Raw genomic sequence first — 52,766 nt, 5'->3', positions numbered from 1 at the left:
GCCCCGTGCGGATCGACCTCTGCCCCCCATACCAGGTGAGTGACATAGTGGGCGACCTCATGCGGACAGATTTGATCGAGGTACTCTGAGAGATTCTCTCGCGCCAAAATGCGGTTGAACCGGAACTGCAGGTCGTAGCACCGGCCAGTTCCCTTGTCTTTGCGGTACCTGAACATGCCACCGGATTTACCAGTGAGGTTAAACAGGACCGGTATCTCTGGAATGTCACGGGAAAGATGAGACGCCGCCAGCCCCAGGCACTCTGTGACACGGGCCCTGACAGCCTTCAGTTCGTCGACGGGGAGCATCAGGCTTCAGCCTCTGGCAGCACCTGGATACTCAGCTGGGTTTTACGAGCAGAGGAAGGTGTATGCATGGCTGAGGGGGGCTCCTGGATATGAGTCGCTGATATTACACGTACGCGTTATGTATCGTAAACGCACAGATGAGATGAATAAGCCAGCTCGCCGGCTCCCTGCAGCTGCGCCGATCGCCTTTCAGCGGGATCGAGTAGGAGGCGGATTCACATCCGCCGTCCTCTCACACCACCGTACGTACGGTTCCGTATACGGCGGTTCAGGTTATACGGTTAAGTCGGTTTATCGTATCCAGTATCGAGACCAGCCCGAGGCGGTCCCACAGCTTCTTCGGCAACGCCTGATTCATATGGGGCGCTCCCGAGTTCCACCATGGGCCTCGGCCATTGACTGCCGATTTCCACGCCCGCGCCGCATTAAGTCCCAAGCGTATCAAGTTGCGCGCCCTCGTAGAGGGCCGCTTCCATTGACGCCAGACGATACAGCGAAGCTTGTGACGCACCCAGCCGTCCAATTCCTCAAGTGGCCGTCTGCTCTGGCTCAGCTTGAAGTAGCCCGCCCATCCGCGCAGCACGGGGTTTATCCGCTCGATGACAGTCGCCACCTTGTGGCCCCGCGCTTTACGTAGCAGCTCTCTGAGCCGGTCGCGCAAGCGACCCAGGCTCATCGTCGCCACTCTCAGTCTCGGTTGCTGATGCCAGCTCATCCCGTAACCCAAGTAATCACACATCCAAGACCCGGCTACTCGGCTCTTATCCCGATTCAGCGTTAGTTTCAGGCGCTGATTCAGGAAGCGCTCAACACTGGCCATCACTCGTTCGCCAGCACGAGGGCTGCGCACATAGATGTTCGCATCGTCGGCATAACGCACGAAGCGATGACCCCGCCGTTCCAGCTCGCGGTCGAGTTCGTTGAGCAGGATGTTCGACAGCAACGGCGAGAGCGGGCCGCCTTGCGGCGTCCCTTCCTGCCGTCGGCTGGCGATCCCACCCGACATCTCACCGGCTTGGAGGTACCGCCGGATCAGTCTGAGCACGCGTTTATCTACGATTTGGCGCGCCACGTACGCCATCAGGAGATCGTGGTTGACCCGGTCAAAGAATTTCTCAAGATCGAGTTCCACGCACCAGCGATGCCCTGCCGCCACATGGGCGCGGGCTGTCTCGATGGCTTGGTGGGCGCTTCTGCCCGGACGGAAGCCGTAGCTGTAATCCGAAAACAGCGGGTCGAAGATCGGCGTGAGCTGTTGCAGCAGTGCCTGTTGGATCAGGCGATCCACGACGCAGGGAATGCCCAGTTGTCGGGTGCCGCCTTTGGGTTTGGGGATGTCGACGGCGCGTACACCTTGCGGGTGGTATTCGCCGGCCAGCAACCTCCTCTGGAGGATCGGCCAATACTGATTCACGTAGTCCGCCAAGTCGTCGACCGTCATGCCATCGGCACCCGGCGCGCCCTTGTTGCTGACCACGCGCTGATACGCACGTCTGAGGTTGGCCGGTGCAAGCACCCGCGCCATCAGCGTGTCCGGCTCCGCGTTCGTCCACGTCACAGATGCCGTCGATACCTTTGCGCTGTCAGCCGTCATCCTCGGATTCTGTCCGGGACTCGGAGTCACAGTCTTCTCTTGGAGAAATTTCTGCATTTCGGTATTCAACGAGACTCTGACGCCTACTGGCGGCATAACCTGTTCGGCCCTTGGTGGCGCGGTTATTCGCCACTTACTACGGCTTCGGCTGACTTCTGCACGCTCATCCCATCGCCTCTCGACGCTCGGTAGCACACTGGCAAACGTGCAGATCTCCCAGGGTAATTCGCGCGACCTTCCTGCTTATGCCTGTCGGATCTACGTCACAGCGTTCCGTGCAAGTATTGGGCTTTGAAGATTTTGGCCTTCTTACCCCGCTGCGCCGCCTCTATCCGCTTCCTGTTCGTCAGGCCAGCATTTTGCCTCGGGCTTCCTTCAGATTCGCAGTCACCCGCGACACCCTTGCCTCTGGCTAACACTTCCCCTTGCCGGGTGTGTAGAGGACTTTCACCTCCCAGTCACCAGCGTGGCCACCACAGCCAAGCTGGTTGCGCTTGCGCGCAACGCGCCATGCCTGGCGCACCAAAAAAAAACCTCAGCATGGCTGAGGCTTTTTGATGGTCGTGATTCTTCCTTGCTACCGAGGCACGAGCTTTACGGCGGCGAGAAGTATCCGGTCATAGCGCATGACCAATTGTTTGAGACGGCGGCTAGATACGTTGCCGTTGATCGCCTTGGCTACCATTCTCTCGTGACGTGCCTGGGCGCGACGCAGCCGCTGGCCTTGTTCTCCTCCCCACAATTTGAGAGGCATCTCCGGACCAGTAGGGGTCGAGTTGAGTGTTCCCATGTGCAATCTCCTGAGGCTTGCGTTGCATGACTCAGGGAGATGCGGAACGCAATTACATACGCCTCATTCGACTTTCATTCTGCCAGGAGTATAACGAGCCAGACGGCCAAGACCTGCGCGGATCCTCGGTGCCGATCGCGCCTACTTCGCCTTTGACTTCTTGGTGATCACAATTTTTGGCAAGCCGCGGACCGCGTCATCCCAGTGCGGATCACGGTCTGGATCGTTGACCACCTTGCTGATCCATACAGCTGTTTTCTTCCAGCGAATGGCAAGCATACGGCCGTTCCAGCCCCGCTTCTTGTAATGGTTTCTGAACTCGTCTGGCGTCAATGGACGATCTTGGAGTTGAACTTCGTTTTCCAAATTCTTGCACCCGAAATTGTGAAGGCCCGGCGGCATGCCGCCTGATTCAATCGATTATTGAAGCTGCTACATCATCCCAGTCACTAGGCGTTGCGGCTCCCGTAGCAAAAGCAAACCGCATGGCGACCGTGGGACTTCTATTCTTCATCAGGTAAGCCGCAGCACCAGCACACATGGCTTCATGGCCCGAGGCCTTGTAATTGCCGTCTTCATCCCATTCACCACCTTTTCGTGAGTGGACCGTCTTGTGGCACTGGAATGTACTCTGATCATCCTCCATCAGCCCTTCAATAATCCCGTCCAATCGCCCAGGCGCAAGCTCGATCGCTCCCTCCTTGAGAAATGGACAGTTCGCACATGGGCGCTTAAGCCGCAGGTGATGTGCGAATGGATCAGGCATGCAGAGTCCTCGAAAATTATGTATGGCAACAGTTGGTCATCCAGACCCCTTCCACCTTCGGCCCATCCACGCAGGGCTGAGGGAAGCTTCTTTTTTAAACTATAGGACAACAATAATCAACAATGAACTACCTGCCCACCATCTGCAAGGCACAAAAAACCCGGCCTCGTGGGCCGGGTGGATGAAACGTTATTGGTTCAGCAACCGAGTGCTTGGCAGTCGTCGCAAAGGCCAACCTGGAATACTTCAAGATCGGTGAAGCACCGGGGGCATTGCTCGACATCATGATCTGCCGCAGGCTTGCTGATTGCGTCGCCGAACTCGGCAACCAGTGCTGCATAGTGATCGCTGGTTGAGGCGTCACCGCGCAGCTCAAAATAGCGGTCCACGGTCTTCGAGTAGGCTTTGAACACTGGCTTTCCGTTGAACTGGCTGGCGCCCACTGAAACGGGTGCAATGTTGCGCAGCATGGCGATGGTCACGGGCATGGTTTGCATTGGGTTCTTCCTCAAGGAGTGGGTTGGCCGTATAGCTAGGAATGGCCAACAACACCTGATAAGCCACCCCAGACGGCAGCTCCCGCGGCCGAAGCTGCGGGTATCAGCAGCCGATCGCCGCAGGCTCTTTGAGTTGCCCCTCACTGACATTGCCCTCCTGAGCAGGAAGCGCAGGTGTAAAAAACCCCGAACTGCGTGAGCAGAACGGGGTGGTGCAGCGTTAGGGGATCAGGCCTGTCGGAAGGTACTACCAGTTCGAAGGCCACTGTATAGAATCGTCATCGTCGTAGGGGACAGGCTTCACCTTGAACCCAACAAGCAGAATCTCCAGCAGTTGCTCATCGTCCTGGGGCAAATCAAACCAACCTGCCTTGTAGAAGCGTCTCGCGAAGCTGTAGTCATCCCACAGACGCTCGATATCGTTCTCGCTGGCCATGTAGCCTGCATTCGCCAATGCCGCACGCATGCGGCGAACATCAGCACTGCGTGCCGACGGCGCCGGCGTGTATTGAAGGTATTCCATACTGCTCATCCGCCAATAATCACTTTTTTGCTCGCATTGAAAACGTCACGCAGCGCGTTTGTAGGCCTCGATTCGCTCGTCGGCTGCGGCCAGGTAGCCCTCGACCCTCGCACGCGCTTTGGCCATGTTTTCGACATCATCAGGTTTCGCACGCGAGCACGAAATGTTCGAGACCTCAGCCAAAACACGTTGGGTCATCTCTTTCCAATGGGAAACTTCACCGGCACTGCAGCAGGCATGGTAGTCATTGACCTTGCGGTGGAGACGGTCATAGGCACGACGGTACTCGGCGACAGGAACGGTTTTGTTGCTGCTCATGGGTGGCACTCCTCAGAAGGGTAATCTGGTTGAACTTGCCCATGGAGATGGCTCACGCACGCGTGTAACGGATGTGCCGGCGAGCGCCAGCGTCCTTGTTCTGCCATGTAACTCATCCCTGAGCACGATGTTCAATTCCTCAGGAGAGAAACCATGACAACACTCGTGAAAATAGCGACCTGCCTGACCCCGGAGCTTGCACGGATCATCGTCGAGATGGCGTGCATCGTGCGTATCTCCCAGACCGGAGAGGGAGTGGAGATTCGCGACACCAGACCCCTGCTCGATCGCTTGGAGTCCCCAATCGAAGGGCGTGGAGTCGTCCGAACCATTGGCTCCACGCACTTCATTGTGACCGAGGACCTGGCTCACCGGATCGACGCAAAACACCTAACAGGTGAGGCGACTGCAACTTCACCTGCAACCACTGCAGATGATGCCGATGCGCTGAAAACGCTCATTGCTGATCGGTTGGGGTCTCAAGGTTGGCTGATCGTCGACGACCTGAGTTTCAACTGCACCTCTGGTGTGGCCAAAAAGCAGTACCAAACAGCGGTCGGCATCAAAGAGGCAATCGCTTACCTACAAGGCGGGGATGACGGTGCCAGGCGCCTGATCGCTCAATACTACAGCGAGGGCAACAATGTGCTGAGCACAACGACTGCGCGCTTCACCCCAGACTGCTCGACAGAGGCAATTGAAGCGGGCACCAGCCGTTTTTCAGCCCAAGTTGACCACGTAGTAAGCGGCACCTATGCAGTGCGGCTGCTTCGCCCTCGCGACCAGGCCGCGGATGGTGAATAACGCCTTCAGGCTCACTTAGGCGAACGCTCCACCACACCCCGGGCTTGCCTGGGGTTTTTATTGCCCGGAGTTTCTTTTTGCATGTGCGCCATCACCGAGTACTTAGCCAACAACGCTTCGGGCGGACACACACCATGAACCATTATCTGCAACTGATCAAAGACGACGTCCTGTCTATACAAGGACAGAAAGACTACTGCTTGCAGGTCCTAAACGCCGGCGGCCTAGAAAGCTGGCAGTCGAAGGAATACAGCGATCTGGTTGAGCACTACGACCAGAAGCTCAAAGAGCTGAATGGACGATTGCTCGCCGCCGGCTGATCACCAGCCGTCCACCTCAGTCCTCCAAACCCAACCAGGAACATCATGATCAACGCAATCGAAGCACAAGCACAGAAGGTCCGAGACGCCTACGCAGCAATGGGCAGCGTCAACCCTGAATACGAGCGCGAGTTCGACATCCTCTCCGATATGCGTCGTGCGCAGATGGCACAAGAATTCCGCGCAGAGCGTGGCCTGCCTTCTACGGCCGCAACCCCGTATGACTGAACCTCAGAAATTTGAGGCTTGAGCATGCACACCGCCCCCGGCTTTGCTGGGGGCTTTTTTCATTCCATGGCAAGTGGCGGGATCCACCCAGAAGTAGAGCCACATCTTCCTGAACCGCTTTACGCGAGAGAGCTCGTCCTCCATCATGCCAGCGAGACAGTTCAACTATCTGGTACCAATCTTGAAATACGCTCAACTACTCGAATGCTGGCGCATGGAGGTTTCCAATAAGAAACAGCCATGTCGAAAAACAAGTCTGTTTTTCAATGTGGTCAAGCGTGCCCGTAAGTACAATGTACTGCGTTTTCTCTTCCTGTTCCGACTGGCTCAATATCTCCACTCCAAGGGTGGCTTCCCCAGGGCCTATGCCCGGGCGATGGGCCAGCGCCTTAATCGAAAATATTCAGTAGATATAGGTTTGGACGCGCAGATTGGTCCTGGTTTTAAGATTGCCCATCTCCCAGGCGTGGTAATCAGCGGGTATGCCCAGATCGGAAAAAACTTCTTGATCCGCCAGAACACTACTATCGGAATCAAAACACTTGGTAGAGAAAGCTATTCTCTTATAATTGGCGACGACGTTTGCTTGGGGGCTAACAGCTGCATTATTTCTGACAGCTTGAAGATTGGGAACAATGTAACGATTGGCGCTATGAGCTTAGTAACCAAAGACATTCCAGACGGCACCACGTTCTACAACAAACGCGTTTCGACATTCTAATTTAAACCCAGATTGAGTCGTGAGATGAAAATTGGCTTGCAGATTAAGCAGGGGCGGACATGACCGATCAAATTGACCATGAGCTATTTTACGAGCTTCAGATTGCAGCAAACCGACAGACCCTGTGGATTCACTATAGCGGTGACGGGTCCACGGTTGCTCGGTTTAGTCCACGCGGAGTCGACCTGCACAACACTGTTTCGGAGCAAATGGCCGGAGCCCAGGAATGCCGTCTCTGCACGCATGGAAGCCCTTCAAAATTCGAATGGCAGATGTTCCGTGAGAAGGCGAAGGAGTGGTGGGGCGTCGATGTCCCTGATGACGCAATCGACACGAGCTTCCTGCTGCCTGGCTAAGGAGCACTAGTGGCGCCCCGATCGCCAGGCAGCGCCATCAGCTCGCTTTGCGCGTCTCGTCCAGCGGTGAGCCTTCAATCTCGTCATCGCGCTTGTCAGCTTCTTCCACACAGGCGCGTAGCAGCTCGATTTCAAGCAGATCATGTTCTGTTTTGGTGATCACATGGAAATCGCGCAGCAGCATTAGACGCCCCATGTGATAGGCCCGGGTTCGCTCCAAATCCGGGTGCTCACGATAGCTGCCAAGGTTCGCCTTATCATGCTCTAAGGCATCCAGCACGAATTGTTTCAGGGCTTGAGGATCGATCATGTTCATGGGATGTGTACCTCTCGAAATCGCAACAGGGAGAGCGTATTTCGTGGGCGCCTTGTCTGCCCCTTTCGGCGCCAGCTTGACGCGACTGCCGGCACTCGAAGATGGTGCAGGCCTGCCCAGTTCCGGGCAGCGGATTTTAAAGCCGTTCAACTGCCACGCGGTAAGTACCGGCAGCTCCTCGGCCCGTCCCGCCTGCAGATCACTGCAGCGGGGTCTCGTAGTATAGCGCGTAGCTCTAACATGGGCGCAGAGGAACAAGCGGGGCTCTACGGTCTCAGCCCACCAGCAGGCCGGGCTTAATGGGTTTGTTCGAGCTGAGCCATACCGAAAGTAGGCACATGTGCCTACCATCAAGGCAATAGGCACATGTGCCTACTTAGGTGTGTCTTCAGCTGTCAGCTTCGCGGCTTGCTGCTGCTTTCGACGCTCCATCAACTGCTGCATGTACACGATCCCATCCTCCAAGGCTTTAACCGCCCAGGACGGGCAAGGCCGGGATGATTTCTTAGTCGGATCGTTGAGCCACGATCGAACAGTACGAATTGAGCAGGGCCGTTTGGTGACGGCGTTGATGAGAATCGCACTCTCACCTTGCTTCACATTGAAAGTTTTCAGCAGCCCCAGATACGCTTGCCGGTTTGCTTCCCGCTGTTCTTCGTCCATCACCCCTCCAAACATCTGAAAATAGGCACATGTGCCTACCCGCATTCTAGGCACATGTGCCTATTCAGGACACCAAAAAATAGCGCACTGAGCTCATGCCTGGACAGTGCTGCCGAGACGTTCTAGCTCAGGGGCCGCCTCCATCACCTCAACTTCCAGCGAGGTGAACTCTGCAGCAAGGGCCCTGGTAACGACCTCAAGCTCGATTTCAGTGATCCCCAAGGGACCTGGCCAGATCTGAACCGTAGCCGGTTCGCGCCAGGCCATGAAGCGGCCATTGTTACGTGAGTCACGCCACGCAACGGCGTGGAGGACATCTTGGAACTCTTCCAAATCAGCCAAGAACCGGGTATCCGAGGAGAACGCCCCGGTGAAACACTCTCCTCCGCCTGTGACGATACTGTTCAGTTTCATCTCAAGCGTGAGTCGCTCCTGGGAGGATGACTTCTTGAGCACCCAAGCAACCAGCAGAGTCATCAACAGGCTGCAGACAATTAACCAGACAGTCGACTTCAGGCTTTCCTGTGGAATCCACCCGAGGTATTGCAGCTGCAACTGCAAGCCGCCCCAAAGCATCGGAATAACAGGGAAAAAGAGGAGCAGTTTCAGTGGGTCTCGCACCGGGTTGTTCCTCAAGAGGCAAGCGCATGAACGACCAGGTACACGATCAACATCGCCCAAAGCGCATTCGCCAACACTCGAATGATCAAAGCGGAAACCGTCTCCGTCTTGATCGCGTAGAAACCGGCGAAACCGAAGCCGACTGCCCCACCTAAGGTCGACGCCCAGGTCGGCAGCCAAGCCGGGGTGGAATTCACGACCTGCAACAGCACAGGTCCCAACAACATCAGAATCGCCCCAATGAAAGGGCGAATCCAAGGCCCGTTGCGATCCATGTAAGTATCGCGAGGCATTGCTTGCTGTTTGTTCATCTGGATCTCTCGCTTGGGATATGAGGGCTTGAAAATGCGTTGTCAGGCGACGACTACCTGTATCTGATCGGTTATGTCGCGATGACACTGCACACAGAAGCGGCGATCGCCGCCTCGAACTCGCACCATGTTGCTGGCGTCGAAGGCGTCCCCGTTGGCCTCGAAGATCTGCGTGTACTTGCAAATCCTCTTCTCGTACCAGCCGCTGAGGCTGTTGCACTTTCGACAAGGGGTAACTTGTTGAAGGGTTCCGTCCATGCTCGTGAGCACCCTTGGGGGTCTTGGGAATCGAATCGGAAATATAATACATAACACGTACGCATAACACTACAACTGACCCATTATTCAAGGTGCTTCTGGGCTTAGGCGGCCGGCGGGACGGTCTGATCAGCGGGGCTGTTTTGTAGACGGTTCGTATCCCAGTCGTCGCGTAAGTTGGACCAGGCCTACAATCTGCTGCCGCATGGATTCCCCATGGGACTCCAGTTCTTCTACCTTGCGTTCCAGTTCCCAGGCTCTGCGGTATAGCCGCTGGTTGATAGCGATCACCCGCTGCAAAGCCGAACGCTCGCGGTCGCCGATATCCCCCGAGTCGGCCCCTTTCGCGGCCTGGGCGAGAATGTCGGCGGGCACCTCTGGCAACGGCTCGTCATCCCAAAACATATTGCCACCTATACTGTATATGCGAACAGTATGCGATGGCTTTGAGCTCAAGCCAATCCCCCGATCTGGAGCGATAGCGTGCGGAATGGGGAGTTGAGCGTTGGAGGGGTGGTAGAGCTGATCGTCGCCCCCTGGCCGGCGCGATCATTGAGGTGCGGGGTGAGATGCTTGGTTAGAGTTAGAAACAGACCAGCGGTAGCAGCGGATCCACGGAGTATTCACTCCTCACTCATCTGCCGCCCGGGCAGCCAGGATCGCATCCTGGACCGCATCGTCATCGTCAAAGAACCCTTCATCAGCTAATCCCAGGTGCTCATCGAGCAAGACGCATATGCTCAATGCTGCATCCGCCGGATCCCCTTTGCTGCGAACAAGCGCCTCGATCTGCTTCCGCAGAAGGCGTACTTCTTCAACTTGGCCAAGGCCAGGTTCGGCGACAGGGTCAGGCAATGCAAAGGCTAGTTGACCGTCAGTACCTGGATCAATCATCACGGTGTTTCCCGCCAGGGTTCGAAACTCCATCGACATGCTAATTCTCCATAGGTGTGTTAGCGGCCGGGTTCTGCCCATCAGACGCTTGATTTGAGGTCGTTGAGCCAAGAATGGTCTTTGCAGAAGAAGTGCTCATCGAGAGGATCAGTATCAGGCCAGCGCCTGGAGCAACCTGGCCGCCGGCAACGCACCGCAACATGGATACGATCGGCGGGTTCTGCATTCACCAGATCCAAAGCCATTCCACAGGTAGGTTTCCCATTTTCACCGAGGACGTGCGCCATGATAGCGAAGCGGCCTTGTGAGAGCTGCGCAGGCCGCAAAGCGCGGAATGCCGCTTGCGGTTGCCGCGATGACACTGGTGGAGTGGTCATGATGGTGTAGCCCTCGATATTCCGTCGACATTACAGGGGGAATGTACTGATTGAAGACCCAACACGAAGCCCAGGAAGTCCTCGGGGGTCAACCACTCCAACTCGGCGAGTTCCTGCTCGATGTGAATGTGATGCCAAGCAATCCAGTGATCAATATCTTCCAGGTATTGGTACTCGCCAAGATTTCCGGTGTCCCCGTGCCAATGGCCACAGTCACACACCAGATTTTTGTATGCCTTCAGCTTTCCTGAGAACAGCTCTTGCCATTCGTTAACCACGGCTGTCCCAGCGCAGGCCGGGCACTGACCAGAGGAGGTCTCCGGGTTCAGGGGCGTGAAAAGATCAGCATCGCGCATCACACACTCGGAAACGAGGTGGAACTCCTTAGCGATAGGGCTCAGTTGCACATCCAAGGCTTCCAAGACCCTCCATTCAACGCAATTTGGGTCGTCACAGACGCCCACCACAAATCCGGTGCAGACATTGCAATCAGCAGGCCCGGAGACGATACGGGCAAGGCAGACCCCACTCTCTGCATTACTCAGATCGACTACGTCGCCGAAAGCTCTGCGCATGCTCATGGGTTGGTGATCATTCCGATGACAAAACGAACCGGTAAGGAGCCTCTTCAACAGGCCGTATCAGATTCTGCTTCGCCAGCTCTTCCAGTTTTCTGGCAGCTTGGTTGTAGCCCCAACCGGTCAAACGTTGAACCTTGCTGACACCGAACTCCCCCTCAAAGACCAGGGCATCTATCAGCTGCTTGTCAGTCTCGATAATCGGGCGCATCCCATTGTCTCCTCAATGTTGGGTTTCACTGAACAGGTAGTGAGGCACAGTGCGGGCAGAGGTGAATGACACGACCAGGCAGACCGCGCATGACCCACCCATTGGCCTTCGCCACCTCCCAGGAATGGATTCATAACACGTATAGATAATACTGGCCACCGGGTGGCAGATCAATATCATGAGGGAGGTTTGTGGGAGCCCGGTGTTTTGCATCAATTAAGACTGTCACAAAACAATTGAGATCATCACAGGACAATTAAGATTGTCACAATACCGAAAAGGCGTACGATAGAAGGCCGCGCTCAGCGTTCAGCGTGCACCTCGTTCTCAGGTTAAGAAATGATCAAACCGTCCCGCCGAGTCTCGTCACGGATCAGGCGGCGAACTTTAAGCAGCGCCAGGCCTGCAGCCAGTGGCAGTCGCACTGGCGCTGGCGCGAGAAGACCGGTGCGAGACCGCGAAATATATTCGACGGAAGAACCAGTAGTGCGTGGAATTATTGCCTTGTAGCTGTGACGATGTAAGTGTACTCATCACCATTTTTTTCGGTGGTTCTATATTCGCGCTTACCACCATTAGGGAGAATTTCAGTCGATTTATACACGTAGCCATCAGTGACAGGGTAATCAACGGTAAGACTACCAAATTTGTCAGTCTTCATTTCCTTCAAGCGTACGTAGTTGACGTCCATGGTCAGACGGATGTCTCCATCACTAGTGACAACTGGCGTAAAATAAGCAGTTGTGCCAAGCTCTAGACGGCCGAGTCGCGCTTTATTCGAACCAACTAATTCTCTGTAGTTCATGTACTGAACTTCTTTGAACGGACGCCGGGAACCGTTGTCAGTAATCGCGTAAGGCTTAGCTACAAGCTCACCATTGCGATAGAGCTCAGTGCGTATATTTACTGACTCTGCACATGCATTGAACGAGAAAGCAGCCAAAGCTGCGAAGATAATTACTTTCATGAGAACGATTGCACACCAAAATTAATCTAGTTTCCAGCTACCCTAGCTTGCGACCAAGGTAGATGGGAAAAACCGCCCGCTGTTTTACCCAAGGTGAGGAAGGTCACCAAGCAGATCTTTGAGCTCATGCCACGGATGCTGTGCCCTTTCTGTTTCGTTAGAGCACCCTTGCGCATGAGCGAAGGATTCGGCCGCCTGATCAACAGCTTGGCTGGAATTGCAATCCTGGCACCAGATGATCGAGTTCTCGATAGACCATTTATCGCCAAAAGCTTCGAGATCCTGGTCTAGCTGGCTGTATTTTTCGTTATCGCTCATATATACCTCACGTTGTGGGTGCGAAGCTCACGCCTTTCATCAGACCTGGCCTAGCTGTGGCCTAGCATGAAGTGTAACTGGCCTAGACGGATTTCTCACGACCAATCAAGGTGATAGCGACATGCCGGCGACGACATTCTCCTTTTCCGTGTCGATCCCGGCTACAGCCCAGGTGCCCCGTCAATGCAAATTTGCTCAATCACGGTGCTTCCTCAAAAAACCGCTTAAGCAGGCCGGAAGTATCTTCCAGCCGATTAGGGAAGACGGCGTCCATCGCGGCGCACCCATTTTGCAGATCGCACCGCCGCTTGGTACCGCCGAATCGAGCGTACGAGCAGGATAAGCGCAGCTGCAGCCACAAAAGCAGGCCAGAGCGAAGGCCACTCGTATCCGCGGAACGAACCAATTGTGGCGGCTTGCAAGTGGAACAAGTAGCCCTGCCAACCGAGCATGACTAATGCAATGACCAGCATAAACGAATGTTGCGTCGTACGACGGCATGGCGGTTTAGGATGATTATGATCCATGTTGTTCGTCACCCGTGCGGCTGGTCGAAGAGGCCGGCCAGCGGGCCCTTCTCTTGCATCTCCCGAAGTGCAACAAGCAACGGGGACAATGCTTCGTACTGTTCTGGAGTGATGCCCAGGCTCGCAGCCTCTTGAGCCTTGATAGCCTCGAACAGATCCAGCATGGTTGCCCCCTCGGGCAGAGCGGCGACAATGGCTAGGAGGTCTGCTCTCTTCTCAGTGCTGAACTTCTCATCCAGCATCCGCTCAAGCATCTGAACCAGGAACTCAGGTTCGCTGCGAGCGGCATCAACCGGATTGAAAGCATAGGGTTGCTGGCCGTCAAGTTTGATAGTCATGAACATTTGATCCACCAAAATCTATTTGGATTCGCCCTACTTAGCCAGCGTCACCAAGCAGAGAATAAAAATACCGCTAAAAGCAAAGGCCTTTGCAAGCCAAAGTGCTGCGCTGCCTTTACCCTCTTTACCGCTAACAAGGGCAAAAAAAGCACAGACGTAAATCACACCCATGACTAACCAAGCAGCTGGTTTGAATTCAAATACAGCAACACTTACGGCTGCAGCAATGAGGCCAACTACGAGAACGAAGAGTACAGGGAACGGCAATTTAAGCCTCCGCCTTCCCGGGTGAAATCCGTAATCCATGTCAAACTCCTTGTGAAGATTGGTTCGGCGATGAGGTGCGAGCTTTACGTGACACCTTCAACGTTGCAATAACGGCCGGCAGGGAAGCGAGGATGAAGGTTAGGACTGCCAGCACGTAACCAGCAAGTGAACCACCCCGAAAACTGTATGACTCTACTTGATACAGCAGACCGACCGATTTGGGCAGGACAACCCCTTCTGCTGGAGTGCTTGCCGTGTGCAGATGCCATTTGTCATCGAGACCACCCACAATCCGCCCTTCGGCCCGGCAGTGCCCATTGACTACTGGAGATCCTGCGAGGTGACAGATGGATGGATCAGTGATGAACGCGACTGCAGGGTCGATTGTTTGCAGAGCGAAGCCGATTCGGATCGCACACCAGAGCACCAGCATTACCCAAGCGATCGAGATCGCGAAGCTTTTCAAAAGTAATTCTCCTTTGCCAGGCTAATAAACACAGCTTGGTCTTTTCCTATTTGCAATTACCCGCCCGGGGCGATTCTGGTGGTGCAGGTCATCGGTGCAAATAACGGCATCGCGAATCAGTACCCGAACCACTTCATAATCTCACGTGACTTGTAAACAACGTGGTCCCCCAAGGCTGCGATCAACTCTGCCAAGTCAAGGCCGCGGATCTCGCACTCTCGGGCAACCTCGGCGCGGTACACCTCTGTTTCCTCGTCCATCGCCTCTTCGTACGTCAAAGTCATACTGATCATTCCTGGATCAGGCCCCAGAACGAGCCGCCTTGGCGGCCTCTACCGCTCTGCAGTGTTACCGATCAACCTGGTCATCAACTCGTCGCCTCTTCGATAACGTAGCAAGCTACGCCAGCTGTATCAGCAACGAAAGGCTAAGCTATAGCCGAATGGTGCCCGAGACGGAAAAAGGTTATCCTATAGGACAACCTTTAACAATGATAATTTGCCTATACGACAATGTGAGTGAGAAGGTAATTTCACTGCCCCCATACACTTCAGCTGGAGCAAATAGCTGCTGATGCCGGCGCCCTTCGTGCACCGCCTGGAGCAAGCGGTGGCGGCTGGCAACCTGATTTCACGCTTACGGAGACCGCTCCTGGTGTTCCAGTAGTTGCCTTGCATACCCGCATTCTTACCGCTCCACTGCTTGCAGTGCCTCGCTACGCTTGCCAATGTACTCTTCATCGGTCAGCAACCCTAGGTCAGCCATGAGCCTGGCATACCCGATGGCCACGCTCGACTCGCGCTTCGCCTCTTCAATGCTCGCCGCTGTGCGAGCCGCGTCCAGCACGCTGGCCAGGTAGGTGTGAGCAATGGCGATGGAGGCCTGGCTGATCAGCTGTTCGCCCCTTTCAACAGCTGGCCCCGGCACGGGCTCCGCGGTCATCAGGTGCATCGGCTCGCCCAAGGCGGAACGAACCAGGTGGCCAACTACGTTCCCGAGAAGGCGCTGGGCCTGCTCGTATTTCGCCTGCAAACCCTTCAGCTCATCCTGATAAGTGCTATCGACGGCTTGGGCGGCGTAGAACGCATGCTGCGCCTTTCGGTAGAAGTTCAACTCGTCCAGGACAATAGAGTCAAGCACTACGGTCAAAGGCGTGGTCAGCAGCGCCGGAGGCTCGGTACCGAGCAGAGTCGCATTTTTCATGAGGCAGGCTCCTTCCAGGGGGGATGCAGAAGTAAGATCGATGGGCTGTGCTTGAAAACAGAGGTTGCTTGCGGCTTACCGGACTCAGGCCCGTTCTTCCACTGCATGATTCAATCCTCTCGTAGCTCATCGCGCAAGCTTGGTCCTGATGTCATCGATCCCACGGTAAACTCACGCATATGCGCGCATGCGCCATCCGCTGCCTCGCAGCGATCAATTCACAAAACAGGGAGTGAGGCATGCTGACCTTCGAAGACCGGTACGACGCAGCTCGGAACAAGTTCTTTGCTGACAACCCCAATGCGATGAAAGAGATTGAGGCGGTTAACCCCCGGGTGATTGAGGCCGGTGGTATGACTGTGGAGGAGTATCGTAAAGCTCAGCGGATTCGGGTGTTCGCTGAAGCCGCGGAGAAGCGGGGAATCGACCTGGATGAGTTTGTGATAGGGCTGGTTGCCGAATCCCCTCAACAAGCTCAGGAATGGCGGCTTAAGCGCCACCGGCAAATGGCTGATGCGCTGGGTATCGACTGGCCAGAGTACAAAGCCCTTAATAAAATCCTCGAATAACCAATTCGAGTTGAAACCGTCCTGCCGGTGCTGTAAGTTTGCCCTCGATGCGCGGTGACCTCACGCTGCTGCTCGTAACAGCCGCTTCGTGATCTCGCCCTGCTGCTCCTTTCATAGCGTTACGGCTAAGGAAGTCAAAAGCCTCGGAACGCCCGGGGCTTTTTTGTGGGCGCCCCGAAAGCGTCTCCTCCCCTCTCACGATATGGTTTCGCAGTATGGTGATTGACCTACACAAAATCGCGCATGACTTCCGTGCATCGCTCGACAAACAGAAAGCCCTGGGCATTCTTCCGCAGCACATGATGGATTTCCCGAGCGCCTGCTGCGCAGTGACCTCGGAACTCCTTGGCGATTATCTCAACAGCATTCCAGGCGGCCCTGAGGCCGACACTGTAAACGCCAACCGGAATGGCAAGCCACACATGTGGCTCGTTGTGGATTCGCTGATTGTTGACCTGACGGCAGACCAGTTTCCAGATGGCCGCCAGGCGGTGTATGTCGGCCCAGAAGACTCCTGGTACGCCAGCTGGGAGGTAGATCTACGCGGTAAAGCCAGCCATGGGGGAACGGCCACATCATCGGTCGAGCGAGCGGTGCTTGAACGGTTCATCGAGCACGCGGGGCTGCCCACCTTCGATTAACCTGGTCTGCACACACTCGGCTTCCATGCTGCCCTGCACTACAGGCGCACGCAGGGGCTGAGGAGCGGTCGAGGATCCACCCTTACGCTCCTATGCCGAGACATCACTCGCTGGCTGCGTAATTCGCCTTTCGAAGCCACTCGCCTACTGCGGCCGATCGAGATCCTCCCCGGGCGTTGATGTGCCGTCCCCTAAAGGTGCCCCACGCTCGATAACCTCGCCCGTCGACTGCGACCCAGAACGTGACCTGGTCCTCGTCCACCTGCCGATAAATTGCTTCTGGTGCTGCGTTCATGATCGGACCTGCTTTGTTTAGGAGGTCCTAGAATGGCGTCACGACGATCGGCGATGGGAAGTCACGATCGGAATTCAAGGGCGTACTCCAGAAGCTGCGTATTCAGTTCATCTCGGTTTTCACCGTAGTGAGCTTCTCGGTGGCAATTCGGACAGAGTGCTACGCAGTTGTAGACGCGGTCAGACACCTCGGCACCTAGCACGTGATGCACGTCTAGGAAGCCGCGGAAGGTTCGACTCTCGTCGCATCTCTCACATCGGTACCGAGCCCGTTCTAGCACCGCTAGTCGCACCCGAGGGTCTCGCTTCACGTGTGACCGAAGCGTGCTCACCCTCTCCCCAAGGTCGCGGCCTAGATCCGAATAATCGGGGGCAGGACAATCGTCGAACGTGTCGTCAAGGCTCGGCGATAATCCACCGGTAGGGACCAGCTTCGCGAGATCGACAACCCCTGGCCATTGCCACAAGACATCAGCTACCTGGTGGGTATCTGGCAACCGGTCATCCTGTAGCCATAGCGTTGGACTTGTTCCGTTTTGTGCATGGTTTTTCTTGATGCGGCCCTTCAGCCCCAGACGCAAGAGCTCATCGCTTACTTCCCGCTGACGATTCCAGATCGGATGCAAAGCACCTAGCGGGATAAGAGCCGCATAGGCCACCGCCTCGCCGTCGCGCTGAAATAGCATGGCGTGGCTGATGCCTTGGGCGAGGTCTCTCCCCACCACGTGCTCCAGGGTAGCGTCCCAGCCGCCAGGCCGTAGGTGGGCGGTCAACTGAGCAGCTGAGTACTTTTGCTCGTTCGGATTACGACCATCACGGCGCCAGCAAAGGCGCACCCGGGCTTTGACATGCTGTCCTTCGTGGGTGTTGAAAGCGACTATCTGCTGGGATGCTGAGCCAGTTGGAATTCGACGGTCCTCGACAACGTTGAAGCCGCAGGCCTCCAAGAATGGCCTCACAGCGTCGCGAGTGCGCTGTTCTGCCGCGAGACTTTCCGAGCCCCGAAATTGACGGGGTGGTGAATTGGACAATTCAACTCTCCCTCATAGCACGCGGCTGCAGTCCAGCTTATCCCTCTGCGCCGGCGGCCAGTGCTGCGTTTAAAATGGATCAGCCCCGGATTTCCCGGGGCTGTGTGTAGTCGACTTGGAACAACGAATGGTCAGCCCTTGAGCGGCACCCTGCTGACCTGCACGCCGGGGCCTACTGCCGACTCAACCGGTTTGGCACGCCCCAAGTGATACTCGGCATACTGGCTGCTGCCATCCTGGATCACGCACACTGCCAAAATACGCCACCCTTCATCCAGCAGGCGCTGCGCCTGAGTCTGACCATTCACTTGCTTCAACTCGGTTACATCTTCAATTGCCATCGGAGCTGCTCCTTGCGTGGATGATGGCTCAGTGTAATCACTGATCCGGCTTACTGTCCTCCTCCGCTTCAGACTTTGTTGCGCGCCCATGGCCGGGTAGCCCAATGAGGTATTGGGGACAATCGTCCTGCATGATCCATATCTGCTTAGTGAAGGGCTGCTGCTTGAAACCCCGAGGCAGCCTGTTTCCAGGCCCCAGCCTCGTCAGACGCCATTCCCACGCTTGTTTTCTCGACATGGTTCGTTGAACCTCTGCGTGGAGGTGCTCAGTAGCGGTGCGGATGCTTACGATGAGCTGGCGGCCGATGTCCGCTTGTGATTCTGACTTAACCGCTGGCGCTGCAGCTGCTACGCGATGCGATTCGGTTGATCGGCATGTCTTGCAGGTAACTCCATTGGGGTTCCTCGTCGACACCAGGTTGTGGTTGTTTCGACCGCAGGCGACTTGATCCTCGCCGGTTCCGTAGTGGGTGACCATCTTCTAGCTTGCTCGATAGGAAGGGTTACTTGGAGGATTTGTGCGGACCTCTAAGCGAGGTCCGGATGCTTCGGGGGTTAATTGCCTTTTGGCTTCGGTAGTCTTTGCGCAACTTCTTCTGGAGTAAGGTCATCCAGAGGAACAAGACAGGTCGCGCCACGACAAACCAGAATCATGCGGACACCATCTGCGGACACACCCTTGTAATCGTTGTGCGTACGGCGATAGATCAGGTCCAACTGTGCTTTGGTTGCGGTAGCCATGCTCTACACCCTCAAGCCGCAGCCTTATCAGCCTGGGCCATGATCGCTTTGGCTGCATGGTTGATCATATACAGTTGTGCGTAGAGGCTGTCACATGTCTCCGTGATGCGGTGCTCGTACCACTCTTCACCCAGGCACAACGTTTGACAGTTATCTCTCATGTAGATTTGAGCTTCCTCGGTGAAACCGATGTTCTCCGCGGCATCAAAGAGGTTATCCCAGTGCATCCATCGGTCATCACCATTCGACAGGTCACGACGATGGGTCAGGGTCAGAGCGCGGAATTCAGCCCAATGCGCACCTCTAACCAGGTCAGAGTCCTGCGCCCACGCTGGAAGAGTTTCCCAGATTTCCTCTGAGCAATCGTTGTGCAGCTCCCGGCAGATGCTCGATACCAACACCTGACGGAACAGGTTCGTGCTGAACACCTGCTTCTTGTGGGACTCATTGAGCTTGGTGTGCAAGTAATAGGTGACGTCATCGCCGGCCAAGAAATTCATGCCATAGCTCAAACCTACACTGAACGTCAGATGGCCGATGTCGCCGACTACCGCGATACCGAAGCGGGTCATCATGATGTCGAAGGCATAAGCCGTGGTGCCCTCAGCCTTGCAACGCCAGATCTCGGCGTCGTCATGCTTCACCAGGCAGGTGTATTGATGGTTCTTGAGCTTCTCGGCCGCACGGGCTTTGCGCTCGTCCTGGGTCTGCTGGCGCTGCTCAATGTAGGCAGCTCGCGATTTTGCAACATCCATGATCCGTTCCTATTAGAGTGACTTAGTTGAACCATAAGTTAAACTATAGGACAATGTAAGGCAACATTAATAAACTGGGGTTTAATCTTTTTCATTCTGCCTGAGCATGCCAACACCCCAGCGAAAATTACGGGTCAGCTGAACGAGCTCTAAGGCTACAGCGGTTCGGACGATTTGCTTGGTTTGAAATGATCACGCAAAGCGCCTAAAAAGCTCTGGTTCAACGATGGAACATCTGTGTAGAGCTTTAGCAGGATTAACCCCGCAGTTTCGGGCGTGGCGCCATCCTCAATTTCGTAGCTGCATTGATGCTCGAATTCGGTGCTCGGTTTTCGAATGCGCTTTCCTTCGCAGATTATCGGGTTAGGGCACCTCGTCAGCCAATCGACAAGGCTACTTTTGAGATGGTTGTCAATAACAAACCAATGTTTATGGCCTTCCTGTAGCAATGAATCTCTCATGGATAGTCTACCTACTGATGTGCATTGGCCCCGGCTCATACCAGGGCTGGGGTTGATAAGGTGCTCGATCCTAGGCTTCTGGCCGCCATAAGATGATGCGATAACCACGCTGGAGGCGAAGTCGCTCGCCTCGCTCATAGAGCGGCTCAAACCGCCGAACCCATGGCGGCTCGATTGAACCTTTACCGAAATTGTTCGGCTGAAAGCGGAAGGCTCTCTGGAGCAAATTGTAATGCGAGCTGCTTGTTCGTGGGGAATTACGCGAACTTTGTAACATAGTGATAGCTTTGTCGGTCATATAAGTCTTCCGGATTCGGCCTCACAATTGGAGCCGAATTCTTCCACGTAATAGAGTTCGAATCTAATTTGCCAATGCGGAGCTATCAGTGCTTCTCGGGGGATTGGTGGACTCGGATGCGTCCATCTCCGCTGATGCTGAGACCTGGAACCGTATCGATACCGATCAACATTTCAACAGCTGAACGCACTCTCTTGATGTTCATGGCAGTCACCAGAACTCCCATTTTTTTGAGGACGGCAATCGGTGTTGCTCCCTCACCCCTGGTTTCTGCCGGCATACCGACAAGGGCTTCATAGACTCCATCAACGAATCTGTTTTTCCCGGCCCGGGTAGGTCGCAGAGTGGACACGTGCGGCCGCACCGTACCATCGAAAATCACAGTGGTACCGGCCCTCTCGATTTGGGCTGCTAGGTCCTGGGCAACCCGAACCATTTCTTCGCTGACGTTAGACGCGAGCTGAAAGCGGATCGCCTCCGGCGCCAGGCGCAGCAGCGATTGTAAGGAGCTGTGCAGATGCTCGGGAGTGCTGTCCTGGGTCACCTCTAGCAGCAAAGGGGCTTGAATCGTAGGTGGCCGAGTCAACGCAGCCAGCGCGGTGTTCCAATCGCGGTGCCCATGGATGGCTGCAACAGCCTCAAGGCTTTGGCTATGAGTGACTGGCATGTTGTGACGGGCCAAGTGGGCGCGTAGGCGCTTGGCCTGTATTTTGAACGTCTCAATCGTCGACATGATGGCTTCTCGTTGTTCCGGCCGCGGTGCGCGTCGTCCCTCCGTTGGACCTGCCGGTGAGAAACACCATTTGGGTTAAACCTTGCTTTCACCGTGCCAGTTGGCGGAGGGGGCAGGCAGCAAGTAGCCGTGCTCCAGAGGCTATTGCAGACTGCCGTGACAATCAAGCATAACGCTCTCAATAACTGGGAATGGGTGAAACCAGAACATGTCTCCGGGCACCTAGCTGGGCCTGGTGTGCGATGATTGATTTATGGCTCTGGAAGCACCGCCGTTCGCCACCGGTGCCTACGTGACCAATGCCCCTTTCCTCCTAAAGCTACCCTCCTGGACCTGGCCATGCCTTTGATTGACCGTCTTCGTCACTACCTCCAGCGGAGAAAAGTCGCCCGCCTCGATGCGCAGGCGATTGGACTGCAGCTAAGCACTCTGCGCAGCGAATCAACTCGCGGACACTTCGTTTTCCCAGGATTGAGCATAGTGGCAGCCATCGAGCAACACGGGCAGAAAGTCGGCTGGATTCGCTACTGCGTTAGCCCGCTGAATGACCGGGTATACATCTGCGAATTTGAAGTTGCCTTCGATCAGCAACGCCGTGGTTTGGGTCAGGCAACCCTATGGAAGCTCTGGCAGCAGTACCAGGTCCCCCTGTCCCCTATGCACGAAAAGGGCTCGTCCATTGGGTTCTGGGCTAAAGCACGCAAGCGTTTTGCCGCCGCTGGGGTCGAATTGACCCCTAACATCAGCACCGCGCACCAGCCCGGCGAGCAGCAGCGATGGAAGCATCTGGTTCCAGAGTGTGAGTTCGAACGGACCATGCGTGAAGTGATGGCCTCACCCGAGTGGCCATCCATAAAGGCGCGGTTTGATGCGGAGTATGGCCCACACAGGGAAGGCAGACCCCGCTCACAATTGTGAGTCTAGTTGACACAAGTGTGAGCGTAGACTCGGGGCCGAAGGCGCAGCTATTTTGCGATGATCTTTCGTTGTGCCAGCGTGGCAAAAATTGGGATTATGAGCCTGGCGACTGGAAGCACGAACCCACTAATAATGATAGCGCACAAAAGCACGAACACCGTGTCTCCATACATGCCTTTTAGAGCGGACGAAACAAGCAACGGCAGCAATATTGCGGGAAGGATATAGACTACCGATGCAATCCAGCGAGCTTGAACCCTTTCCAAACATACAGCAGCAACAGCAGCAATTAGATTACCTATTGTACCCATCAGGATATTGTCATCGCCCAGCAAAGACATGACGATATGCATGCCAGTAACGTAAGAACTTGCTGCCAGGACATAGGCTAAGAAGCTCACTTTAGTTTCACTCATGATGCCTTACTCTTCTGAGCCAGTGCAAATTGCCGTGAGAATTAAAACTACAGCCCCGAGACCTAGAACTACGAAGGTGACACATGCAGTCCCTACGGCAATCCTATCTAGCAATGACACACTGCTATCCAGTGGAAATTTTAGATTTTCGGACGCAGCAATAACTGCACATGCAGCCGGTATAGTCAGAAAAACGAGGATTGCAACCATTAAGCCCGCAAACCATGCTGATGCTCGAAATGCATCATTCCCTAACTTATAGCTCACACCGAGAGACCAAGCCGCGGCGACCAAAGAAATGCAGTTGATCCAAAACGCCGGAGTAGTATCTGTGTAGTTATGTGTGATAATTCGCGCCCAGGCGTACCAAACCGTGGGTACAGCAATCATCAACGCGACAATCCCGGCGATACCCGCCAATACTCCTAGTCCAATCAGAACGTAAACTACAGATGACCCCATAGCTGCAATAACGCTAGGAGCCTGACTTTCATCAACCTTGAGTTGTTCATTCATCATACTATTTCCTATGTGAATTTCCTGACCACCACCTATGCCTTATTTTTTACATTCATGAGGGTGAAAACTGGCTTAGCCAGAATGGAAAAGACACCGACAGAGATTAATACAAATGGAGTCGGCACGCCTACTAGGTGCGATCCAGCAATAACCTCTACAAGACTTTCAAATGGAATATTTGGGTCAGACGAAGGAATGAGCTGCAATTGGATTCCAGATATCAACCCAAACATCGCGGGAAAAAGCCAGCCCCCGTAGTACACAGCGAGGTCACGCATCGCTACGAAAAACAGAACAATTGCAATTGCGGGGCCAAAGATGAAAACCATCAGTAGGCCAACTAGCATCCCCATATCTAACCTTCCTTTTCAATTTTCACTGAGCAGCTGGCCAGGGTCGGCAGACCACAGACCGACGCATACTAATCCATAACGCGTACGTATAATACTGAAAAATACAGTCACACACCAAACAGAATCACGACCCCGAAGTACTCGTCTCGTCATACACGTCGACCTCCCTGCCTGCTCAAGGAAGATCTGTGTCCGTCTCCAGGCTGATTCCTGCGGCAGGCTTGTCATCGCGAAGCCCGATGAACACCGGGTGCCGGACCTTACCGGCAGGGGTGAACTCGGCAAATTGCACTTCACAGACCTGCAGCGGCTCCAGCCAAACTACATTCCTGCCCAGTTGTGGCGGATTACACAATGCAGAACCCTCTCGCGGCAGATGCACAAGGGAGGCGCTAAGGATTAGGGCGCTGATTCTGTCGATGCCAGAACTCACACGGCCGGCATACACCAACCGCCCATCATCATCATGAACACCCAGCAATAAGGAGCTGATACCAGCAGCCGATCTGGTCAGACCGACAATCACAAACTCGGCCCTATTCCAGCACTTGAGTTTAATCCAGGTACCGTCCCGCTCTCCCGTGTAGAGGCTGCCATCGCGCTTTCCAACGATGCCCTCCAGCCCCATGCGAGCACAGTTGGCAAGAAGCTGCAGTGGATCAGCATCGAGCGATGGACTGAAACGGATTTGTTCGAGGGGGCAGTAATCCAGCAATGCCTCAAGAGCCTGGCGACGCAGCTCAAGCGGCTCACCACGCAAGTCCGCTCCATTCAGGTAAGGCATGTCGAAAATGGCGTAATGGAGATCGTCGGTTTGTCCGGCATCGAAAGCAGGTTTCAACATGTGGAATACCGGCATGCCGTCCTCCTGCTGGAAAACCACCTCTCCATCCAACCAGGCCGAGTGGACTGGAAGCCGAGCAAGACTCTTGGTTATCCGGCGAAGCTTCCTTGTCCAGTCGTGGCCATTCTTGGTGAACAACTGGACGATCGGACCATCAATCCGTGCAAGGAAGCGATTGCCATCCAGCTTTGGTCTCCCAATGCCAGATCCCAGCCGGCGGCTTAGTCACCATGCTCACCAGCTGCGGGCTAATCCCCTCAGGCATCGGTACTTTCTTGCCGGCCATAACGATCTCGCCTACAGGACCTTGATTCCCAGTTGAGTGTTCAGCAGACGAAAAGATCCGAAGCTTTCTCCGCAAAGACGCCAGCGGCTTGATCACCATGCCCGGGCAAAAAATGCCTTTGGGTCCGGGTTCGGTTTTCGTGGGGATAGCCGTGGACTCAGGGTTGTTCTTTAGACTTGATCAAGGCTTCCAAGCTCGGCATAACATTGTCGTCGAGGTGATCCAGCATACGCTGGCTCAGATGGTGCTCATTGGGGATAACGATGCCCTCTTGGCTCGCCCATTCCCTGAGGACGCCCAGGAATACCATGCTGACGGTGTGACCATCCTCCATGTACCGGAGTAGGAAAGCCTTCAGCCTTCCGCGCCCTTCATCGGAATGCAGATCAAAACCGCCCGGCACATCATGTAGCCGATGCGCAATGATGTTTCGTTGCTGGAGGAAGCGATGCAACGTGTCATCGAAGGTGGGATGCAGTTCAACCCGCTCCCGAAGCGCTTTGAGCAATTGTCCCAGCGTGGCTTTCGAATATCGCGCCAGCAGGAGCTGTACCTGTTCAACAGTTTGCAGGGGCTCGCCGTGCAACGGGAACGTAAGGCAACTGCTCAAAAGGCGTTCGACGCCCTGCCCTGCGATTATCGCAAGACCCAGTGTTTTCAACACATCGTCCTGTATTGGCTTGTAGCCCGATGGCGCTTGATCTTTCATGATCGGATTCCCATTTGCACGGGTCGTTCGCCATCTTCAAGCGGCAGCCCTGCGGTTTGCCGAATCATCTTGATTGCAAAGCGTAGGCTGGCTGCGCCACTTTTCAGGCTGTCCAGTGGAACGGTGAATTGGTTGCTCGGGGCGTGGTAAATCATCGGTGTTTTCCTTGAGCCTCGGGTCGTACACATGATTGATGATTCACAAGCCAACCAGACCGATGTTTGTCATCTGCATGTTTTGCCCGCTCCATGGTCAACACGCATCGTTGATCCAGGAGCGCGACCTTAACAGTTGCGGTGTCACCCTCGATAACTGGCTCGTCCACGACAGTAAACATGGTCATCAAATACTCAGGAGCCAAAGCTTTTGCTGCCGCCGCAGAACCCGGCTCAACTATCTCCAGGCGCACTGGCTTGGTTTTATTACTGTTCATCACAGCTGTAGAAAGAATCCCCAAAACCACGAAAAAAGTTAAAACTTTAGCTGCTGTGTTCATTCAATTTTTCCCGCTCGGTCCAGGGAACGCTTACCGTGCCCCTCTACGGACTCGGCCCAGCGCGTGACTGGGCTTCGTGTGCGCTTGGTGCGACTTCCCTATTCATTCGATTCGGGTTGAGTGTCATCTTTGGGTAGCGGTGCTACCGGACGGAATATGGATATCGACTCACACATGAATTGCATTCCCGAAAAACAGACCGCTAACGTCAGAATGATTCCTATGAAGCCCAACACCAAATCGTCCTCGCCCGGTAGGCCCGATAGAGGTATACGGAGCAACCAGATTGAACAAATTACTAAAATAGCGAACCAAGCGGATACTGACTTAACGGCCGCCGCCATTTACCTATTCCTTCTGATGAGTGTGACAGCCATACAACCTACGCTACTAAATCAGCAGAGCGATTACCTATCGTGCTGCGCCTTGGCGAAGCGCCTCGTTATCAGCCTTGAGCTGGTCAATCTCCGCAAGCAGAGCCAGGATGGCAGGCGCGTTGGCGGCGGCGTAATACTCAGCCAGCTTTTGCGCATCCTCCGCTGCATCCCACTGCGCCGTGTTTACTGTCAACACTTGTGACTTATCGTCATCCACGCTGACCTGGCCAACACACCAATTGCCCGTTACTTCCTCGCCATCTTCAGCCCCTTCCGGCCAGCACCCAGTCATGTAATCCCAGCCTTTTGTTGCTTCAGCCAGCACCTTAAGTTTCGCTTTATCGACGATCACGGCTTGCTCCATTTTTCGATAATTTTCAGGCAGCGCTTGCACGTTACTTGATCCTTGTATGGCGTCAGTTGCGCATCGCCGACTTCGGTGCCGCACATCAACTGTTCCGGCATGTCCTGGTCAGCCTCTGTGCCGCCGTCCCAGTCGTCGTAATGCAGCTTCAGCTTACTCATGGCGCGATCCTATGATTCGACGACGCTAGTCACCTTGGCTCCCGCAGCCATCAGGGAGGGCAATAGGAAGATTCATGGAGTTTCCCTTGTTCAATTTGCGGAAGCAGCTTGGGCACGCTCTAGATATTCATTTGCTTGGCGCCCCAGCAGCTCGGCAACCTGGAGGCCCTGTTCACGCTCGGTCTTATCATCAGTCCACTCAAGCAAACGCAGGTGGTCAGCAGCTTCTTTCAAAGCGATGAAGCGGGCGTACAGTTCATCAGGGGCGAGGCGCTTGGCCATGGGGGCTTCCTTGTTAGCGTGCGGTGGCTTCGAGGCTAAAAGATTATTCTATACGCCAACTTTTATCAAGTGGATATTATCCTATAGGACAACTATTTTACTAAAAAAAGCCCGAGATAGCCGTCTGGAGGGAGGATTTTCGCCTGCCCACGGAAATCAACAAGCACTTAAGCAGCCGCCAAACGTGAAGATGCGCTCCCACTGGCATTTAGCGTGTTAGGTCCCGTACTCTCTGACCTGGATGAAGGTCCATCGGAGCAAGCTCCAAGTTCCTTTCGTTGCGCGAAAAAAACCCGGCCGAAGCCGGGTGGGTGTTTCGTTGGACGGGAGATGGTGTCAATAGCCTTGACGTTGAATGAAGCCGGTGACTGACTCTATGGTGGGTTTAACCAGCAAATGGTATGCAAGGAAATCAAATTCCTGTAACTGCTCATCCCATAGTGCCAATTGATCTGAGTCGAACGACCAGCGCTTGCCACCATAGGAAAACTCCGTCCAGCCATCGGTCTCCTGGCCTTCGGAACTGGAATCCGCTGTAGACGTCTCCTGGTCGCTGACAATAGTCGCTTCGGTTACCTCACAGCGGCTTCGGCACTCATCCAGTTCTTTCTGTGTCATAACGGCATCACGCACTTGGCCACCAAGCAGGTAGGTCACTTTGTATTGCATATGGTCTTTCCTTGTTAGATGGCGCGATTGATACGAGCGAGCTGCACGGGCACAGTGCCCGAACGATAGCTATCACCAAACAGAGTCGCCCCCATGAAGCCGCGGCGTTTGATGTCCGAATTGCAGACGGTGCGTAGTTCGCCGTTGTGGAGGACTGTATCGCCAGCACGGATTGTGTTGATGTGAGTATCAACCGTATCGTAGTTGGTCATGGTGTTACCTTTTGGTTAGACCGATCGCTGATGAAAAACAAGAGGCTGTTCAGACTGCGGCACGTCGAGCCTCAGACATCCAAAGGCTGCGAATGCATTTACAGTCAACTGCTTTGTCGCGTTCACCCTGCTTCTTCAAGAGGATTAATATGCGATTTACACGGCGGGCGTGCTGTACGAAGTGGTTCACATTTTTATTCATCTTTGCTCCCTATCAAGCGCCTTGCGCTCAATTCCCTTTGTTGTAATAGAAATTCACACCGCCCTCATGGAGCAAATAAACTACTTCGCAGTATCGATCGGTCACGTCCGCATGAGACTTCCCGAAATTAGCGGCCAACTTGCATTTTATACGTGCCGTCCTTACGGGGCCTTGAACTTTAGATTCAGGTAGCTCTTCAATAGCCTGACCCAGTGAGTCAGCTGCTGCCTTACGATACGAAAGAGTTTCTACTTCGTTTGAAAAGACACTCACTGCATCATGACCGAGAGGGAGTGGCTCAAAATACTCGCGAACTGAGCGAGGTACTTGCTCCATTATCCTGGGATAACGATCACCGATGAGGCCTTGCTCTTTGAGAACGGATTGAGCATGCATTTTCTCAGGAATGGTGCAGCTGGTTTTAACCGCGATGAAACAGGTCATGGCATACCTCGACGTTGTCCTTGTGCCAATGAGATGAACCACACCCAGCATGAAGATCTGCCTCCGGCCCTGGTGCCGGAAGAATGAACAGCGGCGTCACCCTGTTGCGACCCCGGATTCGACCCATAAAAAACCCGGCCAGGCCGGGTTGAAGGTCGGTGATGCCTTATGCCGTAGAAGCTTCCCGGCGCACCGGGACCATGCCGCGTGAATAGGGCATACCAATAAACACAGGGCTTTCTGCAAGCTGGCGCCAGGTAGTTGCGTCATCAGCCAAAAACTGGTCATCCGCACGCATCTTCTCGCCTGGCGCCAATAGGCGATAACCGGTTGCCTGTGTCCGGTCGGCACAGGCGATAAGTGCTGCAAGCACATCGGCAAGGCGGACATAATTGCCGTCCTCGGCCTGGAATTTTTCAAGCACAGCGATGTACGCCGGCAACTCAGCCAGCTGGGCTCTCAACAAGTTGCATTCGCTCCTGAGCTCAGCGACGGTCGAAGTATCAGGTTCATGACGCTGTAACGCCCCGATCGTGATCAGCGCCTCGCGGAACTGATCAACGTAATGCTCAGTGCTGGCTGCCGGGAATTTATTCAACAGGCATTCGTCGTCGATGGGTGCGCCTCCATCTTCGGCTTCATCAGACGGCTCACCTGGAACCATGAAGAATGCGCGCTCCACTGCACCCAGGTATTCAGAAAAGCGCTTGATGTTACCAAGGTTCGTCAGCAGAACGCCCACAGGTTGCCCATGGTGCAGGCCAATCACATCGTACACGCGAGCCATGTCGCGCTGCTCTGCAGTCGGCACGGCCGGAGCCTTCAGATAGACCTCGCCACCACCCTCCTCGTCCGTGATCGAGCCATGAGCAATCAGTAGTACCTGGTCCGCATGCTCCAGCGCTGCAATGCCGCCCTCAAGCAGCCACTCAAGCCGCAACCCATCCACATCAGCCCGTGTCACGGCGACGGCTTCAACCCGCACCGCATCCTCGCTCTTTGCGCCAGACCGGAACTCCAGGAGCCGCTCCCCTTGTTCTGTGATCTGCCATAGGGCTGGGCTTCGCTGAACGCGCTTGAGCAACCCCAACTGGGTGAGAACATCAAACCACTGGGCCCCGATGTCAGCGCCCTGGCCATCGCCGGCGCATTCGTCGAAGCGCTGCAGTTTTCGGATCACCAAGTTAGCGAAGGGCGGCAAGCCTGCCAGCTGTCCAGAACCGTTCATGCTGCCGCCGCCTCGACCGGTTGTGTGAGCGCTTGTTGGACTGCTTGAACGATCCGTAGCAGGTACGTGTAGTCCGGGTTTGGTTCGGTAGCTCGATCGACGGGGTAATGCCATTCATCACCGAACAGAAGGGATAGGAGCTCGGAATGACTCCAGCAGTCCCGTAACGACTCAACATCGCGAAGCTCATCGAGCCGCCTGTACAGCGAGCGAGCATCCTCTGCGTCGAGATACCCCAGTTCCCAATCGGTACCGCTCCGCTCGCGCCGGCGATCGATGATGCACCGTGCTGAGAGCTGTTTAAGAGCCTTTGCGCTGAATCGAGTGCTGCTCAGGCCGCGGCTTAGGCAATTCAGGATGTACTCATCACTGCACTTGGCAACAAATTCAGTCACCGTCCTTGTACCCATGCCGCCCCAGTAGGAAGTCCAGCTCTCGCCAGCACAACGGATGGTCAGATTACCCTGACCGGAAATGTGATCTGGGGCCTCGCTACGTGGAGACGCCCGGCTTCCAAGATCCTCCAGAAATACGGTGATGGGGTCGAGGTTCACCCCCCCAGTGATTACTAACTTGGTCACCGCAGAACGCTCGACATTTAAGCGCGTGGCTGATGATCCATCGGCATTGCAATCCAAACCCATACACTCCTCGCTAGATTGATTCATAACGCGTATGCATACGCTACATGGATGCGTATAGACTGGAAAGCCCCTTCTGCGACGACGGGGCGGCCTGCTGGGACAGCGGGGATGCTTGCCCCTTGTGTGATGGGCTGTTATCAATCAGGGCGCAACCCGCGTCACTCGCGTCCTTGGTACCACGGACCTGTCAAAGTAACGCTCAAGGTTGCGGCCGGTGACGGATGCAATGCGAACCAGGTGTTCGCGTCATCATAAAAAAAGGCCACCCCGTAAGAGGTAGCCTTTGATGAGTTAAGCAAATAGATCCGAGATCGCCGAATTTTGACTTGAGGCATCAACCTTCATCGAGTCCAGGATCTGTTCGTGCTCGGCGTTACTGATCGAATGATAGCGTATGTAGGAACGCAGATCGGTACCGGCCAGATCACGCTCCATGCGTCGCCAGAATTGCGCTCGGCGGGCCATTGCATCGTACTCAGCAGCCTTTCCCTTGGCCAATTTGACCATCCCTCTGTTCAAGTAGAACTTGGCGCTGTCAGTTGGAGCCAGGCCTTTTGCCATCGCGTAGAACGCATCATCGAAGGCGTCTACGAAGCACATTGCATCTGCCGGGTCGATTTCCATCTCGTCGGCTTCTTCGAAGTAGACGATATTGCGATCCTTGCCCTCAAAGCGGTCTCGGATCGTTCGCATCGCCGGACGTTCAGGGTATCGGTGTTTGTTGGTGGCTTCGAGGTAAGCGTCCTGTAAGCCCATCTCCTGCGCCGGGCTCTGCCAGTCGTCAAACTTGAACCAGCGCTGCTCTGGGATGATGCCCTTCTCCGTGGAAGTGACATCATCGATCAGGTAGCGCTTCCCTAAGACACGGATCTCGTACCACTCCGACAAAGCAGGGAAGGCATGGTCGAAGCCGTAGCTCAGTGACCAGGCGAAATCGATGGCCAGCAGATTCTTCGCGGTGATGAATTGGAAGGTGCTCCCACGAAGGATTTCGTTGGACTCCGTCCTTTCCAGTTCGCTGCGGAACATCCGCGCATCGTGCTCCTCTGCCCGCTCTTCCTCCAGCACATCCAGAGTCAGCAGGTACCGCAACAGCTCACGGCGCATCTCTGCGTTGTAGGCTGTTCCTGTGACGTTGATGTAGCCGGCGTCCGAGGTTGTGCGCCCAATCCAGTCTCGACGCCCCATGTCCCAGCGGGTGTTGATCAGATGGTTCCTGAAGCGATTTATGCCCGCCATGTGGCCGTGTTTCTCGGGCGCAGACGCAATCATTGCTTCCATCGATTTGTCGCGCTCACCGGTGACCGTGCACCAGGCACAGCCAAAGCGAGAGCCGCACGCCGCCTTGTTACCACCGTCGCCGGTGATGATCGCGCACGTGCCTTCATTGGCTTCCTTGTAGAGCTCCAGGCACCAGTCGAAGCTGTCGACGAAGGTTCGATAAGGACCACCTCGCTTCGCCTCGCAAGCCATGAGGAACTCCCACACCTCCTCCATCTCCCAGTCGGCGATGATCGAGCAGTTGTACGAGCCATGCTCATTGAGCACCAGCCGCCCGGCCTCCTCCTCACCTCGTTCGCGCATGTTAGCGGCACGGGTTGCCGACTCCGACAAACGAGTGCCCACGAAGGTCACCAGCTCACCAGGAGACTGCAGGGTCGAAAGAAGGTGCTTGAGCGCTTTCTGCTGCGGGCGCAGCTTCCAGTCGACCGAGCAGCTTCGAGAGGCACCAGCGAAAACCGGGAGTTTGCCGCGACCCAGGGTGGCATAGGCAAATGTCGAGGTCATCGAGGGCTGCACTTTGACAACTGTGATTGGCAGTCCGAGCCTGGTGCAGTACGCCTCCAGCTCAGTGATCATCGCCTCGGCGTAAGTTTCCATTGCTGGATTCTCTACAGTGGTCTGAGCATGACTGACAAAAGCCGCCGGCACGTACAACCCAGCCTCGACACGGCGCCGGATGGCCTCCAGCATCAGTACCAGCACGACAGTGCTGTCTTTACCGAACGAGGTTGCCGAGCTACATGTGAATCCTTGATCGATGATCTGGTCGATGTGCGCAATGCAGGCTTCCGCCCGCGCAACGATCCGGGCATAGCGACCAGCACTGCCCAAGGCAGGAACTGCGTGGGTGTAGTCGTTTACGGCGATCAGTTCGGGTACAAGCATCTGATTCATGTTGGCATCTCCAGGAGGAAGTAGGCTTCGTATCCTGGGGATGCTCAACACCGAGCATGATTCTTGAACTTGATGACATCGCCCCCCACCCAACAGCCTTAGGAGCCTCTATCATCATCGTTGACGTTGTACATGCCCGGTGCCAGTCTTTCGGGGGGGATTTGCTATGAAAACAGGCCGCACAAAACCGATGGGTCTGTTTCACTGACCTCAGGTCACTAGCTGTTGACTGGAGGCAAAAATAAAGCCGTTGAGGTATTCGATCAGTCTGCCTCGGGGGGGCGAGGGCGAACTGCAGCCGCCCACTGCTCAAGAATGTCCCCATGCGTCGCCAAGAAAGCCTTGTGCTCGGCTTCCTGCTCAGCAAGCACCTCGAACACACGCGTAGGCCAATCCATGAAGGTGACATCCCTCATCTCGTTGTTAAATGCGTAGATGCTGGCGCAGGTGACCCGATTTCCGCTGCCTGGATACAGCGAGTATCGAAACCGGTCACGAATTTCAATAACCTCCATAACCCGGACCTGGGCAATGATCGACAGGACAATTAGCATGGCTTGGGTCATTGCACCTACGTTCTTGCCGACCTTGCGCAAGTAGGCTGGCCGCTGACTCACAGGTTTGGCCAACAGCTCCCGGATGAAGACTTCCGATTCTGATTCGAACGCATGAAGTTGCTCAACTGAAAGGGCATCGAAGGCCTCTTTTACCTGCACCAGGTCGAAGGCACTCTTCAACCAAGTTGCCAACGCCAGTGCATCCTGCCAGGCAAACTGCTCGTAGCTAGCCATGTGCGCATTGCGCGGATCTGCTTTTTGCCGCCTCATACCCCAGAATCCCTAGCATAAAACTGATTATTTTCTTGGTGATCACATGCTCGCAGCGCGCAGACTGCGGGCGGGTACTGAGCCTAAAGGGTTGGCAGTTTGGCCGCAAGGAGAGGAATGGATGTGCTTAGATCGGAAAGACACGCGACTGCAAGAAACCGTGACGGAGCGGGCTGACGGTGCAGACAGACTTGTCAGCCCCAGTCCGATAGTAAGGAATTCTATGAACTCAACCTGGAGTCCGACTCCAGTGCATCAGCGAGCTGGCTGAACGCATCAGCAAGGCGCCGCATCTGGCCAATTTCGTCTGCCAAATCCCCATCCAGATAGCGATACTCAAGCGTGCCGCCGAAAGGCCCGGTGTCAGGAAAAATTCCGCCGTAGCTCAACTGCTCATTGACGTGCTTTTCAGCCCGGCTGATCCGCTCGCTAGCATTCGTTTCTGTAGCCATGCTTTCGCTCCGTGAAACGCGCCTCAGAGACCATAAGGCCGGCAGTGTTCGAGTTTATCAGCGAAGGCATATCGCAAAGGTATCTGCCCAAACGCCGCAAAATCCACCATCATCAGGCAAAGCCCCACTATTGCGAAAGGTTTTGCCCAAGCTTTCGGCCTAACGAACTGGAGAACAAAAATAAAAATCGCAATTCCACAGAACCAAACTATTGAATTGCTGCAAGAGAAAGGTGAATCAAGCATAACGTTCCTTAGTCAAATTACGGGGTGTCCGTTACTGGATGCCGGTGCAATGGAGCGACTTTCTGGTCAAATTTCGCTACTGCCGATCCACTCGCCACCGAGGTAGCCATCGGCGCCGTCGCGGGTGATTGGCTCATGCTCGTACGCAACAGTCATCAGCTGCTGGTGCGTCCAGCCCGCTGCAGGTGCAGCAAAAGCTTTGAGCACATCTCCGGCGAGAGAACGGATTTCAAAAGCCTCGTACTTCACTGCAGAAAGTACGTCCGGCTCACCTGGGCGCTGTTCGGTTACGACATTCAACATGGCATTTCCCGTAGCTATTCAGCTTTCGGACGAAGCGTGTAGGCAGCATGGCACTCGTTGCAATACACCCCAAAGGCTGTGATGGGTGAAATAGCAAATAAGCCGTCGCTATTCACCAACGGCCACAACTCTGCTTTGTATTCGTTGCGGTGACCACACCATGGACATGGCACGGTAATGCTCGAAAGACCAGGTGAAATCACAGGGGCTACTTCTGCTCGCGCTGATGATTGTTCTTGAACCTCGAAGCGATGCCTACAAAGGCAGCACTCATACAGGTACACATCGTCAGGCAGCTGATGGCAGCCTTGTGGCTGCTCAGCTACTTGCCGACCAAGCGCACCGGATTCACAAGCCGGATTGGTGCAGAACCCTTGCAGGTGATGCCCGAAGTTCTCAGTATTTCCTGTGATGCGATCCAACTTCATACGTCACCTTAATGTCTCGACGGCCACGCCCAACCCTGTGATGCGGTTGGTGGCTTTTTCCGTGTGCGGTACCGCTCATTCATCGTCCTCGGGATAGGTCCATTCGTTGCCAAATGGGTTCACCCAAATAACCCTGGGGAACCGAAATCGCGGAAGCATTTCAGCGAACGTCAATTTGACGTCCGGCGCATCCTCAAAACTTGTGCGCCGCGAGCTCGCAGGGTCGGGAATGTGTTCTTTCACCAGCCGGGGATCGGCCCACCCGCCTGGGAACTCGCCCCCTTCGGCCTCGACCACGGCCAACGCCTGCTCAACCGAACGAGCGACGACCACGTACTCATCGCCGATGTACCAGGCACGCAGCGGCATGTGGCGCTCCGACTCCTCCAACCTCAGCAGTTCTTCAACACTCTGCAGCGCTGCGGTGGCGTCCACATTATCAGGCGCAGCGTCAGCTGCCTCGCGCCTTCTGGCGAGCTCATCGAACCAGTACAGATGGTTGTGGTAGACCGCTGCGTCGGCGGACTCCTGCGCCCGGGCAGCCTTTCGCGCCGCCCAAGCGTCTGCCACTGATCCGGTACCAGAAGCAGCAAGCCATTGGCTACGTTCGCCGTCGGGCATGCAGTTCCACCATGCCATACCCGCCGCCTCGTCGGCTGTTGGCGAGCGCTCCGAAGAATCTGCTTTCGGCGGTAATGTCATAGCATGCCTCCTGTAGCGGTCCAATGTTGAGGCGAGAAAAATGCGCCTTTGTACACTGCTTGCCCTGCCAACGACCGCCCAAGGTCGGGAGCAGCGGGTTTCTATGGTCAGCAGGTCGTCCCGGCGATTTCTCGAAGGTCACTGAGGATCTTCGAAACGACCACAGATAATTGACCGGAATTAAGCGCAGCGTCTCTGATTGTGGTGCCAACAGCCTCGTCGCGCCAATAGTCGTCAACAATCGAAGCAGACGCTTCGACCTGCCGATAAACGTAATTATTGAGCAGGACCCCTGGCACATGTTTCAAAACAAAGGCCATGGCACCGCGCCCGTGCAGCTCAACGCAGGCCTGCAGCAGGACCGTCATTTCATCAAAGCGACCATCTTTCGCCAGCTCTCGCAAACCTCCAAGAGCTGGTTCGCTGATGTGTTTTTGGTCCCAGTTTTGAAAGAACTCTGTAACGATCTCTTCTAACGCTCGCATCCTGCTACCTCACTGATAGGTTTAACAAGGGTGAAATCTGCCTATCTTACACCCCCGAGTGGAAATTACGCCCGATTCTGCTTGAGTCGATCAGCTTCCAGCTGCTGTTCATTCTTGGGTACAAGCTCGACGTGTACGCGACAATTAGAGATGATTGCTTCTGCCGTCGCTGGAGACAAGCTTTGCAAGTCTTTGATGTCGGCAGCGACCGCAACGCTTTTTTGATTTTTATCGACCCAGTCCGTATAAGGTCGGATCACATCAATGATGCCTTCACGTTTCAACGACTGGTCGGCCATCAGCTGCTCGTAGTCGCCGCACAGACCTTCCCTCGCGAAATACAGATCAATGTCGATCGCTGAAAGCGTCTTCTCGACGGGAGTACAGCCGTAAAATTGCACCAAGGCTTTTGCAATACCACTGTTCCGTACCGAAGCCGATTCGTCCAGCTGGTCCTCAGCCAGAAACTGACAGTAGATCGCTGCCCGTGTTGGGTCAATCGATGAAGCCAAGTACTCCGACTGGTCGCCCCGGTCGTAGTTATGAAAAATGCGGTAAGTCTTCTCGGTCATGGACTCGTTCTCCTGCTCGATAGCGGACAAAGTTGCCGCTCTCCTACGGCTACGGCCCCACGGATAAGGCGGGGCTTAGATGCAACTAGTGCGTTTGCTCGAACAGTCAGGACTACGCTCCACGGGAGTGTTCGACGCCCCAAAAGGCCAAGCCTGTTATAAATGACATGAAGCTAACCGTTGCCACGACATATAGAGGGGATTTCCCTCTGCCCAAATGCGGTCATCGTGAAAGCAAATAGATAATTCGGTGAAACACGCGAACAAAAGTAAAATGTAACTTCGCTTCATTCGCCTCCATTTCCTGGGCATAACATATTCATAGGCCGACGCTCCTACTTAACCCAGCTTGCTACGCTGGTTGTTCGCATCTAGCTTGGCCCGAATTTCTGCGTCAGTGTCACACACAGCGCTTGTGGGGCTGATTCCCGAAATGCTGCGGGCCATGTATGACGCCAAGACATAGAATAGGAGAGCGCTGATGTACTCAGATCTGCTGTCAAGCGCTATTAGGATGAACCAGATCACGGCCGCACCGAAAAACGAAAGAACGCGATTTCTCGTCACTGGACGGCTTGAATCCATTGCTCTACTCATACAGGTCCTTTACGGTTACGCGGGCGCGGAAATCACACCTGCCTTTACGGCCTCACCCCCGGTTTATCAGCCCGGGGCTTGGGGTGCAGCTGAGCGATTTTCTAAACCTTTTTTCGCAGGAACCGCCCCCGGCGAGCGGATGCGGGTTGAATACCATCAGCAATATCGAGGGCATCGTATTCGCGGCTTAGCCACTCATCCAGCGACCACGGGGATAATCCTTCCACCTCGGTAGCAGCCTGCAACCGCCTGTAAGCTTCTTTGTCTAGAGGGTCGTACTCAGCCAAATAGGTATCCATCCTGGCTCCCCACGTTGTTGCTGCACGCCCGTAGCAAAGCACTGCTGCAAATGTTGCACACGTCACCAACGCTGACGGCCAACCGGAACCTATGGCCCATATGGTGAGGCCTCCAGATACCATTCCAGCCGCCAACGCAAGTGCCATGCGTGGGCCGATCGAAGGGCGTTCAAAGAAGAAACGCGAGCAGGCTCGAATACGGCCCAACTGCTTGCGGCGCTTGGCTGTATCCGGAGCTTGCCCCGGCTGCTTGCCGCCCTTTATCACTCGTAGGTTCATGGCGTTTTCCTGCTTACTTCGACGGTTTGTGCAACGGATCGGCACCGATGAAAACTTCCTCGGGAGCCTCGGGCCACTCGCGGCGAATCACATCGAAATCGCCCTGGTTCCAAAGCCGCAGGAACTGCATGCCATCGTCATCGTGCAGGGCGAACTGGATAGCGGCCACAGCCGCGTCATTCGCCATGATCGAGAATCCCGGTTCTTGGAGAAAACTCAAATCAGGAACAGCGCCTTTCTCGGCAATGACGGTGATCGATGCACGCTGGCCCGGCAGTTGCCCGACAGGCACAACGTGCAAACGCATTTCCACGCCCTTTGGCACCTTCCAGCCCAGCGCCTCGACTTGCTCCCGTAATGCATCGTTCAAAATTGCCATATCGTTTCCCTGATTGGTTCCATAGGCCGAAATGCCCTATTTCTACGTCCGCGGCCCCAGCTTTTGAGGGCCGGGGCATATTGTGTACCTGGTGCGAATTCCTATGTTTCCAAGGTGCTGGACAAAAGCGAAAGCAGATTGTCCTTTTCGGCAATATCACTCGGCTGCGATTTGACGATTTTCTCCAGCACTGCGCGATGCGCTGGAGACTTGCCAAGCACTTCTTGAGCACGTAGCTTCGCGCCTTTTAAAACTGCTTCACGCTGAAGCGCTTTCTGATCCCGTGCCCAGCAAGCGAAGCGATGTGTCCAATTTCGATGATGGGTCATCACCAAGGCCATTTTGTAGGCTGCTACAGCGCTGCTGACTTCGCCTTCAACTGGATCGGTGGTGACGTCCTTCGCTTGTAACCAAGGCATACGGTTTTCCTAGCTGTTCCAGACTTTCCAAACAGGCTGCGAGTTCTCGCAGGTCGCCGATTTACGTGATCAGTTCCTGGTGTTCGTTTCCAAAACGGTTTGGATGGCATCAGCACTGAGTTGCTGCGCCCTCAGCCCCTCATCAAACATGAGCTTTGGCTGCTCTGCCCGGGAGATCTGTACACGAAGCTGGTCAAGGGCAGTGTCGATCTTCAGTTCAGCAGCTTTGAATTCTTTGTCGGACGCTTCCCCAGGCACGAAGGAAACGCTCTCATGCCCCCAGCTCAAAATTAGCAAGTCGCGCAGGGTCAGCTTCACCGAGATTTCGGTGTCCAGGTCCGCTTCGGAATAGTCGTACAGGGTACTCATCGGCACAGTTCCTTTCCGGTGATGGTCGGGGTCGCGAAACCCCCGCCCCCTACCGTGAAAGCCCGCTTGGCGGGCTGGCGATTCAACATTTTTCTTATGCATTTGCGTGATGCCAAGTTGATCAGTCACTCGGTATCAGCAAGCGCGCAGAATGTTGTGCGAGATTCTCGCAAATGAATCGTAACACGTACGCATAATACTGGTAAATGATGATGGCTCAGATGAAATCGCATCGCGTACGGAGTGGGTTGCGTTTTCACACAATAGCCGCTCCTCGCGCAATTAGCGGACTGCCAGCCCAAGCTCCAATCCGAGGAACCAGAGGATATCGCCATACAATAGAAAACCCCAGCCTTGGCCGGGGTGGGTGAAGCGTTTACTGAAAGCTGACCACGCAACAGGGGTACTCGTCAGAGCTGCGTGCGGTGATGGCTAAGCGGAAAAGACCCTGGACATCAGTCAGCCGGGGTTTTCCTTTGATCAAGACCAGGACCTGCAGCCGAGGCTTCATTGGCGTGATTCCAGTTCAGCTCGGCGGGCGGCGGGCGAGGGAGTTTCTTTGATCAGGCGGGCAAGGAAGGCGGTGTAACTGGCCTGCTCGTTGATGTGCATGATGTGCGCGATAAAGTCTTTTCGCTTCCGTTCCAACCACTGCTCAGCGGCGACAGCTTGGCAAGAAAGGCGCTGCGTGTAGATGACGTAGTCGTCGAGAGCTACCTGTTGGGGCCAGGTCAGTTCAGATACGTTCAGGTTGTGCATGTGGCATCTCCAGGAGGATGTAGGCTTCGTATCCAGGAGATGCTCAACATTGAGCATGAAAGCAGTGGGGCATGATGATCCGCCGCCCTGCCAACTTACTGCGATCATCGCGACCATAGGGCGGGGCCTGGGAGATAGCGGCCGACACTAACCGATCAGGGAGTCATCACTCATCATCGTCGAAGTTGTACATGCCCGGCGCCAAGTTCTCGAAGCGAGTGTACTTGCCGATGAACGCCAGCCGCACAAAGCCGATCGGGCCGTTACGTTGCTTGCCGATGATGATCTCCGCCACACCCTTGTGCTCGGTCTCGGGGTGATAAACCTCATCCCGGTACACGAACATGATGACGTCAGCGTCCTGCTCGATCGCACCGGATTCACGCAAGTCGGAGTTCACCGGGCGTTTGTTCGGGCGCTGCTCCAGGGAGCGGTTCAGCTGCGACAGGGCGATGACAGGGCAGTTGAATTCCTTGGCCAGGGCCTTGAGGGAACGAGAGATCTCGGAGATTTCATTGGTCCGGTTGTCGCCGGCAGAGCCCGGGATTTGCATCAGCTGCAGGTAGTCGACCATGATCATGCCAATCTCGCCGTGCTCACGGGCCAGGCGGCGTGTGCGTGCCCGCATTTCCGAGGGGCTGATGCCGGCGGTGTCGTCGATGAACAGTTTGCGGTTGTTTAGCAGATTCACCGCTGATGTTAGCCGCGGCCAGTCATCATCATCCAGCTGGCCGGATCGCACCTTGGTCTGGTCGATGCGGCCGAGCGACGACAGCATACGCATGATCAGCGACTCACCTGGCATTTCGAGCGAGAACACCAGCACCGCCTTCTCGGACCGAAGCACCGCGTTCTCCACCAGGTTCATGGCAAAGGTGGTCTTGCCCATCGATGGCCGGCCGGCCACGATGATCAGATCGGCCGGCTGGAGGCCGCTGGTCTTCTCATCAAGGTCAGTGAAGCCCGTCGACACACCGGTAATGTCGCTGTCGGAATTGAATAACGTGTCGATGCGGTCAATGGCCATGGTCAGCAGGTCTTTGACACCCACCGGGCCGCCGGTTTTCGGCCGGGCTTCAGCGATCTGGAAAATCTGCCGTTCGGCCTCGTCGAGGATCTCCGCAGCGTTCCTGCCTTCTGGGTTGAAGGCACTGTCCGCGATGTCGGTGCTAATACTGATCAGCTGGCGCAGGGTCGCCCGCTCCCGGATGATCGCAGCGTAGGCCTTGATGTTGGCAACGGATGGGGTGTTCTTTGCCAGCTCCGCCAGATAGGCCAGCCCGCCGACCTGGCTGCTTAGGCCTTCCTTGTCCAGACGCTCGTGCAGCGTCACGATGTCGAAAGGTTCGTTCAGGTCCGCCAGCTTAGCGATGGCGCGGAAAATCAGCCGGTGATCATGCCGGTAGAAATCGCCGTCGGAGACCTGATCGAGCACGCGCTCCCAGGCGTTGTTATCGAGCATGAGACCACCGAGCACGGACTGCTCTGCCTCGATCGAGTGCGGTGGCACCTTCAGCGAGGATGTCTGTAGGTCGAGCTGCTCTGGAGCGTAATCGTCGTTCATGTGGGCATCTGACTCCGTAAGTTGGGGGCGCTATCGAGTGGCGAGGTAACAGGAGGCTTCACGGGGGCTTTCTTACGCCCTTTCGGCGCCGCCCCCTGCCCTTGCCCTCAACCTTCTTCGCAGCCCCTTCTACGAGCTTCTGGACAGGCATACGGCCAAGTCGCGGGTTGGGGTCAATTCTCTCAACCCCCATTTCTTGATCGGTGAAGTCGTGGGTACCCGGCTCCAAATTAACAAAGCGTGTGTATCGCCCCTCGAAGCCAAGCCGGACGAAACCGGTGGGTCCTTCTCGCTGCTTGCCGATTATGATCTCGGCGGTGCCAGCAAACCGGGAGTCGGGGTTGTACACCTCATCCCGGTACACGAACATGATCACATCAGCGTCTTGCTCGATGGCGCCGGACTCGCGCAGATCGGAGTTCACCGGGCGCTTGTCCTTGCGCTGTTCCACCGAGCGATTGAGCTGCGAGAGTGCAATCACGGGGCAATCAAATTCCTTGGCCAAAGCCTTGAGTGACCTGGAGATGGCCGAAATCTCGTTGGTCCGGTTGAGACCGCCGTATCCGGGGATCTGCATCAGCTGCAGGTAGTCCACCATGATCAGTCCTATCTCGCCGTGCACACGTCGAAGTCTCCGCGTGCGGCTACGCATCTCCGATGGGCTCAGCGCCGGAGTGTCGTCAATGAAGAAGCGATCGTTTTTGTTGAGCGCGTTGGCAGCCTTGGTCAGCTTGGTCCAGTCCTCATTCAACAGCTTCCCGGATCGGACTCGCGACTGGTCAATGCTACCCATCGAGGAGAGCATGCGCGTTAGCAGTGCATCGCCTGGCATCTCCATGGAGTAGACCACGACCACTTTATCCGACCGCAGAACGGCCTCTTCCACAATGTTCATGGCAAAAGTGGTTTTGCCCATGGATGGCCGGCCAGCCACGATGACCAGGTCAGCAGGACGCAACAGGCTCAGTTTGCTATCGAGGTCGACGAAACCTGTCGATAGGCCCAGGGACGCAAGCCCTGACTCATGGGCGGTTTCGATCTTATCGACGGCCTTTCTGAGCAGGGTTTCGATGCCAACCGGACCGCCCTCCTTCGGCCGTTGACCGGCCACAGACAGCATTTTCGCTTCGGCATCATGCACCAGATCTTCCACGGAGCGGCCGGCTGGGGAGTTGGCGCTCTGCTCGATCTCCTCGCACACACCAATGATCTTCCGGAACTGCGAGCGCTCGCTGACTACGCGAGCAAAGGACGCGATGTTGGCGACGGACGGGGTGTTATCGGAAAGCTCTTTCAGATAGGCCAAGCCACCTGCATTCGAGAGCTCACCTGCACGTTCCAAAGCCTCCTGTGCCGTGACGACATCAAGCGCCCGCCCCTCTTCAAGCAGCCTGGCAATAGCCTTGAAAATGAGCCTGTGGTCTGCGCGGAAGAAATCAGATTCGACCACCAGGTCCGAGACACGCACCCAGGCACGTGGCTCGTTCAGCAATCCGCCTAGAATGGCCTGCTCGGCTTCAACAGAATGCGGCAGCTCCCGACTGGGGGTCTGATCGTATTCAGCCGCTAGATGGATATGGTCGTTCAAGCCTCAGGCCTTACTCGTCGAAATGCTGGTGTGGATCGGGCTGCCAGCTGCAATCAGTACCCATAGGTGGTCCTGACCTGCGCTGACAGCTGGGGTTTGGTCACGATGTTCGTTGTTTGGGGGCCTAGAACGCAACTACCACGCGCTGGGTGGCCGGCCGGATCAGAACGTCACTTGGATCAACGTTGCCCGCCCGGTGCGGGTTTGAAAGTCGCAAAGGCCAAACTGCACGAGCCGCGGCTGCCGGTGAGCGATGCAAGTAGCGACCTGGGCGCGGAATGCCGCCAACTCAAGCGGGAGCACTGATCGACCAGTAGCGGCCTGGATCTTATCGCGGAATTCCTGCAGCGCCGCCTCCAAGCCAGCATCATCGCCGGCCTGGCCGGAAGTTTCGGCACTCGGTTTTGGGATCGACATTCAAACTCTCCAGATGGGGCCAAGACTCCGCCTGAGCTGATGCGCAGTCGCGGATTACGATCGCAAGACCGTAACACGTAACTATAATCCTGAAAGATTTACCGAATGTCAAACGGCATATAAGGTCAAGGACACGACCTGTAAGCTACTGAATATCCTATATTTTCAGTGAAATCATGAAGACATTCTAGACCGACTGAAATACAGAACAAGGGAGGATCTAAAGCTCTGCGACCGCTACGACATCGGGTTCCTTCGCCCGGTTGCCCGGCAGCCCCTGGATGTCCGAAGCACTGCCGGCACCGGTATCGAAGACTGGTGCAGCAGGCACAACCCAGTTGTATTGGTGGCCCGACAGCAGCCGTGCTGCGACTTTGTTCGACAGGCTTGAGCGCCAGCGCAAAATCAAGTATTCCTCGACCTCCTTGCGCCCAAACGGGACCGCGCAGAAGGACAGTTCGTAGTTGCTTGAATATACGCTGATCAGGCCCTTTCTGTCCCTAGCGCCAAGTCCGAACAAATCGCAGGTTCTGCGCGCAAAGGTATGGTGCTCAAAGACTGTGAGATCACCCATCCTGGCGCGAAGTGCCGAGGTTTCGCCGACGTAGATTGGAATTTTCTCCTGCCATATCACGTAAACCCCAGCGTCACGTGTGATGTCCTTTTTCCAGTCGTCATCGCCAGCCAATACACGCCGCGGTGCAGCGATGATCGCAGCCTCGTAGTAACGCAGTTGCTCCTGGGTGTTCAAGTGTCTCAGCTCCTGGTACTGCTCTCGTAGGGGGCCGAGCTTCCTCACCCGGCAAATGCCGCTGAATTCTGACTGAATACCACACAAGACTCACTACCGATTTCGCATCCTAGGGCGCCACACCCCAGAGAGAGAGGCAAAGGGCCCTTCGTATTTGAAGGCTGCCAGCACTACTCTAAATAACAATTCTGGGATACTCCCTCAAAGGCGTTTATCGAGGGGCGCGACAAACTTATTTGAGAACGGCTTGTCGTAACCGGCCTTAGAAGCGAGCACACTGAGAATCAGAATCGCACTGACCATTAAAACAACCAAGATTACCCCACCCCACTCGCCGACAAAGGAGCCTTTATCACTTTGGGTTGTATTTTGTTCTGGCATTATGGAGCTCCTATTCATGTGCCACCACAGACGTTCACCCTTGCGTCAACGAAAATCGTAGCAAGCTTTACTGTCCTTGGACTTAAGGCACGCTTTCTGATAACCGGCAGTTGTCTGAATACTCACGATGTCGCCCCTAGCTCCGGACACTGCCCCTTCAAGCTGGTACCAACCCTCAGTAGTTTCCAAGGTCGTAATGGTCGAGAAAGAAGAATGGTGCAGCAGCAGTGATTTAACCTCCCCGGCAGGCCGAGTAACGGTCTCTGGAGCAAAATAGAAGACCCCCCCTGTAACTGCCCCCAGGGCCAACAACAAAGCTGGAGCAATGACCAGAGTATCTCTTACCCGATAATCTAAATCTTTCCATGTTCTGAATATCATATAATCTCATTCCTTAACCACAGCTGCAGGTATCAGCTCATTTTAATTTCGTTCCGGCTCCGAATTCGCTTTTGCCGCCATTTTCGCAGCGCTGCAAATACATCGCACACCATCCCGTGCCAAACCAAAATCAAGACTATCAGAGTAAAATAGTCTGGCGCCCCATCCAAGACAGCAAGCCTTCGCACATCAAAGGCCTCAGTAGATGCAAACATCTTGCCGACCATTGAAACAATCAAGGCAATAACTAATAAAACCACTGCAGAGCGCAATAAACTCAAAACAGTTAGGACAACAAACATTACCAGGGCTTTGAGCGTGACAAGGGTGAAGAACCGAGGGCGCTCACAAACGCCGAGCCAGTTTGTCTTCCAGCCAGAATTACCGTTCTTGTATTTTCTTTTCATATCGACTCAACCTGCACTAATTGCTTGGACTGGAGGGAGTGCGCGAGGCAGAAACCGCATCAACGCCTGGTGCAACCTCAATTTGCGCTTGGGAGAACTGCTCAACTGCACTTCCAGCATCACACCGCTGGACATCAACGCCAGAGCAGCCTGTGGCTCCTGTCCGCTTCTTCTTGAATCCGAACCCATGCCCTGTGGCCAGGTGCACAAACGGCAGTGCCGCCCAGTACCCGACCACAAGCGATGCCGCCTTAGCGGTAAGCCCGGGCAACGTGTATGCGAATGAGCTCGCCGAAAAAGCTGCGATGCAGATGGCGCCAACCACGTAGTTGCGCCGAATTTGTTGTTTGGCGGGCTGCTGGCCTGACGAAATCATGGTGCAGTCCCCTCGAAAGCTTCGGCCTGACGCTCGACTAGCGCGCAGCGCTCCTTCACCCACTCCAGATCTCTAACCCGAATGTCCTGCGCACTTCGGTTGGCATTCACCAGGAGCCGAGTCGCACATCTCGAATCACGGGCCACCGCCTGAATTTCATCAGGTGTCGCAGAGGAAAAACCAGTTCTCAGCTTGCTCAACCCCAGGCCGTTGTAGGCCAGCGGTCCTCCGATCAGAGCGAGCAACGCTACGCCCCAGAAAACCGCACGCTTGCGGGTGTTTTTTTCTGAACTCACCAAGGATCTCCCGGACATGGCTCGCTTGCCGGAATGAAAAGTAACACACAACGCGTACAGATAATTAACCAGTATTGATATCATCCGACGCCCAGGCCACAAGGCCACAGACGAAAGGACACCAAACAGAAATGAAATGGGGTGACTTGAACAAGCGGCGGCAGTGGTGGCTTACCGGTTTTGTCGCATTAAAAATGTGGAATCAGTGGGCGCTCGTGATGATCTGCGCACTGTTCACGGTTGCTGCGTTCTACTACCCAATGCTTCAGATCCGGGAGCTGTACGGGAACCTCGCTTCAGCCATTTTTTACGCCGCAGCATATTTCCTCTGCGCCAAGCACATTGGATTTTGGATCATCAACCCCATCTGTGGGCTCATCAGCCTAAACGACGTCAAGCGAGCATACGGCCCCCTCACCCGTCGGCATGTCCAGGACTGGGTCGTAGATTGGTGTACTCAGCCGGCCGGGTTCGCTGAGGGATCGCCACTGGACATTGCACAGTTCGCCCGGGCAAATGGCGAAGGCAAGTAGTCTCCTCATATGCTGCTCGGACTCGACTCCCCAGCTGAGTCGAGCCGAGCAGCAGCACCACCTCTCAAATAGCAGCCGCACCCTCTCGTAGTCGCATCTGCGCAGCCACCTGAAAACCATAAGTCATCGATCAATCATCGTCTTTGGCAAGGCCGTAGGTGCTTTGCGCAGGCCCGGGACCGCCGGTAAGGTCGTACAGCTCCTCGACTGTGTAGATGTTGCCGTTATCGCCGAACAGCACATCATTGTCACGGTTGAGCGAAGCTGCAGTGCCCGGCTTCAGCCGGCGGCACCACAGCGCGATGTCTCGGATGAAGAAGCCCGCTGAGATGACTGCAAAAACCAAGAATGTGAACAGCACGCCCTTCGTCACGAGCGCAAGCGCTCCAACGCCTAGGAACGCCAAAAGCCCTTTCGGCACGATGTGGTCAGGGTCTCGCAGATGGCTCAGGCTGCAGCCGAAGGACAACATCACCAGGGCCGCGGCGATCGCTACGCCCACATCTGCTTCAGCGCTTTTTTCGATGGTTCCCCAGATTCCCGCTGCCACGGAGCCTGCAATTGCGGCCAGGTGACGAACCAGCGCCAGCGGGGTGCGACGAATCCTATCCTCGATAGCCCAGAGGGCGCGTGTGGGCGCCATCATCTGGGGTGCCCTGACCATGCCAGCCAGCGCATCCACGGCGGCCTCCATTTTGCGTACAGTCGACGGAGTCACCACCGCCATGGCCGCGAGATCCTGGATCAGCTGCACACAACGTTTGAACTCTGGGGTTGCCTGCTTGATCGAGCCTGGGTTGAGGTCGGCAAGGTCAATACTGCCAGCATACAAACCAAGGTAACCAGCAATCAGGGGCTCGGCTCGTGCCACCTGCTGCTCAACAATTTTGTACAGATTCATCGTTCGTCCATTCGTATGCCCATGCTGCCTCCAGGCTACAGCAACATCTGAGAGTGCAATCGCAACAACCAGACTAGTTCTGTTCGATGCCTGGTATTGTCAACACCTGGTGCTTGCTCCTATTTCAGTACTTTGTTCAGACCGTCACGCAGGCACCGAGCCTGATCTGCGTAACGCTCGGAACGTTCCAGGACCTGACCGCTCGCATTCGTGGTTTGCCAAACGCTGTCCCCAGTGTCCATCTCGTCAACTAGTAGCTCAAGTAGTTGGCTGCTGTCGATCTGCACACTGTAGGTCAGCTCGAACCCCTCCAGTTCTTTCTGTTCAGTGCTCATTTGCTTAGCTCCCTCACGGCGGTCAACTGGGCGCTTCAATCAGCTCGCTATTTTCACTTGCCCAAGGATCTCGGCAGCAGCTAGCTCTTTCGCGACCTTCTTACCTCCAGCCACTGTCTTGGCCGAAAGCACATTTCCATCTACGACGATTCGCGCCTCGCATTCGAACTGCGGAGGAGCAATGCTCAGCTGGGTGAAGACGTAACTGGGCTCCGCCAGCCTGTTTTTTTGTGCCATCTCATTTAGCTGCACGACCGGGTTTGAGCTGCTCACGGAAGTCGCCTCACGTGACTTGGCCAGTCGCTTCAATAGGATGGCCGAAGCAGCTGCTTCAGCGGCCTTCTTGGTTGCACACTCTGGTGAGGTAGCACTTTCGACGTCGCTACCCTTCGGGTGTACAGTCGCGGTGGCTGTGAAGCTTGCAGCATTTGACGGTCCACTCATCGCGACATGCAAATGAGGAGCAGCCCATCCCTGCTTCCGGCAAAGCTCAATTAGCGCACCTTTGTAGTCAGTAGCGCGGGTCGCTGGAGAGCTTGATGTCTGCGTCGGAGCCTCAGGGCTAAGGCTGTTTGTTGGCAAACTCAGATGACGACACAAAATCTCGACCATGGCTTTCTGCTTTGCTACACGCTTCTCGCGGTGCACACCAACTCCCTGAAGACGCCGCCCACTTGCCGAGACAGCAACCACACACTTAAAGCCTCCGTTTACACCGTGCACCGTTTCATCGAGTCCCTCAAAAACTTGAGTCTGGATTCCGTTCATGATGATCCTGACTACGTTGTGAGGGTGCTGGCACATCCAGTTCGAGAAAGCCGCCCCAAGATCTTCGGTGATTGCTTCCTTGGGGATTTGAATCGCAAGTCGATCGACGATGGCGTCCGCAATCGTGTTGTTGTTGAGTCTTCGTATCAATTCAGCCGCTACAGCTTCAGGCAAATGACCGGCGTCTTTCGCGAGCTTCACGGCAGCGCTGAGTACGTTGTCCTCCATGTTGGCCAGGTTCCCACTCGCCACCAAGCGCTGAGCTTTCCGCGCCAGCACCTCCTTGTGGTAGTCGACAGTGGATTCGGATCGCTCTCGCAGCGTTTTGTTGATCGAAGCCGAGATTGTAAGCAGATCTGCTTGCGAATATGGCAGCGGGCAATTGTCGAGATACGCCCGAATCTGGCGAATGTTCACCAAGTCGGCATACCGACGAAGCGGAGAGGTGCCATGGAGGTACAGCGTTAGGCCAAGACCGTAATGCCCACGCGCCACGCCATCGTAAACTGCACGCTCTATGAGAGCCCCTAACTGCGCCCCCACAGAGGATGCGGTCACAAGCCCCTCTTTCAACCACTGCTCGACTGTGTTGGCCAGGTCCAGTGCATGCGGAGCAGATACCCGACTCGCGTGGTTACGGTATACCGCGGGCAGCCCATTCTCAGCCATGAAGAGCGCTATTTGTGAATTCGTCAGAATCATGAATTCTTGCACGATGATGTGCCCGACCATCTGATCCAACGACTCGTATTGGCGAAGATTGCCCTCCTCATCCGAGAGCATGAGCTTGCGAATATCGTAAAGGGCAAGCGCTCCTTTCGATCGGCGGCGCTGCAGCAGCAGCGTCGAAACCCTACTGAGGAGCTCCACCATTTCACGCAAAGGGCTTTGAGTGCTTCGGGCTATCTCCGGAATGGCCTCATATGTGAGACGGGTGTTGACGGTGATAACCTGGCAGCTAGGTTCAAAACCGACGACCTCAAGCGAGCTATTGAGCGTGATTGTAAAAACCATCGCTTGCCGTGGTTGCCCCGCGACAAGGCTACTTTGATCTGCGCCGATGTGCCGTGGCAGCATTGTTTGCACTGCACGATCTCGGGCATAGATCGAGGCGGCCCGCTCAAACGCCAACTTATCGTCATGAGAGCCGACCCCAACCTTCGCAGAAGGATCGGCGATGGCAACTGATATGATGTACAGATCGCCGCTCTGGGTGATCGATATCGCGTCGTCGATATCAAGCGTTTTCTGGGAATCGATGGTCACGAAGAATGGTGAAGTCACGGTGGATCCTTGGCCTATCAAGCTGTGTGTGGATTCTACACTGGAAGCAGTCAGAGGGCGGTCATGCCGCCAACTCAACAAGTGGGATTCGATTCATGTGCATCGTGTAGCCCGTGCGCCGCTCAAGAGCGACGTACTGCTCGAAAAGCTCAGGGTGATGGACACGCCCGTTACGCAAGTCAGGCTTGGACGCCATCACGCAGAAAATGCAGCTCAATCGATCATTACCGAGGGCATAGGCGTGATGAGGACGCTGCCCCGCTGCAGCGATGGCACCGAAGACCTCATCCGTGCGCATGTCATGTACTGGCAACCACTCGAACCAGGTCAACACAGAGTTGCTGATCCCCATCCGGCTGAAAACTACCCGCTTCGCTCGCCCTGGCGACTCTTGAGCGCGCAGGCCAAGGCAGTTGACGATCGTTTTGAAGCCATTGGCCTTTGCATAGCGCCTGACCTCACGTTGGATGGGTCCTCGTTTCAAGTCGCTCGTGCATTGGCGAGTAGACGCAGATGGCCAGCTCGGTACCTCGGGGCGAATCTCGAACCGACGCTCTACCATTTCCAGCAGCGTCTTCGAGGCTGTGGCAACAATGAAAGGAAGGCCTGCAGCGGCGGCTTGATCACGGGCCAGCTCCATCGCCCCCGGCCACTCCATCGGGCCCAGCGATGCATGGACAACCACCAGCTGGCTAGCCGGAACGCGCTCCAGGAGACGGATCAGTTGCACCTGCGAATCCTTACCGCCCGAATGGTTGGCCACAAACAGCGCACCACTGGCGATCAACTGGTCAAGCTCGGCTTTTGTGGAGTCACGGGTTTCATCCCCGAAAAGCAAGCCCTGCTGCTGAAAACGATCCATTTCCTGCTGGCCTCATTGATAGACGTCAATGAGAAGAGATTAAACTATAGAACAACTATTTTCAATTGAAATATTGTCCTATAGGACAACATTTTTCTGCGGTCGCGGGTGTGGTTCTGCCGTCTCAGCCGCAGTCTTGACCAGAAGCTCGTCAACCGCCCTGGCCAGGTCGGCCTCAGCTTGCTGGAGCGCCAGAAACATTTCTGCGCTGGCAGCTGTATCGTCGTGCGCATACTTCAAATGTGCTGCACGTGCGGCCCTGAAGCGGATGATCGCATCCAGGGTGCTCTGATCCAAGTGTAAGCTGAGAGGTAGCTTCAGTTCGCTGGTGTTTGGCCTAGCCATTTTCCTTGCTCCATTTCCTCGGTGAAAAACCTGACCTTCCCCCTCTGATCCAACGGTGTCGATCAGACGGTTCCGTTATGGATGTAGGAAAAGTCAGCAGACCACCTGACGGCGCTTGAACTGCTTGTGTGCACTTCACACTGTGCAGTGCACAGCGCATACTCTGGCTGGGGCTTTTTCTAACCCACTATAAATGGCACATTTCCGTTTAACCCCAGTAAACATTGGATTGTAAACCACTTTTTTGACTTGTAAACCACTGTGGTTTACAGTGAAAAAAAGTAGTTAACACGAGGCCGGCTCATGCCGAATTTACAAGACGAAGCTAAGGCCTACATTGAGTCCGTTTTAGGTGTGGCAGCGCAGATGACTCCGGTGCCACTCCGAGTCCCCTATACCATCCGGGACAGCTACAAGACCTACGAGTTGAGCGTACCTATGGGGAACAGTTCGGCGTTCAACATGATGCTGCTGGTCTCCCGTGATGATATTGAGTACCCAGGCATCGTGAAGCTGCAGAAGCACATCGAGATGGTGCGCAACGTCACCAACCAGGTAGTAGTGTACGTCTGCTGGTCCTTGTCGACTCAAGACCGCCGCAGCCTGATCATGCACCAGGTCAATTTCATCCAGCCCAGCTTCCAGATGTTCATACCTGAGATGGCGCTGGACCTGCGTGAAAGCTTCCGTCAGCGGCGAGAGCAGAGCGAGGTAGCCGCCCTCCTCCCCGCGGCCCAAGCCATGCTTCTCTCGTGCCTATATTCCGGGATACCCGACGAAACCTACTTCACTACGAACGCTTTGCTGGGGGACCTGGGCTACAGTCGCGTGACCCTCTCGAAGGCAGTGGATCAGCTGGTATCGCTGGGGGTGATTAGCCCTGCGAAAAGCGAGCTGCATTGGAAGACCTACGCCTTCAACGGGTCGCCTGCAGAGGTGTTCCAGAAGGCCAAGAAGCACCTGCGGTCCCCCGTCAAAAAGAGAATTGGTATTACCCGAAATGCTATCCCCATGGCCCCGGGAGTATTCATCGCGGGGGAAACTGCCCTGGCCAAGTACACGATGCTGGCGGAGCCTAAGCAGGCCGTATGGGGGATGAGCAAGAAAGTGTTCAATGACATGCTGGCGCTTGATGCGTTTGAGGTAGTCGAGTCGGTGGACTCGATCGAGGAGTGGGTGGAGATCTGGGGGTATCCGTCGCTCACCGAAACGCAGTATATGGCAGACACAGCGTCGCTGTTTCTGAGCCTGGAAGACAACCCCGACGAACGCATTCAGATTGCGTTGGATGAACTCAAGGAGCAGGTACATTGGTTAGCGTGAAAGGTTTAGATATTTTTGGCCGGCACTTTCGCGATTTCCGCGATAGCTACGTCCTAATCGGTGGCGTTGCCTCTGCTCTGGCGATGGAAGACGCGGGAGAGAGCTTCAGGGCCACGAAAGACCTAGACATCGTGCTCGTGATTGAGGCTCTGGACTCCCATTTTGTTAACAGGTTCTGGGAGTTCATAAAGGCCGGCGGCTATGAGATCAAACAAAGAGGGGGTGACAGGCCGGTCTTCTACAGATTCCAGAATCCCGCCGACGAAACCTACCCGGTAATGATCGAACTATTCTCTCGTGCACCGGATGGCCTTGAGCATGAGGAAAACGCAACGCTGACCCCAATCCCCACAGATGAGTCGGTTTCGAGTTTGAGCGCTATCCTGCTCGATGAAGACTATTACACCCTGTTGCGTTCCGGCCGCCATCA

77 protein-coding genes (2 of these 77 cut by a window edge) are annotated in these 52,766 nt (G+C 55.3%); 11 read left to right on the top strand and 66 right to left on the bottom strand.

Going from position 1 to position 52,766, the window contains the following annotated elements:
- From GST84_27000 to GST84_26970, 7 genes are all read right to left on the bottom strand, one after another.
- On the bottom strand, positions 1 to 176 hold the 5' portion of the coding sequence (locus GST84_27000) for a hypothetical protein (GenBank protein XGB16087.1). 568 nt of this gene lie to the left of the window's left edge; 176 of the gene's 744 nt are visible here — the first part of the coding sequence; its start codon is at positions 174 to 176; its stop codon lies off the left edge, out of view.
- A gap of 400 nt (positions 177 to 576) precedes the next feature.
- Complete coding sequence (gene ltrA, locus GST84_26995) at positions 577 to 1,998, bottom strand: group II intron reverse transcriptase/maturase (GenBank protein XGB15958.1); 1,422 nt, start codon at positions 1,996 to 1,998, stop codon at positions 577 to 579.
- A gap of 835 nt (positions 1,999 to 2,833) precedes the next feature.
- On the bottom strand, positions 2,834 to 3,094 hold the full coding sequence (locus tag GST84_26990) for a hypothetical protein (protein ID XGB15957.1): 261 nt from the start codon (positions 3,092 to 3,094) through the stop codon (positions 2,834 to 2,836).
- Between the two features lie 10 nt (positions 3,095 to 3,104).
- Positions 3,105 to 3,458 carry a hypothetical protein gene (locus GST84_26985; protein ID XGB15956.1) on the bottom strand — a complete coding sequence of 118 codons (354 nt, stop codon included), beginning with the start codon at positions 3,456 to 3,458 and terminating at the stop codon, positions 3,105 to 3,107.
- A gap of 197 nt (positions 3,459 to 3,655) precedes the next feature.
- Complete coding sequence (locus tag GST84_26980) at positions 3,656 to 3,955, bottom strand: hypothetical protein (protein XGB15955.1); 300 nt, start codon at positions 3,953 to 3,955, stop codon at positions 3,656 to 3,658.
- A gap of 247 nt (positions 3,956 to 4,202) precedes the next feature.
- Positions 4,203 to 4,478, bottom strand: coding sequence for a hypothetical protein (locus tag GST84_26975; protein ID XGB15954.1), 276 nt, complete (start codon positions 4,476 to 4,478; stop codon positions 4,203 to 4,205).
- A 45-nt stretch (positions 4,479 to 4,523) separates the two neighbouring features.
- Complete coding sequence (locus GST84_26970) at positions 4,524 to 4,796, bottom strand: hypothetical protein (protein XGB15953.1); 273 nt, start codon at positions 4,794 to 4,796, stop codon at positions 4,524 to 4,526.
- Positions 4,797 to 4,949: 153 nt separating this feature from the next.
- Here GST84_26970 and GST84_26965 point away from each other — a divergent pair, with 153 nt between their 5' ends.
- The 5 genes from GST84_26965 (at position 4,950) to GST84_26945 (ending at position 7,225) form a co-directional block, all read left to right on the top strand.
- On the top strand, positions 4,950 to 5,600 hold the full coding sequence (locus tag GST84_26965; GenBank protein ID XGB15952.1) for a hypothetical protein: 651 nt from the start codon (positions 4,950 to 4,952) through the stop codon (positions 5,598 to 5,600).
- A 134-nt stretch (positions 5,601 to 5,734) separates the two neighbouring features.
- Positions 5,735 to 5,920: a hypothetical protein gene (locus GST84_26960; protein ID XGB15951.1), complete on the top strand. Its 186-nt coding sequence runs from the start codon at positions 5,735 to 5,737 to the stop codon at positions 5,918 to 5,920.
- Between the two features lie 45 nt (positions 5,921 to 5,965).
- On the top strand, positions 5,966 to 6,148 hold the full coding sequence (locus tag GST84_26955; GenBank protein ID XGB15950.1) for a hypothetical protein: 183 nt from the start codon (positions 5,966 to 5,968) through the stop codon (positions 6,146 to 6,148).
- A gap of 145 nt (positions 6,149 to 6,293) precedes the next feature.
- Entirely contained in the window at positions 6,294 to 6,869 is a 576-nt protein-coding gene (locus GST84_26950; protein XGB15949.1) for a serine acetyltransferase, read from the top strand.
- 59 nt (positions 6,870 to 6,928) lie between these two features.
- A complete protein-coding gene (locus GST84_26945; protein XGB15948.1) occupies positions 6,929 to 7,225 on the top strand; it encodes a hypothetical protein in 297 nt (98 codons plus the stop codon).
- A gap of 37 nt (positions 7,226 to 7,262) precedes the next feature.
- Here GST84_26945 and GST84_26940 read toward each other — a convergent pair whose 3' ends face one another.
- The 15 genes from GST84_26940 to GST84_26870 all read right to left on the bottom strand — a co-directional run bounded on the left by GST84_26940 (position 7,263) and on the right by GST84_26870 (position 15,543).
- Positions 7,263 to 7,541 carry a hypothetical protein gene (locus GST84_26940; protein ID XGB15947.1) on the bottom strand — a complete coding sequence of 93 codons (279 nt, stop codon included), beginning with the start codon at positions 7,539 to 7,541 and terminating at the stop codon, positions 7,263 to 7,265.
- A gap of 372 nt (positions 7,542 to 7,913) precedes the next feature.
- Positions 7,914 to 8,204: a hypothetical protein gene (locus GST84_26935; GenBank protein ID XGB15946.1), complete on the bottom strand. Its 291-nt coding sequence runs from the start codon at positions 8,202 to 8,204 to the stop codon at positions 7,914 to 7,916.
- A gap of 93 nt (positions 8,205 to 8,297) precedes the next feature.
- Positions 8,298 to 8,825, bottom strand: a complete 528-nt coding sequence (locus GST84_26930; protein ID XGB15945.1) for a hypothetical protein — start codon at positions 8,823 to 8,825, stop codon at positions 8,298 to 8,300.
- Positions 8,826 to 8,836: 11 nt separating this feature from the next.
- Positions 8,837 to 9,136, bottom strand: a complete 300-nt coding sequence (locus GST84_26925; protein XGB15944.1) for a hypothetical protein — start codon at positions 9,134 to 9,136, stop codon at positions 8,837 to 8,839.
- A 387-nt stretch (positions 9,137 to 9,523) separates the two neighbouring features.
- On the bottom strand, positions 9,524 to 9,799 hold the full coding sequence (locus GST84_26920) for a hypothetical protein (GenBank protein XGB15943.1): 276 nt from the start codon (positions 9,797 to 9,799) through the stop codon (positions 9,524 to 9,526).
- A 225-nt stretch (positions 9,800 to 10,024) separates the two neighbouring features.
- Positions 10,025 to 10,321 (bottom strand): hypothetical protein, encoded by a 297-nt coding sequence (locus GST84_26915; GenBank protein XGB16086.1) that lies wholly within the window; start codon positions 10,319 to 10,321, stop codon positions 10,025 to 10,027.
- Positions 10,322 to 10,661: 340 nt separating this feature from the next.
- Entirely contained in the window at positions 10,662 to 11,246 is a 585-nt protein-coding gene (locus GST84_26910) for a hypothetical protein (GenBank protein XGB15942.1), read from the bottom strand.
- 10 nt (positions 11,247 to 11,256) lie between these two features.
- Positions 11,257 to 11,454: a hypothetical protein gene (locus GST84_26905; protein ID XGB15941.1), complete on the bottom strand. Its 198-nt coding sequence runs from the start codon at positions 11,452 to 11,454 to the stop codon at positions 11,257 to 11,259.
- A gap of 496 nt (positions 11,455 to 11,950) precedes the next feature.
- Positions 11,951 to 12,259, bottom strand: a complete 309-nt coding sequence (locus GST84_26900; protein ID XGB16085.1) for a hypothetical protein — start codon at positions 12,257 to 12,259, stop codon at positions 11,951 to 11,953.
- A gap of 246 nt (positions 12,260 to 12,505) precedes the next feature.
- On the bottom strand, positions 12,506 to 12,739 hold the full coding sequence (locus GST84_26895; GenBank protein ID XGB15940.1) for a hypothetical protein: 234 nt from the start codon (positions 12,737 to 12,739) through the stop codon (positions 12,506 to 12,508).
- A 535-nt stretch (positions 12,740 to 13,274) separates the two neighbouring features.
- Positions 13,275 to 13,604, bottom strand: coding sequence for a hypothetical protein (locus GST84_26890; GenBank protein ID XGB15939.1), 330 nt, complete (start codon positions 13,602 to 13,604; stop codon positions 13,275 to 13,277).
- Between the two features lie 36 nt (positions 13,605 to 13,640).
- Positions 13,641 to 13,913: a hypothetical protein gene (locus GST84_26885; protein ID XGB15938.1), complete on the bottom strand. Its 273-nt coding sequence runs from the start codon at positions 13,911 to 13,913 to the stop codon at positions 13,641 to 13,643.
- A 1-nt stretch (position 13,914) separates the two neighbouring features.
- Positions 13,915 to 14,340, bottom strand: coding sequence for a hypothetical protein (locus GST84_26880; protein ID XGB15937.1), 426 nt, complete (start codon positions 14,338 to 14,340; stop codon positions 13,915 to 13,917).
- Between the two features lie 116 nt (positions 14,341 to 14,456).
- Complete coding sequence (locus GST84_26875; GenBank protein XGB15936.1) at positions 14,457 to 14,624, bottom strand: hypothetical protein; 168 nt, start codon at positions 14,622 to 14,624, stop codon at positions 14,457 to 14,459.
- Positions 14,625 to 15,027: 403 nt separating this feature from the next.
- Entirely contained in the window at positions 15,028 to 15,543 is a 516-nt protein-coding gene (locus GST84_26870) for a hypothetical protein (GenBank protein XGB15935.1), read from the bottom strand.
- A gap of 239 nt (positions 15,544 to 15,782) precedes the next feature.
- Here GST84_26870 and GST84_26865 point away from each other — a divergent pair, with 239 nt between their 5' ends.
- Positions 15,783 to 16,112, top strand: a complete 330-nt coding sequence (locus GST84_26865) for a hypothetical protein (GenBank protein XGB15934.1) — start codon at positions 15,783 to 15,785, stop codon at positions 16,110 to 16,112.
- A 215-nt stretch (positions 16,113 to 16,327) separates the two neighbouring features.
- Positions 16,328 to 16,753, top strand: a complete 426-nt coding sequence (locus GST84_26860; protein XGB15933.1) for a hypothetical protein — start codon at positions 16,328 to 16,330, stop codon at positions 16,751 to 16,753.
- A gap of 356 nt (positions 16,754 to 17,109) precedes the next feature.
- On the opposite strand, the gene GST84_26855 is transcribed toward GST84_26860, so the two are convergent.
- The 5 genes from GST84_26855 to GST84_26835 form a co-directional block, all read right to left on the bottom strand.
- Positions 17,110 to 18,078, bottom strand: a complete 969-nt coding sequence (locus tag GST84_26855; protein ID XGB15932.1) for an HNH endonuclease — start codon at positions 18,076 to 18,078, stop codon at positions 17,110 to 17,112.
- 131 nt (positions 18,079 to 18,209) lie between these two features.
- Positions 18,210 to 18,419 (bottom strand): hypothetical protein, encoded by a 210-nt coding sequence (locus GST84_26850; protein ID XGB15931.1) that lies wholly within the window; start codon positions 18,417 to 18,419, stop codon positions 18,210 to 18,212.
- 555 nt (positions 18,420 to 18,974) lie between these two features.
- Positions 18,975 to 19,160 carry a hypothetical protein gene (locus GST84_26845; GenBank protein ID XGB15930.1) on the bottom strand — a complete coding sequence of 62 codons (186 nt, stop codon included), beginning with the start codon at positions 19,158 to 19,160 and terminating at the stop codon, positions 18,975 to 18,977.
- An 11-nt stretch (positions 19,161 to 19,171) separates the two neighbouring features.
- Positions 19,172 to 19,915, bottom strand: coding sequence for a hypothetical protein (locus GST84_26840; protein ID XGB15929.1), 744 nt, complete (start codon positions 19,913 to 19,915; stop codon positions 19,172 to 19,174).
- Positions 19,916 to 20,759: 844 nt separating this feature from the next.
- Positions 20,760 to 21,407, bottom strand: coding sequence for a hypothetical protein (locus GST84_26835; protein XGB15928.1), 648 nt, complete (start codon positions 21,405 to 21,407; stop codon positions 20,760 to 20,762).
- Positions 21,408 to 21,746: 339 nt separating this feature from the next.
- Here GST84_26835 and GST84_26830 point away from each other — a divergent pair, with 339 nt between their 5' ends.
- Positions 21,747 to 22,325 (top strand): N-acetyltransferase, encoded by a 579-nt coding sequence (locus GST84_26830; GenBank protein XGB15927.1) that lies wholly within the window; start codon positions 21,747 to 21,749, stop codon positions 22,323 to 22,325.
- A 47-nt stretch (positions 22,326 to 22,372) separates the two neighbouring features.
- On the opposite strand, the gene GST84_26825 is transcribed toward GST84_26830, so the two are convergent.
- The 35 genes from GST84_26825 to GST84_26655 all read right to left on the bottom strand — a co-directional run bounded on the left by GST84_26825 (position 22,373) and on the right by GST84_26655 (position 45,988).
- On the bottom strand, positions 22,373 to 22,741 hold the full coding sequence (locus GST84_26825; protein XGB15926.1) for a hypothetical protein: 369 nt from the start codon (positions 22,739 to 22,741) through the stop codon (positions 22,373 to 22,375).
- A 6-nt stretch (positions 22,742 to 22,747) separates the two neighbouring features.
- On the bottom strand, positions 22,748 to 23,257 hold the full coding sequence (locus tag GST84_26820) for a hypothetical protein (protein ID XGB15925.1): 510 nt from the start codon (positions 23,255 to 23,257) through the stop codon (positions 22,748 to 22,750).
- A 35-nt stretch (positions 23,258 to 23,292) separates the two neighbouring features.
- Positions 23,293 to 23,613 (bottom strand): hypothetical protein, encoded by a 321-nt coding sequence (locus GST84_26815; GenBank protein ID XGB15924.1) that lies wholly within the window; start codon positions 23,611 to 23,613, stop codon positions 23,293 to 23,295.
- A 175-nt stretch (positions 23,614 to 23,788) separates the two neighbouring features.
- Positions 23,789 to 24,670 carry a hypothetical protein gene (locus GST84_26810; GenBank protein ID XGB16084.1) on the bottom strand — a complete coding sequence of 294 codons (882 nt, stop codon included), beginning with the start codon at positions 24,668 to 24,670 and terminating at the stop codon, positions 23,789 to 23,791.
- A 230-nt stretch (positions 24,671 to 24,900) separates the two neighbouring features.
- On the bottom strand, positions 24,901 to 25,452 hold the full coding sequence (locus GST84_26805) for a hypothetical protein (GenBank protein ID XGB15923.1): 552 nt from the start codon (positions 25,450 to 25,452) through the stop codon (positions 24,901 to 24,903).
- Positions 25,449 to 25,607 carry a hypothetical protein gene (locus tag GST84_26800; GenBank protein ID XGB15922.1) on the bottom strand — a complete coding sequence of 53 codons (159 nt, stop codon included), beginning with the start codon at positions 25,605 to 25,607 and terminating at the stop codon, positions 25,449 to 25,451. The genes GST84_26805 and GST84_26800 overlap by 4 nt, the downstream gene beginning before the upstream one ends.
- Positions 25,604 to 25,948 (bottom strand): hypothetical protein, encoded by a 345-nt coding sequence (locus tag GST84_26795; GenBank protein XGB15921.1) that lies wholly within the window; start codon positions 25,946 to 25,948, stop codon positions 25,604 to 25,606. Before GST84_26795 ends, GST84_26800 begins: the two co-directional genes overlap by 4 nt.
- 411 nt (positions 25,949 to 26,359) lie before the next feature.
- Positions 26,360 to 26,719 (bottom strand): hypothetical protein, encoded by a 360-nt coding sequence (locus GST84_26790; protein XGB15920.1) that lies wholly within the window; start codon positions 26,717 to 26,719, stop codon positions 26,360 to 26,362.
- A gap of 221 nt (positions 26,720 to 26,940) precedes the next feature.
- Positions 26,941 to 27,132, bottom strand: coding sequence for a hypothetical protein (locus tag GST84_26785; protein ID XGB15919.1), 192 nt, complete (start codon positions 27,130 to 27,132; stop codon positions 26,941 to 26,943).
- 336 nt (positions 27,133 to 27,468) lie between these two features.
- The gene (locus GST84_26780) at positions 27,469 to 27,801 is read right to left on the bottom strand and encodes a hypothetical protein (GenBank protein XGB15918.1); all 333 of its coding nucleotides are present in this window, start codon (positions 27,799 to 27,801) and stop codon (positions 27,469 to 27,471) included.
- Between the two features lie 14 nt (positions 27,802 to 27,815).
- On the bottom strand, positions 27,816 to 28,013 hold the full coding sequence (locus GST84_26775; GenBank protein XGB15917.1) for a hypothetical protein: 198 nt from the start codon (positions 28,011 to 28,013) through the stop codon (positions 27,816 to 27,818).
- Positions 28,014 to 28,242: 229 nt separating this feature from the next.
- Positions 28,243 to 28,659: a hypothetical protein gene (locus tag GST84_26770; GenBank protein ID XGB15916.1), complete on the bottom strand. Its 417-nt coding sequence runs from the start codon at positions 28,657 to 28,659 to the stop codon at positions 28,243 to 28,245.
- A gap of 166 nt (positions 28,660 to 28,825) precedes the next feature.
- The gene (locus tag GST84_26765) at positions 28,826 to 29,032 is read right to left on the bottom strand and encodes a hypothetical protein (protein ID XGB16083.1); all 207 of its coding nucleotides are present in this window, start codon (positions 29,030 to 29,032) and stop codon (positions 28,826 to 28,828) included.
- An 851-nt stretch (positions 29,033 to 29,883) separates the two neighbouring features.
- Positions 29,884 to 30,531, bottom strand: a complete 648-nt coding sequence (locus tag GST84_26760) for a hypothetical protein (GenBank protein ID XGB15915.1) — start codon at positions 30,529 to 30,531, stop codon at positions 29,884 to 29,886.
- Between the two features lie 291 nt (positions 30,532 to 30,822).
- Positions 30,823 to 32,709, bottom strand: coding sequence for a phosphoadenosine phosphosulfate reductase family protein (locus tag GST84_26755; protein XGB15914.1), 1,887 nt, complete (start codon positions 32,707 to 32,709; stop codon positions 30,823 to 30,825).
- Positions 32,710 to 32,972: 263 nt separating this feature from the next.
- Complete coding sequence (locus GST84_26750) at positions 32,973 to 33,500, bottom strand: hypothetical protein (protein ID XGB16082.1); 528 nt, start codon at positions 33,498 to 33,500, stop codon at positions 32,973 to 32,975.
- 257 nt (positions 33,501 to 33,757) lie between these two features.
- Positions 33,758 to 33,988, bottom strand: a complete 231-nt coding sequence (locus tag GST84_26745; protein XGB15913.1) for a hypothetical protein — start codon at positions 33,986 to 33,988, stop codon at positions 33,758 to 33,760.
- 311 nt (positions 33,989 to 34,299) lie between these two features.
- Positions 34,300 to 34,536 carry a hypothetical protein gene (locus tag GST84_26740; GenBank protein XGB15912.1) on the bottom strand — a complete coding sequence of 79 codons (237 nt, stop codon included), beginning with the start codon at positions 34,534 to 34,536 and terminating at the stop codon, positions 34,300 to 34,302.
- 14 nt (positions 34,537 to 34,550) lie between these two features.
- Positions 34,551 to 34,964, bottom strand: coding sequence for a hypothetical protein (locus tag GST84_26735; GenBank protein ID XGB15911.1), 414 nt, complete (start codon positions 34,962 to 34,964; stop codon positions 34,551 to 34,553).
- Between the two features lie 75 nt (positions 34,965 to 35,039).
- Positions 35,040 to 35,666, bottom strand: a complete 627-nt coding sequence (locus tag GST84_26730) for a hypothetical protein (protein XGB15910.1) — start codon at positions 35,664 to 35,666, stop codon at positions 35,040 to 35,042.
- Positions 35,667 to 35,773: 107 nt separating this feature from the next.
- Positions 35,774 to 36,151: a hypothetical protein gene (locus tag GST84_26725; GenBank protein XGB15909.1), complete on the bottom strand. Its 378-nt coding sequence runs from the start codon at positions 36,149 to 36,151 to the stop codon at positions 35,774 to 35,776.
- 65 nt (positions 36,152 to 36,216) lie between these two features.
- Entirely contained in the window at positions 36,217 to 36,723 is a 507-nt protein-coding gene (locus GST84_26720) for a hypothetical protein (protein XGB15908.1), read from the bottom strand.
- 698 nt (positions 36,724 to 37,421) lie between these two features.
- Positions 37,422 to 37,898 (bottom strand): hypothetical protein, encoded by a 477-nt coding sequence (locus tag GST84_26715; protein ID XGB15907.1) that lies wholly within the window; start codon positions 37,896 to 37,898, stop codon positions 37,422 to 37,424.
- 13 nt (positions 37,899 to 37,911) lie between these two features.
- Complete coding sequence (locus GST84_26710; GenBank protein ID XGB15906.1) at positions 37,912 to 38,277, bottom strand: hypothetical protein; 366 nt, start codon at positions 38,275 to 38,277, stop codon at positions 37,912 to 37,914.
- A 101-nt stretch (positions 38,278 to 38,378) separates the two neighbouring features.
- Positions 38,379 to 38,696, bottom strand: a complete 318-nt coding sequence (locus tag GST84_26705; protein ID XGB15905.1) for a hypothetical protein — start codon at positions 38,694 to 38,696, stop codon at positions 38,379 to 38,381.
- A 69-nt stretch (positions 38,697 to 38,765) separates the two neighbouring features.
- Complete coding sequence (locus GST84_26700; protein ID XGB15904.1) at positions 38,766 to 39,065, bottom strand: hypothetical protein; 300 nt, start codon at positions 39,063 to 39,065, stop codon at positions 38,766 to 38,768.
- A gap of 507 nt (positions 39,066 to 39,572) precedes the next feature.
- Positions 39,573 to 39,824, bottom strand: coding sequence for a hypothetical protein (locus tag GST84_26695; GenBank protein XGB15903.1), 252 nt, complete (start codon positions 39,822 to 39,824; stop codon positions 39,573 to 39,575).
- 166 nt (positions 39,825 to 39,990) lie between these two features.
- On the bottom strand, positions 39,991 to 41,388 hold the full coding sequence (gene dnaB / locus GST84_26690; GenBank protein ID XGB15902.1) for a replicative DNA helicase: 1,398 nt from the start codon (positions 41,386 to 41,388) through the stop codon (positions 39,991 to 39,993).
- 58 nt (positions 41,389 to 41,446) lie between these two features.
- Positions 41,447 to 42,976, bottom strand: a complete 1,530-nt coding sequence (gene dnaB / locus GST84_26685) for a replicative DNA helicase (GenBank protein ID XGB15901.1) — start codon at positions 42,974 to 42,976, stop codon at positions 41,447 to 41,449.
- A gap of 162 nt (positions 42,977 to 43,138) precedes the next feature.
- A complete protein-coding gene (locus GST84_26680) occupies positions 43,139 to 43,393 on the bottom strand; it encodes a hypothetical protein (GenBank protein XGB15900.1) in 255 nt (84 codons plus the stop codon).
- Positions 43,394 to 43,613: 220 nt separating this feature from the next.
- Complete coding sequence (locus GST84_26675; GenBank protein ID XGB15899.1) at positions 43,614 to 44,144, bottom strand: hypothetical protein; 531 nt, start codon at positions 44,142 to 44,144, stop codon at positions 43,614 to 43,616.
- A gap of 201 nt (positions 44,145 to 44,345) precedes the next feature.
- Positions 44,346 to 44,525, bottom strand: a complete 180-nt coding sequence (locus GST84_26670; GenBank protein XGB15898.1) for a hypothetical protein — start codon at positions 44,523 to 44,525, stop codon at positions 44,346 to 44,348.
- 45 nt (positions 44,526 to 44,570) lie between these two features.
- Positions 44,571 to 44,906: a hypothetical protein gene (locus GST84_26665; GenBank protein XGB15897.1), complete on the bottom strand. Its 336-nt coding sequence runs from the start codon at positions 44,904 to 44,906 to the stop codon at positions 44,571 to 44,573.
- A 32-nt stretch (positions 44,907 to 44,938) separates the two neighbouring features.
- On the bottom strand, positions 44,939 to 45,313 hold the full coding sequence (locus tag GST84_26660; GenBank protein ID XGB15896.1) for a hypothetical protein: 375 nt from the start codon (positions 45,311 to 45,313) through the stop codon (positions 44,939 to 44,941).
- A gap of 372 nt (positions 45,314 to 45,685) precedes the next feature.
- The gene (locus GST84_26655) at positions 45,686 to 45,988 is read right to left on the bottom strand and encodes a hypothetical protein (GenBank protein ID XGB15895.1); all 303 of its coding nucleotides are present in this window, start codon (positions 45,986 to 45,988) and stop codon (positions 45,686 to 45,688) included.
- 128 nt (positions 45,989 to 46,116) lie between these two features.
- Here GST84_26655 and GST84_26650 point away from each other — a divergent pair, with 128 nt between their 5' ends.
- A complete protein-coding gene (locus GST84_26650) occupies positions 46,117 to 46,518 on the top strand; it encodes a hypothetical protein (GenBank protein XGB15894.1) in 402 nt (133 codons plus the stop codon).
- Between the two features lie 130 nt (positions 46,519 to 46,648).
- Here the strand turns inward: GST84_26650 and GST84_26645 are convergent, their stop codons facing one another.
- The 4 genes from GST84_26645 to GST84_26630 form a co-directional block, all read right to left on the bottom strand.
- Complete coding sequence (locus tag GST84_26645) at positions 46,649 to 47,419, bottom strand: hypothetical protein (GenBank protein XGB15893.1); 771 nt, start codon at positions 47,417 to 47,419, stop codon at positions 46,649 to 46,651.
- Positions 47,420 to 47,538: 119 nt separating this feature from the next.
- Entirely contained in the window at positions 47,539 to 47,754 is a 216-nt protein-coding gene (locus GST84_26640) for a hypothetical protein (GenBank protein ID XGB15892.1), read from the bottom strand.
- Positions 47,755 to 47,793: 39 nt separating this feature from the next.
- Entirely contained in the window at positions 47,794 to 49,806 is a 2,013-nt protein-coding gene (locus tag GST84_26635; GenBank protein XGB15891.1) for an RNB domain-containing ribonuclease, read from the bottom strand.
- A gap of 61 nt (positions 49,807 to 49,867) precedes the next feature.
- Entirely contained in the window at positions 49,868 to 50,668 is an 801-nt protein-coding gene (locus tag GST84_26630) for a phosphoadenosine phosphosulfate reductase family protein (GenBank protein XGB15890.1), read from the bottom strand.
- A 648-nt stretch (positions 50,669 to 51,316) separates the two neighbouring features.
- Here GST84_26630 and GST84_26625 point away from each other — a divergent pair.
- Together GST84_26625 and GST84_26620 are read left to right on the top strand one after the other, a co-directional pair.
- Positions 51,317 to 52,336 (top strand): hypothetical protein, encoded by a 1,020-nt coding sequence (locus tag GST84_26625; protein XGB15889.1) that lies wholly within the window; start codon positions 51,317 to 51,319, stop codon positions 52,334 to 52,336.
- Positions 52,324 to 52,766 carry the 5' portion of a hypothetical protein gene (locus tag GST84_26620; GenBank protein ID XGB15888.1) on the top strand. 325 nt of this gene lie beyond the right edge of the window, so only the first 443 of its 768 coding nucleotides appear in the window; its start codon is at positions 52,324 to 52,326; the stop codon falls past the right edge of the window. The genes GST84_26625 and GST84_26620 overlap by 13 nt, the downstream gene beginning before the upstream one ends.

Source organism: Pseudomonas putida (genome assembly GCA_041879295.1).
Lineage (GTDB): Bacteria > Pseudomonadota > Gammaproteobacteria > Pseudomonadales > Pseudomonadaceae > Aquipseudomonas > Aquipseudomonas putida_Y.
The sequence above is the reverse complement of the archived record's forward strand: the minus strand, read 5'-3'. Positions and strand labels throughout refer to the sequence as shown.

What these genes read in the sequence shown, in the direction of transcription:
- GST84_26840 (XGB15929.1), bottom strand. Translation starts at nt 19,915, where the DNA reads ATGGATGTTGCAAAATCGCGAGCTGCCTACATTGAGCAGCGCCAGCAG.
- GST84_26805 (XGB15923.1), bottom strand. Translation starts at nt 25,452, where the DNA reads ATGAAAGATCAAGCGCCATCGGGCTACAAGCCAATACAGGACGATGTG.
- GST84_26925 (XGB15944.1), bottom strand. Translation starts at nt 9,136, where the DNA reads ATGAACAAACAGCAAGCAATGCCTCGCGATACTTACATGGATCGCAAC.
- GST84_26650 (XGB15894.1), top strand. Translation starts at nt 46,117, where the DNA reads ATGAAATGGGGTGACTTGAACAAGCGGCGGCAGTGGTGGCTTACCGGT.
- dnaB (XGB15902.1), bottom strand. Translation starts at nt 41,388, where the DNA reads ATGAACGACGATTACGCTCCAGAGCAGCTCGACCTACAGACATCCTCG.
- GST84_26965 (XGB15952.1), top strand. Translation starts at nt 4,950, where the DNA reads ATGACAACACTCGTGAAAATAGCGACCTGCCTGACCCCGGAGCTTGCA.
- GST84_26715 (XGB15907.1), bottom strand. Translation starts at nt 37,898, where the DNA reads ATGAACCTACGAGTGATAAAGGGCGGCAAGCAGCCGGGGCAAGCTCCG.
- GST84_26860 (XGB15933.1), top strand. Translation starts at nt 16,328, where the DNA reads ATGGTGATTGACCTACACAAAATCGCGCATGACTTCCGTGCATCGCTC.
- GST84_26670 (XGB15898.1), bottom strand. Translation starts at nt 44,525, where the DNA reads ATGCCAGAACAAAATACAACCCAAAGTGATAAAGGCTCCTTTGTCGGC.
- GST84_26955 (XGB15950.1), top strand. Translation starts at nt 5,966, where the DNA reads ATGATCAACGCAATCGAAGCACAAGCACAGAAGGTCCGAGACGCCTAC.
- GST84_26745 (XGB15913.1), bottom strand. Translation starts at nt 33,988, where the DNA reads ATGGCTACAGAAACGAATGCTAGCGAGCGGATCAGCCGGGCTGAAAAG.
- GST84_26865 (XGB15934.1), top strand. Translation starts at nt 15,783, where the DNA reads ATGCTGACCTTCGAAGACCGGTACGACGCAGCTCGGAACAAGTTCTTT.
- GST84_26720 (XGB15908.1), bottom strand. Translation starts at nt 36,723, where the DNA reads ATGACCGAGAAGACTTACCGCATTTTTCATAACTACGACCGGGGCGAC.
- GST84_26950 (XGB15949.1), top strand. Translation starts at nt 6,294, where the DNA reads ATGCCAGCGAGACAGTTCAACTATCTGGTACCAATCTTGAAATACGCT.
- GST84_26825 (XGB15926.1), bottom strand. Translation starts at nt 22,741, where the DNA reads ATGAGTGAAACTAAAGTGAGCTTCTTAGCCTATGTCCTGGCAGCAAGT.
- GST84_26775 (XGB15917.1), bottom strand. Translation starts at nt 28,013, where the DNA reads ATGACCAACTACGATACGGTTGATACTCACATCAACACAATCCGTGCT.
- GST84_26945 (XGB15948.1), top strand. Translation starts at nt 6,929, where the DNA reads ATGACCGATCAAATTGACCATGAGCTATTTTACGAGCTTCAGATTGCA.
- GST84_26850 (XGB15931.1), bottom strand. Translation starts at nt 18,419, where the DNA reads ATGGCAATTGAAGATGTAACCGAGTTGAAGCAAGTGAATGGTCAGACT.
- GST84_26975 (XGB15954.1), bottom strand. Translation starts at nt 4,478, where the DNA reads ATGGAATACCTTCAATACACGCCGGCGCCGTCGGCACGCAGTGCTGAT.
- GST84_26915 (XGB16086.1), bottom strand. Translation starts at nt 10,321, where the DNA reads ATGGAGTTTCGAACCCTGGCGGGAAACACCGTGATGATTGATCCAGGT.
- GST84_26705 (XGB15905.1), bottom strand. Translation starts at nt 38,696, where the DNA reads ATGCCTTGGTTACAAGCGAAGGACGTCACCACCGATCCAGTTGAAGGC.
- GST84_26710 (XGB15906.1), bottom strand. Translation starts at nt 38,277, where the DNA reads ATGGCAATTTTGAACGATGCATTACGGGAGCAAGTCGAGGCGCTGGGC.
- GST84_26940 (XGB15947.1), bottom strand. Translation starts at nt 7,541, where the DNA reads ATGAACATGATCGATCCTCAAGCCCTGAAACAATTCGTGCTGGATGCC.
- GST84_26735 (XGB15911.1), bottom strand. Translation starts at nt 34,964, where the DNA reads ATGAAGTTGGATCGCATCACAGGAAATACTGAGAACTTCGGGCATCAC.
- GST84_26970 (XGB15953.1), bottom strand. Translation starts at nt 4,796, where the DNA reads ATGAGCAGCAACAAAACCGTTCCTGTCGCCGAGTACCGTCGTGCCTAT.
- GST84_26935 (XGB15946.1), bottom strand. Translation starts at nt 8,204, where the DNA reads ATGGACGAAGAACAGCGGGAAGCAAACCGGCAAGCGTATCTGGGGCTG.
- GST84_26875 (XGB15936.1), bottom strand. Translation starts at nt 14,624, where the DNA reads ATGACTTTGACGTACGAAGAGGCGATGGACGAGGAAACAGAGGTGTAC.
- GST84_26920 (XGB15943.1), bottom strand. Translation starts at nt 9,799, where the DNA reads ATGTTTTGGGATGACGAGCCGTTGCCAGAGGTGCCCGCCGACATTCTC.
- GST84_26750 (XGB16082.1), bottom strand. Translation starts at nt 33,500, where the DNA reads ATGGCTAGCTACGAGCAGTTTGCCTGGCAGGATGCACTGGCGTTGGCA.
- GST84_26770 (XGB15916.1), bottom strand. Translation starts at nt 28,659, where the DNA reads ATGACCTGTTTCATCGCGGTTAAAACCAGCTGCACCATTCCTGAGAAA.
- GST84_26730 (XGB15910.1), bottom strand. Translation starts at nt 35,666, where the DNA reads ATGACATTACCGCCGAAAGCAGATTCTTCGGAGCGCTCGCCAACAGCC.
- GST84_26785 (XGB15919.1), bottom strand. Translation starts at nt 27,132, where the DNA reads ATGGCCAAGCGCCTCGCCCCTGATGAACTGTACGCCCGCTTCATCGCT.
- GST84_26725 (XGB15909.1), bottom strand. Translation starts at nt 36,151, where the DNA reads ATGCGAGCGTTAGAAGAGATCGTTACAGAGTTCTTTCAAAACTGGGAC.
- ltrA (XGB15958.1), bottom strand. Translation starts at nt 1,998, where the DNA reads ATGCCGCCAGTAGGCGTCAGAGTCTCGTTGAATACCGAAATGCAGAAA.
- GST84_26660 (XGB15896.1), bottom strand. Translation starts at nt 45,313, where the DNA reads ATGAAAAGAAAATACAAGAACGGTAATTCTGGCTGGAAGACAAACTGG.
- GST84_26695 (XGB15903.1), bottom strand. Translation starts at nt 39,824, where the DNA reads ATGCACAACCTGAACGTATCTGAACTGACCTGGCCCCAACAGGTAGCT.
- GST84_26795 (XGB15921.1), bottom strand. Translation starts at nt 25,948, where the DNA reads ATGAACACAGCAGCTAAAGTTTTAACTTTTTTCGTGGTTTTGGGGATT.
- GST84_26630 (XGB15890.1), bottom strand. Translation starts at nt 50,668, where the DNA reads ATGGATCGTTTTCAGCAGCAGGGCTTGCTTTTCGGGGATGAAACCCGT.
- GST84_26870 (XGB15935.1), bottom strand. Translation starts at nt 15,543, where the DNA reads ATGAAAAATGCGACTCTGCTCGGTACCGAGCCTCCGGCGCTGCTGACC.
- GST84_26665 (XGB15897.1), bottom strand. Translation starts at nt 44,906, where the DNA reads ATGATATTCAGAACATGGAAAGATTTAGATTATCGGGTAAGAGATACT.
- GST84_26845 (XGB15930.1), bottom strand. Translation starts at nt 19,160, where the DNA reads ATGGCTACCGCAACCAAAGCACAGTTGGACCTGATCTATCGCCGTACG.
- GST84_26680 (XGB15900.1), bottom strand. Translation starts at nt 43,393, where the DNA reads ATGTCGATCCCAAAACCGAGTGCCGAAACTTCCGGCCAGGCCGGCGAT.
- GST84_26905 (XGB15941.1), bottom strand. Translation starts at nt 11,454, where the DNA reads ATGCGCCCGATTATCGAGACTGACAAGCAGCTGATAGATGCCCTGGTC.
- GST84_26885 (XGB15938.1), bottom strand. Translation starts at nt 13,913, where the DNA reads ATGGATTACGGATTTCACCCGGGAAGGCGGAGGCTTAAATTGCCGTTC.
- GST84_26895 (XGB15940.1), bottom strand. Translation starts at nt 12,739, where the DNA reads ATGAGCGATAACGAAAAATACAGCCAGCTAGACCAGGATCTCGAAGCT.
- GST84_26645 (XGB15893.1), bottom strand. Translation starts at nt 47,419, where the DNA reads ATGAATCTGTACAAAATTGTTGAGCAGCAGGTGGCACGAGCCGAGCCC.
- GST84_26960 (XGB15951.1), top strand. Translation starts at nt 5,735, where the DNA reads ATGAACCATTATCTGCAACTGATCAAAGACGACGTCCTGTCTATACAA.
- GST84_26780 (XGB15918.1), bottom strand. Translation starts at nt 27,801, where the DNA reads ATGCAATACAAAGTGACCTACCTGCTTGGTGGCCAAGTGCGTGATGCC.
- GST84_26985 (XGB15956.1), bottom strand. Translation starts at nt 3,458, where the DNA reads ATGCCTGATCCATTCGCACATCACCTGCGGCTTAAGCGCCCATGTGCG.
- GST84_26760 (XGB15915.1), bottom strand. Translation starts at nt 30,531, where the DNA reads ATGGGTTTGGATTGCAATGCCGATGGATCATCAGCCACGCGCTTAAAT.
- GST84_26910 (XGB15942.1), bottom strand. Translation starts at nt 11,246, where the DNA reads ATGAGCATGCGCAGAGCTTTCGGCGACGTAGTCGATCTGAGTAATGCA.
- GST84_26890 (XGB15939.1), bottom strand. Translation starts at nt 13,604, where the DNA reads ATGACTATCAAACTTGACGGCCAGCAACCCTATGCTTTCAATCCGGTT.
- GST84_26820 (XGB15925.1), bottom strand. Translation starts at nt 23,257, where the DNA reads ATGAATGAACAACTCAAGGTTGATGAAAGTCAGGCTCCTAGCGTTATT.
- GST84_26740 (XGB15912.1), bottom strand. Translation starts at nt 34,536, where the DNA reads ATGTTGAATGTCGTAACCGAACAGCGCCCAGGTGAGCCGGACGTACTT.
- GST84_26835 (XGB15928.1), bottom strand. Translation starts at nt 21,407, where the DNA reads ATGTCGACGATTGAGACGTTCAAAATACAGGCCAAGCGCCTACGCGCC.
- GST84_26980 (XGB15955.1), bottom strand. Translation starts at nt 3,955, where the DNA reads ATGCAAACCATGCCCGTGACCATCGCCATGCTGCGCAACATTGCACCC.
- GST84_26755 (XGB15914.1), bottom strand. Translation starts at nt 32,709, where the DNA reads ATGAATCAGATGCTTGTACCCGAACTGATCGCCGTAAACGACTACACC.
- GST84_26815 (XGB15924.1), bottom strand. Translation starts at nt 23,613, where the DNA reads ATGGGGATGCTAGTTGGCCTACTGATGGTTTTCATCTTTGGCCCCGCA.
- GST84_26990 (XGB15957.1), bottom strand. Translation starts at nt 3,094, where the DNA reads ATGCCGCCGGGCCTTCACAATTTCGGGTGCAAGAATTTGGAAAACGAA.
- GST84_26900 (XGB16085.1), bottom strand. Translation starts at nt 12,259, where the DNA reads ATGAACTACAGAGAATTAGTTGGTTCGAATAAAGCGCGACTCGGCCGT.
- GST84_26830 (XGB15927.1), top strand. Translation starts at nt 21,747, where the DNA reads ATGCCTTTGATTGACCGTCTTCGTCACTACCTCCAGCGGAGAAAAGTC.
- GST84_26625 (XGB15889.1), top strand. Translation starts at nt 51,317, where the DNA reads ATGCCGAATTTACAAGACGAAGCTAAGGCCTACATTGAGTCCGTTTTA.
- GST84_26640 (XGB15892.1), bottom strand. Translation starts at nt 47,754, where the DNA reads ATGAGCACTGAACAGAAAGAACTGGAGGGGTTCGAGCTGACCTACAGT.
- GST84_26800 (XGB15922.1), bottom strand. Translation starts at nt 25,607, where the DNA reads ATGATTTACCACGCCCCGAGCAACCAATTCACCGTTCCACTGGACAGC.
- GST84_26700 (XGB15904.1), bottom strand. Translation starts at nt 39,065, where the DNA reads ATGAGTACCCTGTACGACTATTCCGAAGCGGACCTGGACACCGAAATC.